The sequence below is a fragment of the Massilia sp. genome (assembly GCF_046293535.1).
Lineage (GTDB): Bacteria > Pseudomonadota > Gammaproteobacteria > Burkholderiales > Burkholderiaceae_D > Telluria.
Genome location: NZ_JBKBOV010000014.1, coordinates 57,672 through 107,305 on the forward strand (window position 1 = coordinate 57,672; position 49,634 = coordinate 107,305).

General features: G+C 66.6%; 43 protein-coding genes and 1 tRNA gene (1 of these 44 only partly in view). 17 read left to right on the forward strand and 27 right to left on the reverse strand.

From position 1 onward, the window contains the following. A protein-coding gene (locus ACK4S9_RS10150) for an EamA family transporter (protein ID WP_409725096.1) crosses the window boundary here: on the forward strand, window positions 1-178 show its 3' portion. It extends 617 nt beyond the left edge of the window; the window shows 178 of its 795 coding nt (coding positions 618-795); its start codon lies off the left edge, out of view; the stop codon is at window positions 176-178. A 114-nt stretch (window positions 179-292) separates the two neighbouring features. On the opposite strand, the gene corA is transcribed toward ACK4S9_RS10150, so the two are convergent. The 5 genes from corA to glnA all read right to left on the reverse strand — a co-directional run bounded on the left by corA (window position 293) and on the right by glnA (window position 6,017). After that, window positions 293-1,261 carry a magnesium/cobalt transporter CorA gene (gene corA, locus ACK4S9_RS10155; protein WP_409725001.1) on the reverse strand — a complete coding sequence of 323 codons (969 nt, stop codon included), beginning with the start codon at window positions 1,259-1,261 and terminating at the stop codon, window positions 293-295. 53 nt (window positions 1,262-1,314) lie between these two features. Then, the gene (gene ntrC / locus ACK4S9_RS10160) at window positions 1,315-2,796 is read right to left on the reverse strand and encodes a nitrogen regulation protein NR(I) (protein WP_409725004.1); all 1,482 of its coding nucleotides are present in this window, start codon (window positions 2,794-2,796) and stop codon (window positions 1,315-1,317) included. A gap of 60 nt (window positions 2,797-2,856) precedes the next feature. Further along, window positions 2,857-3,927: a nitrogen regulation protein NR(II) gene (gene glnL, locus ACK4S9_RS10165; RefSeq protein ID WP_409725007.1), complete on the reverse strand. Its 1,071-nt coding sequence runs from the start codon at window positions 3,925-3,927 to the stop codon at window positions 2,857-2,859. Next, on the reverse strand, window positions 3,924-4,442 hold the full coding sequence (locus ACK4S9_RS10170) for a DUF4124 domain-containing protein (protein WP_409725010.1): 519 nt from the start codon (window positions 4,440-4,442) through the stop codon (window positions 3,924-3,926). Before ACK4S9_RS10170 ends, glnL begins: the two co-directional genes overlap by 4 nt. A gap of 159 nt (window positions 4,443-4,601) precedes the next feature. Beyond that, window positions 4,602-6,017 (reverse strand): type I glutamate--ammonia ligase, encoded by a 1,416-nt coding sequence (gene glnA, locus ACK4S9_RS10175; RefSeq protein ID WP_409725012.1) that lies wholly within the window; start codon window positions 6,015-6,017, stop codon window positions 4,602-4,604. Window positions 6,018-6,302: 285 nt separating this feature from the next. On the opposite strand from glnA, the gene ACK4S9_RS10180 reads away from it, so the two are divergent. Together ACK4S9_RS10180 and ACK4S9_RS10185 are read left to right on the forward strand one after the other, a co-directional pair. Continuing rightward, the gene (locus tag ACK4S9_RS10180) at window positions 6,303-6,761 is read left to right on the forward strand and encodes a rhodanese-like domain-containing protein (RefSeq protein ID WP_409725015.1); all 459 of its coding nucleotides are present in this window, start codon (window positions 6,303-6,305) and stop codon (window positions 6,759-6,761) included. 2 nt (window positions 6,762-6,763) lie between these two features. Beyond that, window positions 6,764-7,504 carry a hypothetical protein gene (locus ACK4S9_RS10185; protein ID WP_409725018.1) on the forward strand — a complete coding sequence of 247 codons (741 nt, stop codon included), beginning with the start codon at window positions 6,764-6,766 and terminating at the stop codon, window positions 7,502-7,504. Here ACK4S9_RS10185 and ACK4S9_RS10190 read toward each other — a convergent pair. From ACK4S9_RS10190 to ACK4S9_RS10210, 5 genes are all read right to left on the reverse strand, one after another. After that, window positions 7,497-9,449 carry a CocE/NonD family hydrolase gene (locus ACK4S9_RS10190; RefSeq protein WP_409725020.1) on the reverse strand — a complete coding sequence of 651 codons (1,953 nt, stop codon included), beginning with the start codon at window positions 9,447-9,449 and terminating at the stop codon, window positions 7,497-7,499. The two genes, ACK4S9_RS10185 and ACK4S9_RS10190, sit on opposite strands and share 8 nt — an antisense overlap. A gap of 70 nt (window positions 9,450-9,519) precedes the next feature. Further along, a complete protein-coding gene (locus ACK4S9_RS10195; RefSeq protein ID WP_409725098.1) occupies window positions 9,520-10,869 on the reverse strand; it encodes a TAXI family TRAP transporter solute-binding subunit in 1,350 nt (449 codons plus the stop codon). 65 nt (window positions 10,870-10,934) lie between these two features. After that, window positions 10,935-14,126 carry a transglycosylase domain-containing protein gene (locus tag ACK4S9_RS10200; protein ID WP_409725101.1) on the reverse strand — a complete coding sequence of 1,064 codons (3,192 nt, stop codon included), beginning with the start codon at window positions 14,124-14,126 and terminating at the stop codon, window positions 10,935-10,937. Window positions 14,127-14,464: 338 nt separating this feature from the next. After that, on the reverse strand, window positions 14,465-15,250 hold the full coding sequence (locus tag ACK4S9_RS10205) for a competence/damage-inducible protein A (protein ID WP_409725023.1): 786 nt from the start codon (window positions 15,248-15,250) through the stop codon (window positions 14,465-14,467). A gap of 16 nt (window positions 15,251-15,266) precedes the next feature. After that, the gene (locus tag ACK4S9_RS10210; protein ID WP_409725025.1) at window positions 15,267-16,073 is read right to left on the reverse strand and encodes an EI24 domain-containing protein; all 807 of its coding nucleotides are present in this window, start codon (window positions 16,071-16,073) and stop codon (window positions 15,267-15,269) included. A gap of 183 nt (window positions 16,074-16,256) precedes the next feature. Between ACK4S9_RS10210 and ACK4S9_RS10215 the strand changes: the two genes are divergently transcribed. Then, window positions 16,257-16,613: an FKBP-type peptidyl-prolyl cis-trans isomerase gene (locus tag ACK4S9_RS10215; RefSeq protein WP_258828122.1), complete on the forward strand. Its 357-nt coding sequence runs from the start codon at window positions 16,257-16,259 to the stop codon at window positions 16,611-16,613. A 194-nt stretch (window positions 16,614-16,807) separates the two neighbouring features. Then, window positions 16,808-17,062, forward strand: coding sequence for an acyl-CoA-binding protein (locus ACK4S9_RS10220; RefSeq protein WP_409725028.1), 255 nt, complete (start codon window positions 16,808-16,810; stop codon window positions 17,060-17,062). A gap of 50 nt (window positions 17,063-17,112) precedes the next feature. Here the strand turns inward: ACK4S9_RS10220 and ACK4S9_RS10225 are convergent, their stop codons facing one another. Next, the gene (locus ACK4S9_RS10225; protein ID WP_027865904.1) at window positions 17,113-17,394 is read right to left on the reverse strand and encodes a polyhydroxyalkanoic acid system family protein; all 282 of its coding nucleotides are present in this window, start codon (window positions 17,392-17,394) and stop codon (window positions 17,113-17,115) included. 182 nt (window positions 17,395-17,576) lie between these two features. On the opposite strand from ACK4S9_RS10225, the gene ACK4S9_RS10230 reads away from it, so the two are divergent. From ACK4S9_RS10230 to ACK4S9_RS10250, 5 genes are all read left to right on the forward strand, one after another. Beyond that, window positions 17,577-19,067, forward strand: coding sequence for a hypothetical protein (locus tag ACK4S9_RS10230; protein ID WP_409725032.1), 1,491 nt, complete (start codon window positions 17,577-17,579; stop codon window positions 19,065-19,067). Then, complete coding sequence (locus ACK4S9_RS10235) at window positions 19,064-19,339, forward strand: protealysin inhibitor emfourin (RefSeq protein ID WP_409725034.1); 276 nt, start codon at window positions 19,064-19,066, stop codon at window positions 19,337-19,339. Before ACK4S9_RS10230 ends, ACK4S9_RS10235 begins: the two co-directional genes overlap by 4 nt. Before the next feature lie 215 nt (window positions 19,340-19,554). Next, window positions 19,555-19,878, forward strand: a complete 324-nt coding sequence (gene fdxA / locus ACK4S9_RS10240; RefSeq protein ID WP_409725037.1) for a ferredoxin FdxA — start codon at window positions 19,555-19,557, stop codon at window positions 19,876-19,878. A 122-nt stretch (window positions 19,879-20,000) separates the two neighbouring features. Further along, window positions 20,001-21,098, forward strand: a complete 1,098-nt coding sequence (locus ACK4S9_RS10245) for an NAD(P)/FAD-dependent oxidoreductase (protein ID WP_036211948.1) — start codon at window positions 20,001-20,003, stop codon at window positions 21,096-21,098. A 289-nt stretch (window positions 21,099-21,387) separates the two neighbouring features. Then, entirely contained in the window at window positions 21,388-22,635 is a 1,248-nt protein-coding gene (locus tag ACK4S9_RS10250; RefSeq protein ID WP_409725040.1) for a polyhydroxyalkanoate depolymerase, read from the forward strand. Between the two features lie 196 nt (window positions 22,636-22,831). On the opposite strand, the gene ACK4S9_RS10255 is transcribed toward ACK4S9_RS10250, so the two are convergent. Then, the gene (locus ACK4S9_RS10255; RefSeq protein WP_409725043.1) at window positions 22,832-23,164 is read right to left on the reverse strand and encodes an RcnB family protein; all 333 of its coding nucleotides are present in this window, start codon (window positions 23,162-23,164) and stop codon (window positions 22,832-22,834) included. A gap of 125 nt (window positions 23,165-23,289) precedes the next feature. Between ACK4S9_RS10255 and rsxB the strand changes: the two genes are divergently transcribed. Together rsxB and nth are read left to right on the forward strand one after the other, a co-directional pair. After that, window positions 23,290-24,003 (forward strand): electron transport complex subunit RsxB, encoded by a 714-nt coding sequence (gene rsxB / locus ACK4S9_RS10260; protein WP_409725045.1) that lies wholly within the window; start codon window positions 23,290-23,292, stop codon window positions 24,001-24,003. 9 nt (window positions 24,004-24,012) lie between these two features. Beyond that, window positions 24,013-24,705, forward strand: coding sequence for an endonuclease III (gene nth / locus ACK4S9_RS10265; protein WP_409725048.1), 693 nt, complete (start codon window positions 24,013-24,015; stop codon window positions 24,703-24,705). On the opposite strand, the gene ACK4S9_RS10270 is transcribed toward nth, so the two are convergent. From ACK4S9_RS10270 to rplU, 7 genes are all read right to left on the reverse strand, one after another. Then, window positions 24,702-25,064: a nuclear transport factor 2 family protein gene (locus tag ACK4S9_RS10270; RefSeq protein ID WP_409725050.1), complete on the reverse strand. Its 363-nt coding sequence runs from the start codon at window positions 25,062-25,064 to the stop codon at window positions 24,702-24,704. The genes nth and ACK4S9_RS10270 overlap by 4 nt on opposite strands. A 57-nt stretch (window positions 25,065-25,121) precedes the next feature. Continuing rightward, window positions 25,122-26,702: a methyl-accepting chemotaxis protein gene (locus ACK4S9_RS10275; protein ID WP_409725052.1), complete on the reverse strand. Its 1,581-nt coding sequence runs from the start codon at window positions 26,700-26,702 to the stop codon at window positions 25,122-25,124. A gap of 162 nt (window positions 26,703-26,864) precedes the next feature. Further along, window positions 26,865-27,995, reverse strand: a complete 1,131-nt coding sequence (proB, locus tag ACK4S9_RS10280; RefSeq protein WP_409725055.1) for a glutamate 5-kinase — start codon at window positions 27,993-27,995, stop codon at window positions 26,865-26,867. Next, window positions 27,992-28,402: a hypothetical protein gene (locus ACK4S9_RS10285; protein WP_285375274.1), complete on the reverse strand. Its 411-nt coding sequence runs from the start codon at window positions 28,400-28,402 to the stop codon at window positions 27,992-27,994. Before ACK4S9_RS10285 ends, proB begins: the two co-directional genes overlap by 4 nt. 11 nt (window positions 28,403-28,413) lie before the next feature. Continuing rightward, window positions 28,414-29,526 carry a GTPase ObgE gene (obgE, locus tag ACK4S9_RS10290; RefSeq protein ID WP_409725059.1) on the reverse strand — a complete coding sequence of 371 codons (1,113 nt, stop codon included), beginning with the start codon at window positions 29,524-29,526 and terminating at the stop codon, window positions 28,414-28,416. A 118-nt stretch (window positions 29,527-29,644) separates the two neighbouring features. Next, on the reverse strand, window positions 29,645-29,917 hold the full coding sequence (gene rpmA, locus ACK4S9_RS10295) for a 50S ribosomal protein L27 (RefSeq protein WP_027865916.1): 273 nt from the start codon (window positions 29,915-29,917) through the stop codon (window positions 29,645-29,647). Window positions 29,918-29,959: 42 nt separating this feature from the next. Then, window positions 29,960-30,271: a 50S ribosomal protein L21 gene (gene rplU, locus ACK4S9_RS10300; RefSeq protein WP_027865917.1), complete on the reverse strand. Its 312-nt coding sequence runs from the start codon at window positions 30,269-30,271 to the stop codon at window positions 29,960-29,962. Between the two features lie 283 nt (window positions 30,272-30,554). On the opposite strand from rplU, the gene ispB reads away from it, so the two are divergent. From ispB to ACK4S9_RS10315, 3 genes are all read left to right on the forward strand, one after another. Beyond that, window positions 30,555-31,541, forward strand: a complete 987-nt coding sequence (gene ispB / locus ACK4S9_RS10305) for an octaprenyl diphosphate synthase (protein ID WP_409725063.1) — start codon at window positions 30,555-30,557, stop codon at window positions 31,539-31,541. Between the two features lie 52 nt (window positions 31,542-31,593). Next, window positions 31,594-31,670: transfer RNA gene (locus tag ACK4S9_RS10310), tRNA-Pro, on the forward strand. 215 nt (window positions 31,671-31,885) lie between these two features. After that, window positions 31,886-33,463, forward strand: a complete 1,578-nt coding sequence (locus ACK4S9_RS10315; protein ID WP_409725066.1) for a methyl-accepting chemotaxis protein — start codon at window positions 31,886-31,888, stop codon at window positions 33,461-33,463. Window positions 33,464-33,479: 16 nt separating this feature from the next. Here the strand turns inward: ACK4S9_RS10315 and ACK4S9_RS10320 are convergent, their stop codons facing one another. After that, the gene (locus ACK4S9_RS10320) at window positions 33,480-35,297 is read right to left on the reverse strand and encodes a sodium:solute symporter family protein (protein WP_409725068.1); all 1,818 of its coding nucleotides are present in this window, start codon (window positions 35,295-35,297) and stop codon (window positions 33,480-33,482) included. Window positions 35,298-35,697: 400 nt separating this feature from the next. Between ACK4S9_RS10320 and ACK4S9_RS10325 the strand changes: the two genes are divergently transcribed. After that, window positions 35,698-36,396 (forward strand): dienelactone hydrolase family protein, encoded by a 699-nt coding sequence (locus ACK4S9_RS10325; protein ID WP_409725071.1) that lies wholly within the window; start codon window positions 35,698-35,700, stop codon window positions 36,394-36,396. Here ACK4S9_RS10325 and ACK4S9_RS10330 read toward each other — a convergent pair. The 7 genes from ACK4S9_RS10330 to ACK4S9_RS10360 form a co-directional block, all read right to left on the reverse strand. Next, complete coding sequence (locus tag ACK4S9_RS10330; RefSeq protein WP_409725073.1) at window positions 36,393-39,071, reverse strand: molybdopterin-dependent oxidoreductase; 2,679 nt, start codon at window positions 39,069-39,071, stop codon at window positions 36,393-36,395. The two genes, ACK4S9_RS10325 and ACK4S9_RS10330, sit on opposite strands and share 4 nt — an antisense overlap. Continuing rightward, on the reverse strand, window positions 39,071-40,294 hold the full coding sequence (locus ACK4S9_RS10335) for an NAD(P)/FAD-dependent oxidoreductase (RefSeq protein WP_409725076.1): 1,224 nt from the start codon (window positions 40,292-40,294) through the stop codon (window positions 39,071-39,073). The genes ACK4S9_RS10330 and ACK4S9_RS10335 overlap by 1 nt, the downstream gene beginning before the upstream one ends. Next, window positions 40,279-40,626: a nitrite reductase small subunit NirD gene (gene nirD, locus ACK4S9_RS10340; protein WP_409725079.1), complete on the reverse strand. Its 348-nt coding sequence runs from the start codon at window positions 40,624-40,626 to the stop codon at window positions 40,279-40,281. Before nirD ends, ACK4S9_RS10335 begins: the two co-directional genes overlap by 16 nt. A 20-nt stretch (window positions 40,627-40,646) precedes the next feature. After that, entirely contained in the window at window positions 40,647-43,181 is a 2,535-nt protein-coding gene (gene nirB, locus ACK4S9_RS10345) for a nitrite reductase large subunit NirB (RefSeq protein ID WP_409725081.1), read from the reverse strand. 11 nt (window positions 43,182-43,192) lie between these two features. Further along, window positions 43,193-44,509: an MFS transporter gene (locus ACK4S9_RS10350; RefSeq protein ID WP_409725083.1), complete on the reverse strand. Its 1,317-nt coding sequence runs from the start codon at window positions 44,507-44,509 to the stop codon at window positions 43,193-43,195. Between the two features lie 253 nt (window positions 44,510-44,762). Beyond that, on the reverse strand, window positions 44,763-45,941 hold the full coding sequence (locus ACK4S9_RS10355; protein WP_409725085.1) for a CmpA/NrtA family ABC transporter substrate-binding protein: 1,179 nt from the start codon (window positions 45,939-45,941) through the stop codon (window positions 44,763-44,765). Between the two features lie 28 nt (window positions 45,942-45,969). After that, window positions 45,970-46,614 (reverse strand): ANTAR domain-containing response regulator, encoded by a 645-nt coding sequence (locus ACK4S9_RS10360; RefSeq protein ID WP_409725088.1) that lies wholly within the window; start codon window positions 46,612-46,614, stop codon window positions 45,970-45,972. A 606-nt stretch (window positions 46,615-47,220) separates the two neighbouring features. On the opposite strand from ACK4S9_RS10360, the gene ACK4S9_RS10365 reads away from it, so the two are divergent. After that, entirely contained in the window at window positions 47,221-49,578 is a 2,358-nt protein-coding gene (locus tag ACK4S9_RS10365; RefSeq protein WP_409725091.1) for a S9 family peptidase, read from the forward strand. Window positions 49,579-49,634 lie beyond the last annotated feature (56 nt).

Consider the following 49,634-nt stretch of genomic DNA (forward strand, 5'->3'; position numbering starts at 1 on the left):
GATGGCGGCGCTGGCGCGCCTGCCGCGGCGCGTGTTCGGCATCCTGGTGAGCGCCGGACCGGCCTTCGCGGCGCTGGCCGGCTGGGTGGTGCTGGGCGAGCGCCTCACCGGCATGCAGTGGCTGGCGATCCTGCTGGTGATCCTGGCCTGCGGCGGCGCGGCGGCGACTAGCCGGTAGGGTGCACGGCTTCGCCGTGCGCGCGTTCAACTCCGGCATGCGTCGACACTGCGCGTCCGGGAATTGAACGCGCGGTCGGCAGAGCCGACCACCCTACGGAAAACACGGGCGGGATCACAGCCAGCCCGCCTTCTTGAAGCGCCGGTACAGGTAAAAACATACCCCGGCCATCACGCACAGCGCCGCCGGGTAGCCGTACTTCCACTTCAGCTCCGGCATGAATTCGAAGTTCATGCCCCAGATGCCGGCAAAGGCGGTGAACACGGCGAAGATCGCCGCGTACGAGGCCAGCTTCTTGCTGATGTCGTTCTCTTCGATCGCCACCATCGATAGCGTCACCTGGATCGCGGTATTGATGGTGTCGCGCACCGCGTCCAGGCGGCCGAGGATGCGCAGCAGGTGGTCGTGGACGTCGCGCAAGTAGTCCTGGGTCTCGGCCACCACTTCCGGCACGCGCCCGCCGTGCAGGCGTCCGATTGCGTCCATCAGCGGGATCACCGCGTGGCGCAGCACCTGCGACTTGCGCTTGAGCGCATACAGGCGCTCGACGTTGGCGCGCTGCCCGCCCTGCTGGCCGAAGATGTGGTCCTCGATCGATTCCAGGTCGGATTCAAGCGCGTCGACCACGGGAAAATAGCGGTCCACCACCGCGTCGACCAGCGCATACAGCACGAACCCGGAACCCTTGCGCAGCTGGTGCGGCTCGCGCTCGGCGCGGGCGCGCACGCCGAGGAAGCCCTGGTTGGCGTCGCGCCGCACCGACAGCACGTAGTTGGGACCGGCGAAGATCGCCAGTTCGCCCGCGTTCAGTTCGTCGCCGGCCAGTTCGACGATGTGGGCGACGACGAACACGCAGTCGCCGTATTCCTCCATCTTGGGGCGCTGGTGGCCGCGCGCGGCGTCTTCCACCGCCAGTTCGTGCAGCTTGAATTCCTCCTGCATCGTGGCGATTTCCGCGGCGTCCGGATCGCGCAGGGCGACCCAGACGAAGGTACCCGGCTCCTTCAGGTGTTCGCTGATGTCCTCGACCGGGATGTCGGACAGCTTCTTGCCTTCATGGTAGGCGACACAGTTGATCAGCATGGATGGTGTAAGCGGCAAGTCTGCAGGTGATGCGCCAGCTTACACCATCGCCATCACTCCTCACGTGCGCCATCTATCCCAAGCTCGACGATCTTGCGCGTGATGGTGTTGCGGCCGATCCCGAGCCGCATCGCGGCGTCGTTCTTGCGCCCGTGCGTGTGCTTGAGGGCGGTCTTGATCAGGGCCGACTCGAACTGGCGCCCGAGCGTGTCCATCACGTCGGTCTGGCCGGCGCTGAGCATGCCGGCGGCCTGCTGTTCGAGCAGCGCGATCCAGCCTTCGGGCGAGATCGGCGCGCTCGGTGCGATCGCCGCCGCGGCCGTCGCCGGGGCCTGCGGGGTCCCGGCCGGCCTCGGCTCCTGCAGGGGCGACACGAGCGGCGCCACTTGCGTCAGGTCGCGCGGCAGGTCCTTGACCTCGACCGTCTGGCCCGGGGCCATCACGGTGATCCAGTTGCACAGGTTTTCCAGCTGGCGCACGTTGCCGGGCAATTCGAGTCCGGCCAGGAAGCGCATCGACGCTTCGCTCAGGCGCTTGGGCTCGACGCCCAACTGGCGTGCGCTCTGCACCAGGAAGTGGCGCGCCAGGATCGGGATGTCCTCGCTGCGCTCGCGCAGGGAAGGCAGGCGCAGGCGGATCACGTTGAGGCGGTGGTACAGGTCTTCGCGAAACAGCCCGTCGCGCACGCGCTGTTCCAGGTTCTGGTGGGTGGCGGCGATCACCCGCACGTTGGCCTTGACCGGCTGGTGGCCGCCGACGCGGTAGAAGTGGCCGTCCGACAGCACGCGCAGAAGACGCGTCTGCAGATCGAATGGCATGTCCCCGATTTCATCCAGGAACAGGGTGCCGTTCTCGGCCTGCTCGAAGCGGCCGCGCCGCATCGCCTGGGCTCCCGTGAAAGCGCCGCGCTCGTGGCCGAACAGTTCCGACTCCAGCAGGTCTTTCGGGATCGCCGCCGTGTTCAGCGCGATGAAGGGTTGCTGGGCGCGCGGGCTGTGCTTGTGCAGGGCGCGCGCCACCAGTTCCTTGCCGGTGCCGCTCTCCCCCGTGATCAACACCGTCACGTTCGACTGCGACAGGCGGCCGATGGCGCGGAACACTTCCTGCATGGCCGGCGCGTGGCCGAGGATTTCGGGCGTCTCGGCGGGCGCCGCTTCCACGCTGGCTTCGCGCAGGCTCTCTTCCAGCGCGCGCCGGATCAGGCTGACCGCCTTGTCGATGTCGAAGGGTTTGGCCAGGTAGTCGAAGGCGCCGCCCTGGAAGGACGCGACCGCCGAATCGAGGTCGGAAAACGCGGTGATGATGATGACCGGCAGGCCGGGATGGCGCGCCTTGACGGCGCCGAGCAGTTCGATGCCCGATTCGCCCGGCATGCGGATGTCCGACACCAGCACCTGCGGCGTATCGGTCTCGAAAGCGGCCAGCGCATCCTGCGCGTTGGCGAAGCTGCGGGTCTCCAGGCTTTCGCGCGCCAGGGCTTTTTCGAGCACCCAGCGGATCGATGCGTCGTCGTCGACAATCCAGATCGGTTTCATGTATTCGTGCTTCCCGCAATATGATGATTCGGGGACTCACGGCGGATGCTTCTCCCCCGCTTATGGCAAGGGCAGCAGGATCCGGAAATCCGTCAGTCCAGGCCGGCTTTCGCACTCGATCACACCCAGGTGCTGCTGCACGAAGGTCTGCGCCAGCGTCAAGCCGAGGCCGCTGCCGCCTTCGCGCCCCGAGACGAGCGGATAGAAGATGCGGTCGCGGATCTCGGCTGCGATGCCCGGTCCATTGTCGATGATATGCAAATCTAATGCCAGCCCATAACGGACCTTGGCCAGGGTGACCTGGCGCGCCACGCGGGTGCGCAGCACGATCTCGGCGTCGCCGGCCGCGATGCGCCCCCTCAATGCCTGGGCGGCGTTGTGGGCGATGTTCAGCACCACCTGGATCAGCTGCTCCATGTCGCCCCTGAACTCGGGAATCGAGGCGTCGTAGTCGCGCCGGATGGACAGGCCGGTCGGGAACTCGGCCAGGATCAGGCTGCGCACGCGCTCGCACACTTCGTGGATGTTGACGTCGCCGACGATGTGGGGCTTGCGGTGCGGCGCCAGCAGGCGGTCGACCAGGGTCTGGAGGCGGTCGGCCTCCTTGATGATCACCTGGGTATATTCCGACAGGTCGGCCGGATGCTGCGGCGGCAGCTCGAGCTCGAGCAGCTGGGCCGCGCCGCGGATGCCGCCCAGCGGGTTCTTGATCTCGTGGGCCAGGTTGCGGATCAGTTCCTTGTTGGCCTGGCTCTGGTCGAGGATGCGCTCCTCGCGGTCGAGCTTGAGCTGCTGGACGTTCTCGCGCAGTTCGATCAGAAGTTCGTCCTCGCCCAGTGCGCTGACGATGCTGTTGACGTGCAGGGGCTCGCGCCCGCCGCGCTGCAAGACCAAGTCCTGGCGCAGGTCGGCGTACTGGTGGGCCAGCGCCTGCGCGCACAGCGCGGCCAGCTCCTGGCCGTTGGTGAACAGTTCGGGCAGCGGCGCGCGCTGCAGGGATTTCAGCGACAGTTCGAGCAGGTTCTCGGCGGCCGGGTTCGCGTAACGCACCTCGCCCACGGGGCCGAGCAGCAGGACGCTCGATGCCAGCAGGTCGAGGCCGGCGAAACGCGCGGATGCCGATGTGTTCATCGAATCTTGCTGATCTCGCGTTGCAGCGCTTCGATGTTGCGTTCGGTGCGGCCGATCTCGTCGCGCATCGACGCCACCCGCTCCAGGTACTTGGCGTAGTTGCGCTCGTTGCCCTGGCGTTCCGGCTCGCCGTTGTTGAAGTCGCGGCGCAGGTCCGCCAGCTTCCTCTGCTCGATGCGCAGTTCGTCGTTGAGGATCTCGCGGCGGTCGTCGTCGCGCGCGCGCTGCTGGGCGCTGTCGACGCGCGGGAAGCTGGCCGGGCTGACGGCGGGGGCCGGCCCCGGGTTCGGCGGGCGCACGGCCGGAATCGGCGCCGAAGCGCGCGGCGCCGGCGCCGGCGCGTAGCCCGGCAGGTCGAGGGCCTTGCAGCCGCGGCGGGCGGTGTCGGTGAATTCGACGCGTCCCTGTTCGTCCACGCACTTGTAGACGGCGCCCTGGGCGTGGGCTCCGTTGTGGAGCGCGAGACCGGCCAGCGCCAGCGCCATCATTCGGAAGAGGCTAATTGTCTTTCCCATCAGAAATCAGTCTGCACAATAAACGTGCACGCATTGTAGTCCGGCCCGAGTGTACAGCAAGGATGAAAAAAGGCGGGGAAAGCCCTCGCTTTCCCCGCCTTTGTTACAGACCCTGACGCCCGGTGATGCATGAGCGCAACGGTTCTGTTGACCTCTTGATTACGACGAGTAGTACATGTCGAATTCGGCCGGGTGCGGGGTCATGCGCAGGCGCTGCACTTCCTGCATCTTCAGGTCGATGTAGGCGTCGATCATGGCGTCGCTGAACACGCCGCCGCGGGTCAGGAACTCGCGGTCCTTGTCCAGGGCTTCCAGCGCTTCCTCCAGCGAGGCGCACACGGTCGGGATCAGCTTGTCTTCTTCCGGCGGCAGGTGGTACAGGTCCTTGGTCGCGGCTTCGCCCGGATGGATCTTGTTCTGGATGCCGTCCAGGCCGGCCATCAGGAGGGCGGCGAAGCACAGGTAGACGTTGGCCAGCGGGTCCGGGAAGCGCACTTCGACGCGGCGGCCTTTCGGGTTGGCCACGTGCGGGATACGGATCGAGGCCGAGCGGTTCTTGGCCGAGTAGGCCAGCTTGACCGGGGCTTCGTAGCCTGGCACCAGGCGCTTGTACGAGTTGGTGCCCGGATTGGTGATCGCGTTCAGGGCGCGCGCGTGCTTGATGATGCCGCCGATGTAGAACAGCGCGGTGTCCGACAGGCCGGCATAGCCGTCGCCGGCGAACAGGTTCTTGCCGTCCTTCCAGATCGACTGGTGCACATGCATGCCCGAGCCGTTGTCGCCGTTCATCGGCTTGGGCATGAAGGTCGCGGTCTTGCCGTAGCTGTGGGCCACGTTCCAGATTACGTACTTCATGTTCTGGGTCCAGTCGGCGCGCTCGACCAGGGTCGAGAAGCGGGTGCCGATTTCGTTCTGGCCGGCGCCGGCCACTTCATGGTGGTGCACTTCGACCGGAATGCCCATCGATTCGAGGATCAGGCACATTTCCGAGCGCATGTCCTGGAAGCTGTCGACCGGCGGGACCGGGAAGTAGCCGCCCTTGACGGTCGGACGGTGGCCGCTGTTGCCGCCTTCGATTTCCCGGTCGGTCGACCAGGACGCTTCGTCCGAATCGATCTTCACGAAGCAGCCCGACATGTCGATCTTCCAGCGGATCGAATCGAAGATGAAGAATTCCGGTTCGGGGCCGAAGAAGGCGGTGTCGCCCACGCCCGAGGACTTCAGGTAGGCTTCGGCGCGCTTGGCGATCGAGCGCGGGTCACGGTCGTAGCCCTTGCCGTCCGACGGTTCGATCACGTCGCACTGCATGAACAGGGTGGTCTCTTCCATGAACGGATCGATGTTGGCGGTGCTCGGGTCCGGCAGCAGCAGCATGTCCGACGCTTCGATGCCCTTCCAGCCGGCGATCGACGAACCGTCGAAGGCGTGGCCCGACTCGAACTTGTCTTCGTCGAAGTGCGACACGGGGACGGTCACGTGCTGCTCCTTGCCGCGGGTATCCGCAAAGCGCAGGTCAACGAATTTCACTTCGTTGTCTTTGATGAGTTGAATTACGTCTGCAGCCGTCTTTGCCATTCGTATCTCCTGAGTGAAAAGGGGGTGCCGCGCTGGAAAGCCTCGCAGCGGGCAACTTGCCGTACATCAAAGCATGAACCGTGCCAAGCTGCCGTTATGAACAAATGCACAATGCTTCGTTGGAAATCGCTGAACTGCGGCCTACAATCCTCGAAACACTGCATGATCGAGCGGCGCGCCGGCGCACCATCTTGGTGCGCTTGTGGCGCCGGTGCACCATCGCAGCGCAGGATACACCGAACCAAGTTGGTGCATCGACTTTTCTTGTTCAAAACGGATCACATCATGACGACTACCGAGACCATCCTTGCCCAAGCCCGCCAGCGCGCCGGCGGCCAGCCCTATGCCGGCGCGGTCACGCCCGAGGAAGCCTTCGCGCTTCTGCGCAGCGACCCGCGCGTGAAACTGGTCGACGTGCGCACCAATGCCGAACGCGACTGGGTCGGGCGGGTGGCGATTCCCGACGCCCAGCACGTCGCGGTGCAATGGGCCACCTATCCGGGCGGCGCCCCGAATCCCGCATTCGGTGCGCAGCTCGAGCAGGTGGCGCGCAAGGACGAGGTGCTGCTGTTCCTGTGCCGCTCGGGGGTGCGCTCGCGCCACAGCGCGCGCGTCGCCACCGAGCATGGCTTTGCCGAGTCCTACGACATCCTGGAAGGTTTCGAGGGCGACCGCGATGCCGAGGGGCACCGCAAGACGGTCGGCGGCTGGTGCAAGGCCGGACTGCCCTGGATCGGGGCTTGAGGATGGACGTGCAAGCGCGCTTCGGCGCCGCCTACGACCTGGCGCGCCTCGGCCGGCACGAGGAGGCACTGCGCGAATTCGAATGGTTGCACGACCACGCGCTGCAAGAATGCCGCTCCTGGGCCGGCGTGCGCCTGTCGTACTCACTCCACGCCTGGGCCAGGCTGGGCGCCGTCTATCCGCCAGCGCGCGCCGCGCTCGAGGCGGTATGCGCGCGCGACACGGCGCTGCTCCTGGCGGGCCGCGGCAACCGCCATCTGTTCATCGACGTCAATGCGATCCACCGGGTGCTGGATCGACAAGAGCGGACCCATGCCCTGTTCGTCGAACTCGAACGGGTTGATCCGGCGCTGGCGCAAGCCTGTGCCGGCGTGGCGCTGACCGCCATCATCACCGCCAAGGATTACGCGCTGGCCGAACGCCTGTTGCCCGACCCCGAGCGCGACGTGCGCCGCCGCGCCGCCTTCCTGAACGCGGACTTCGCCGGCCGGCGCGGCAGGCGCTTCACCCGCGCGCCCATCATTGCCAGCGACATCAGGCTGTACGTGGACCCCGTGCGCGAAGTGCTGACCGTGCTCGAGGGCCGCGGACGCGGCCAGGAAGCGGCACACCTGCGCAAGCTGGCCGCCGACCTGATTCCCGCGACGACGATCCGGCGCGCCGTGCGCGCCGCCCTCCTCCCCGGCGCGCGGCCGTGGCACGAACGCGGACGGCGCCCGCGCCGCAAAGCGCGGATCAGTTAGCCGGCATCACCATCAATTGCAGGCTAGATGCCGCCCCCGGCGCGCGGTACACGCGCTGGGTCGCCTTCTTGAAATCCTCAGGCTTGGCCTTCGGGATGTGGGTGAAGGTCTGCGGGTTCAGGTCGATCAGCGGGAACCACGAACTCTGCACCTGCACCATGATGCGGTGGCCGCGCCGGAAGGTGTGGTTCACTTCGCCGATGTCGAAGCTGATCGCTTCCTGCTTGCCCGGGACGAAAGGCTCGGGCTTCTCGAAGCTGTTGCGGAACTTGCCGCGCAGCGGATTGCCGCGCACCAGCTGCTGGTAGCCGCCCAGGTTCAGGCTCGGCGGCGCGACGTCGTTGCCCTTGCGTTCGACCGCCGGGGTCGGGTACTCGCTCGGGTAGACGTCGATCAGCTTGACCACCCAGTCGGCGTCGGTGCCGGTGGTCGACACGAACAGCTTCGGCACCACGGAACCGACCACCGTCACGTCTTCTTCCAGCACCTCGCTCTGGTACACCAGCACGTCGGGCCGGGTGGCGGCGAAGCGCTGGTCCGACACCATGTATTCGCGGGGGACGCCGGTGGCCGGGTAGCCGATGAAAGGCACGGGCTTCCTCGGGTCGGCGACATACTCGTCGTAGCCGGCACCGGAAGCGGCGGGCTGCTGCCACGACAGCGTGCCGTTCGGACCGAAGTACAGGCTGCGCACTTTCGCCGGAGCCGGCGGCCAGGCGGCATAGCTGCGCCAGACGTTGGTGCCGGTTTCGAACGCCGTCACCGCGGGCAATGCGCGCGCCGGCTTCACGCCCTTCAGGTGCTGCTCGAAGAAGGGGAACTGGATCTCGCGGCGGAAGTACTCACTGGTCTTGGCGTCGAAGCTGACATGGCCGAGGCGCGCGCCGTCGCTGCGCGCCCAGCCGCCATGCACCCAGGGGCCCATCACCAGCGCGTTCGGGGTGCCCAGGTTGTACTTGCCCACCGCCTTGTAGATCGCGAACGGCCCGGCCGGGTCTTCCGCATCGAACCAGCCGCCCACGGTCAGCACAGCCGCCTTGACGTTCTTCATGTGCGGCGTGATGGCGCGCGAGCGCCAGAACTCGTCGTAGGTGTCGTGCACGATGGTCGGCTCGAGCAGCTCGCGCTGCTCGGCGCTCATGCTGGCGAGGATGTTCTCCATCGTCAGGCGCTTCAGGAAGAAATCGTAGGCGTCCGCCTCGCCGTAGGCGAAGCGCGAACGCTCCTTGTTGCCCGTGGTCGGATTCTTCTGCGGCAGGAAGGAAGAATAAAAATCGAAGTTCGCCGACAGCATGAAGGCGCCGCCGTGGTAGGAGTCGTCGCCCATGTACAGGTCGGCGATCGGCGCCTGCGGGGACGCGGCCTTGATCGCCGGGTGCGAATCGATGATGCTCGCCGCCGTGTAGAAGCCCGGGTAGCTGATGCCCCAGATGCCGACCCGCCCATTGTTGTTCGGGATGTGCTTGAGCAGCCATTCCACGGTGTCGTGCATGTCCTCGCTTTCCTGGCCTTCGCCCTTCAAGCGCTTGGCCTTGGCATGCGGCGTCATCTCCTGCCAGCTGCCCTCCGACATGTAGCGCCCGCGCACGTCCTGCGTCACGAAGATGTAGCCGGACTCCTCCAGTTCGCGCGAGGGGCTGAGCGCCTCGGGGAACCAGTCCACGCCGTAGCGCAGTTCACCCTGCGCGACCACGCCCGCGCTGTAGGGGGTGCGCTGCATCAGGAAGGGATAGGGCTTGGAGCTGTCCTTGGGTACGTAAACCGTCGTGAACAGCTTCACGCCGTCGCGCATGGGAATGCGGTATTCGTACTTGGTATAGGCTTCGCGCGGGTTGCGCGCCTTGGCCGGTGCATCGGGTGCGGCGGATTGGGTGGCGGCATGCGTACCTGCGCTGCAGGCCAGCATCACACCCAGGGTGAGGGCGGACAACGGACGACGGATCATGGCTTCTTTCGAGTTCGGGACAAAGGCGCCAGTGTAATCCGTTTCCGCGAGAAAAATTGCTATTCCCGCACTAGCCTTTTTGGGGCACTGCGAAGCCGTGCCGGTCGATGGTGCCGCGCACCCGCTCGCGCACGAAGTTGATGTGGCTGCGCAGCCGGTACAGCTCTTCCGCGTAGGCGAGCGGGATCGAGATGTGGTTGACGCGCTCCTCGATGTCGTCGAGGCGCAGCAGAAGACCGGCACGCGCGGCTTCCCGGTCGTCAAGCGCAATCGCTTCCAGTTCCTGTTCCACCTTGCGCAGCTCGCCGTACCAGCGGTACACGCGCGAACGCACGCGCCACACGTAGATCGGCGGGACGATCCTCGACAGCGGGATCAGGAGCGCCGCCAGCGCCACCACGACCACCCATAGGCGTTCGAACAGGTTGGCGAGCCAGAAGCGCAGGTAGCGCTGCAGGAAAGGCGGGCCGTCGCGGTAGTAGCGCTCCGCTTCGCGCGCCACCGGGATCTCGGTGTACTTCGGCGACGGGAACTGGCCCTGCTGCTGGAACCACCCCGCCTTGCCGTGGATCTCGCCGGCCGACTTCACCAAGAGGCCCACCAGGGCCGGATGCAGGTCTTCCCTCGCTACCAGGGTGGCGGTGGGGGCGATCAGGTGGTAGTCCTGGGCCGGGATGTCGCGCCCGAGGTCGACGATCCCGCGCGGCAGGACCACGTGGGTGAGGAAAGGCAGGCGGCGCGTGTAGGCGTCGGCCTGGGTGAAGTTGAACAACCGGATGCCCGGGGTCTGCAGCAGCATCTGGATCAAGGGCGCTTCCGGCGCGGAGCTGAACACCAGTCCGTCGATGCGGCCCGCCAGCAGCTCCACCGTGGCCGGGGTGTTTTCCAGCGCGCCGATCTGCAGCTGGTCCGGCTCGATGCCGTTCGCGGCCAGCACCTGGCGGAACAGGCGCGGCACGCCGGTGCCTTCCGGGCCCAGGTTGATGCGTTTTCCCTTCAGATCGGTCAGGTGCGCCACCTTCGCCCCTTCGCGCAGGAACAGCCATACCGGTTCGGTGAACAGGCTGCCCAGCGACACCAGGCCGGCGCGCTCCGCTTCCCCCTCCGCGGTCGAGCCGCTCTGCACGAAGGCGACGTCCACCTTGCCGTCGACGAGGCGCTCCAGGTTCTCATGCGAGCCGAGCGAGGGCTGGAGGCTCAGCTTGATCTCGTCGCGCGCCAGCCGGGCGGCGTACTGGCGGCCGAATTCCTCGTAGGCGCTGTTGAACTGGCCGGTGGCCATTGAGAATTGGCGCGGCGGCGCCGGGTCGACCCAGATGTAGGCCAGCACCGCCACCGCGATCGCCGCCAGCAGCGTCGGCCCGCTGGCGACCAGCAGGTCGCGCAGGGACACGATGCTGAACTGGCGCACGCGCGTCATGGCGCGCATGACGGAGGCAACCCGCGCGCCACGCTTTATCTCACCGGAAGCGTCAGCCTGCCCCTTCAACGGACGCACTGGCGCTGCGCGGCGATGCTGCCCGCGGGCGGCTCGATCATCGGCATCAGGCTCGGCGCCAGGTTGGACAGCAGCTGCACCGGCAGCGCGCTGGTGAAGTCGTAGTCGCCCGACTGCGGGCCCGCCACGTAGGCGGTCATGCTGCCGAAGTAGCGTTCGCCGATGTTGAAGACGAAAGTGGCCGAGCGGTTCACGAAGCGCGACTCGATCACGCGGCCGCCGCGCGCATACACTTCGAAGCGCTGGTCGCCGGTGCCGGTCTTGCCGCCCACCGCGATCACGCTGCCGTCGGACTGCACGAAGGCGGTCTTGACGCGCTTGGCGGTGCCGTCGCTGACCACGCCCTGGATCGCATCGGCGACGGCGCGCGCCACTTCGGGCGCCAGGACCTGCTCCTTGCCGCCGCCCTTGGTGCGCTTGACCAGGGTTTCGTAGGGCGTGTCCTTGGCGAAGTGCAGCGAGTCGATGCGCTCGACGGGTTTGCGCACGCCGCCGTTGACGATGATGCCCATCAGTTCGGCCAGCGCGGCCGGACGGTCGGCCGAGGCGCCCAGCGTGGTGGCGTAGGACGGCACCAGCGAGTCGAACGGATAACCCATCTTCTTCCACTGCGCGTGGATCTTCAGGAAGGCCTCGACCTCGATCAGGCCGGCGATGCGCTTGTCCTGGGCATGCTTGCGATGGGTCTTGAACAGCCAGGAATAGACTTCCTGGCGCTCCTTGACGCTGGCGTTGGTGACTTCGGTCCAGCCGGCCTTGGGATGCGTGATCAGGTAGCCCGCCAGCCAGAGTTCCAGCGGGTGCACCGAGGCCACGTAGCCGCGGTCGGCCAGCGTCATGTTCTTCGGATCGTACATCTCGTACATCTTGGGGATGCGGTCCGGGTCCATGTCGTGCGAATCCGGCAGCGCCTTGTCGATGAAGGCGCCGAACTGCGCCATGCTGGCGCCCGGGAATACGGTGCGGTGGGCGGCGGCCAGCTTGGAGGCCAGCGGACGCACGCCCGAGAACAGCAGCGCCTCGATCTCCTGCGGCGTCTTGCCCTTGTACTTGTTCCAGAACTTGGCCAGGAAGACCTTGCCTTCGTTGTCGGCAAAGCGGGCCAGGTAGACGGCGCGGCGCGGATCGTCGGCATCGGCCAGCAGCTGGGCCGAGGAGCCCGGCAGCTGGAACATGTAGTAGCGCACCACGTCGCGCATCATGCGCACGAAGACCAGGTTGGTCGAGCTGCGCAGCGCCTCGGTGACCGTCATGATCTTGCTGTTGTCCAGCCGGCTGAAGTTGCCGAAGGTGTGGATGCCGCCGCCGGTGAAGAAGGCTTCGCCCGGATTGGCCGAGTACTTGCGCTCCATCGCCGCCGCCAGCATCGGCGCCAGGCCGCGGTCGGCGCCCCGAGGCAGGGTGCGGAAGTAGTCCAGCGCCCACTGCGACATGCGGTCCTTGGCGTCGATTTCGACGCCCATCAGGCCGATCTCGTCCATCGGCTCGAAGCGCTTGTGCAGCTGGTCGACGATGTCGAGGTAGGTCACCAGGGTGCGCAGCTTGGCGGTGGAGCCGAGATCGAGCTTGGCGCCTTCGTTGATGTCGAGCGGCTGGTCGTAGTTGTCGGTCTGGACCCGCAGGTAGTTGACGTGCTCGCCGCGCTCATACAAGGTGAAGCTGTACACCACCTGGGCCGGGTCGCCGTTGCCGAGCATGCCCTTGCCGGTCAGGCCGGCCGCTTTCGCCTGCTCGGCGTCGGACAGCTTGCGCAGCACGTCGGTGACGGCCTGCTGCACCTGGGAGTCGAGGGTCGACACCACCGACAGGTCGAGGCGGTCGAGGTTGTACAGGCGCGAATCGCCCACCAGGTAGCCGAGGTGGTTGCGCACCGCGTTGGCGGCCTTGCGCGAGACGAAGGCGTCGGCGCCCGGCGGCGCCACGCCCGAGCCCTGGGCCGGATGCAGCGCCACTTTCAGTGCGGCGTCGCGCAGCTGCGGCGAGATCACGCCGGCCTGGGCCAGCACGCGCAGGTGGCTGTTGGTGAGGGTTTCGAGATCGTGTTCGCCGGCGCCCAGGTAATAGGCGGGGCGGCGCTGCGCGATCATCAGGGACAGCGCTTCCTTGTAGGCGGTCACGGCCTCGACGCTGTTCATCGGGCCGCGCAGCATGGCGCTGGTCTTGTCGAAGTCGCGTCCGTACCAGACCCAGAGCCCATCGCCGATGCCATTGACTTCGCCATACCCCGGCTTGGCCGACAGCGGCACGGTGTTCAGGTAGTCGAGCACGATCTGGCGCCGCGCCTTGGTGGTGTCTTCGCCGTCCTGGTAGGCGCGCAGCGTGGCCGAGGCCATCTGGATCATCTTGTCCTGCAGCGAACCGGTGCGCCCTTCCGGCGAGTGGCGGTACTTCTCGATCTGGGTCGCGAGCGTGGAGCCGCCGGCCACGCGCCCGCCGCCGCCCAGGCCGATGCTGCTCAGGGTCTTGTCGAACACCGCTTTCGAGAAGCGGTCCCATTCGACCGCCGGGTTGCGGTGCGGGTAGCTTGGGTCGAGCAGCTCGCGGTTCTCGATGAACAGCAGGCTTTGCACCAGCAGCGAGGGCGCATCCTCGAACTTGTGGTAGAAGCGCTCGGGGAAGCGCGAGGCGAACATCGGCTGCGCGCGGCAGTCGAGGATCTCGAGGCCGACCTTGGTCTTCTCGTGGTAGGTGGCGTACAGGCCGCGGTCGGCGAACTCCACCATCTTGGGCGACATGCGGGCCTGGGCCTCGATGTGATAGCCGCGCGACTGCAGCTTCTCGAGGTAGGCCGGCATGCCGGCGTAGCCCAGGCGGGTGTCGAAGGGGCTGGCGGCCGGGAAGCGGATCGCGTCGCTCGGCCCCTTCTCCATGCGATAGGTGAGGTCGGCGGCCATCCCGGCGAAGATCTTCGCCTGCAGGCGCGAGGTGCGCATCTCGAGCGCGCCCCAGCCGCCCAGCAGCACCAGCAGGATCAGGACGACAAGGTAGAACCAGGGCTTCCAGCGGCGCTTGCGCGGCGCCGGCTCGGGCGCTCCTTCGGGACCGCCCTCGGGACGCTCGGGCGGCGGCAGGGGCGCGCCGCCGGGCGCACCACCGCCCGCAGCCAGGTGCGGATAGGCTTCGTACAGGGGGACATCGTTGCCGCCCGCGGACGCGAGTACGGGTGCGCCGCCGGACATGGCCTGGGCTGTGCGCCGCAACCACTCGCCTAGCGCGCGTATGACATTACTGGGCCGCTCGATGCGGCGAATACTTTCCATGATGGCTCAACTGGTTCGAATCAATTCGTGCTCAATCCCTGCAACCTGCCCGCCATCCTTGCCCTGGTGTGTTCGAGTGATTGGGTCCTCGTCAGTCTGCAAAAATGCGCGGTGCAAACTCACTCAGGATTGCACCTCCACAGGTATCATTCCACCACATCAACAAGACCCGCGCGAGACGCGGTTTAACAATTTTGATGCGCGCGATGTATTTTCGCAAAAAAACAACGGCTGAGTTAGCAGGACGGCATGCAGTCCTACAAAGGCCGGAATTCGGCCCCGCGGCGCTGCAGTTCTGTCTGCATGGCAAGGAAGGCAGGCTCCACCTGCGCAGGCGCACCCTTCACCCCCAATTCGATGTGGCGCCGGGTCTGGGCGTCGCCCACGCTCGGCAGGCTGAACACCCGCAGTCCGGGATAATCGCGCTCCAGCGCCTCCATCAGCGGGGTCAGCGACGCCTCCGCCTGTTCATAAACGATCAGCGAGCGCTCCAGGTGCACACTGGCGTGAAATAAATGCGGATAGTGGGTATCGAGCACCCATTCGATCATGGGCCAGGCCATGACCGGGAAACCGGGCACGAAATGGTGAGCGCCGATACTGAAACCCGCGATGCGGTTGTAGGGATTCGGGATCAGGCTTGCCCCTCGCGGAAACTCGGCCATCTTGAGGCGCTGCAGGTTCTCGGGCGCCCCCAGGTCTGCTTCCTGGCCCGCCTCGCGCGCGGTCTCGCGGATGCGCTCCTCGATGTTCAGCCGCCCTTCCGGATGCAGCGCCAGGGGTAGCCCGAGCGCCGCGGCCGCGCATTGGCGGGTATGGTCGTCGGGCGTGGCGCCGATGCCGCCGCAGGAAAACACGATGTCGCCGCCGGCGAAGCTGCGCCGCAGCAGGTCCGTCAGGCGGCTCGGATCGTCGCCCACGAACTGCGCCCAGGCCAGCTGCAGGCCGCGCGCGCCGAGCAGTTCCACCACTTTCGAAAAATGCTTGTCCTGGCGCCTGCCGGACAGGATTTCGTCGCCGATGACGATCAGGCCGAATGCCATGCGTTGCTCCTCTGGTTCAGGTTTGTGTGCCGGCGCGCAGTTCTTCCAGCGCCCCCAGGCAGTAATACTGGAACCACAGCCCGGCGAACAGGAAGATCATGACGTACAGCCACAGCGACAGCATGGCCAGGAAGGGGAACAGCACGACCGAGAGCAGCGCCCCGCCCATCCAGGCGATCCCGGGCAAGGCCCCCGCCAGGCCGGAAGCGAAGCCGATGCCCCACAGCGCGCCGCGGTGGCGCCGCATCAGTTCGTGCCGTTCCTCGGCGCTGGCATGCGCCGCCAGCGCGTCGTAGCTCATCACGCGCGAGGTCACCCAGGCCCACAGGCAGGCCTGCACCAGCCAGGCCAGCGGCGGCACCACGTACAGCGGCAGCGTGAACAGCCACAGCACCGCGAACACCGTGGTGCTGCCGACGTTGATGGCGACGCTGCCGACGAAGGAACCGCCCTCCTTGCGTTCCAGCTTGGGGTACTGCTGCCTGCCGACGTGGCGCTCGATCGCCGGCATCGCGATCACGCCCATGAACAGCAGCGCCGAGCCGATCATGAGGGGCAGCAGCAGCGCGATCGCCAGCAGCGGCACCACCATCACCTTGAGCATGCCCAGGCCGAGCATGGCCAGCATGTTGCCGCTGGTCTGGAACCAGCCGTACTCCGCGAAGGTCGCCTGCAGCCAGTCCAGCAGCGGCTGCAGGCCGGTCCACAGCACCGCGCCCCACAGCAGCAGCGTCAGCACCAGGGGGGCGCCGGAGAGCAACAGCATGCGGCGCGAGAACTGGGCGCGCAGCGCGCGCCGGTAGGCGGTGCCGACGCCCTTCATGGCAGGGCCTCGCGGCGCGGGCGGACATCGGGCTGGCGGCGAGGCGGCATCGTGGCTCCTTGTTCTTGACGTCAATGCCGCCATTCTACGCAATTGTGCGCGGGAGGCCGGCGGGACTGCCGTTTGGCGCGGCCAGGGGCGATGCACTACAATCGCCGTTCAACTTGAACAACAGGGAAAACCATGTCCACCATTACCACTGATTCCGGCCTGCAATACGAAGACACCGTCACCGGCAGCGGCGCCGAGGCGAAAGCCGGCCAGCACGTCACCGTCCACTACACCGGCTGGCTGCGCAACGACGACGGCAGCCAGGGCGCCAAGTTCGATTCGAGCAAGGACCGCAACGACCCGTTCCAGTTCGCGCTGGGCGCCGGCCACGTGATCCGCGGCTGGGACGAAGGCGTGCAGGGCATGAAGGTCGGCGGCCAGCGCCGCCTGACCATCCCGGCCAGCCTGGGCTACGGCGCACGCGGCGCCGGCGGCGTGATTCCGCCGAACGCGACCCTGATCTTCGACGTCGAACTGCTGGCGGTCTAAGACTTCGTAGGGTGGACGGACGCGCTGCGTCCACGCACGCGCTGCTTGAACGCGCGGTCGGCAGAGCCGACCACCCTACTCCCCCCGAGCATCCCCTCTAAAGTTCGCCCGGTTTGGCGGTGAACGCGCCCCTCCTGCGCTAAGATTCCACCCCGTCTTACGACATTGCCAACGCAACCAACACAGGAGTATTCATGAGCTTGCAGGAACAGTTCGCCCAGGCCCAGGCCGAATCCAAGAATCTGCCGGAACGCCCGGACAACATGACCTTGCTGAAGATCTACGCGCTGTACAAGCAGGGCGCGAACGGCGACGCCACCGGCGAGCGCCCGGGCATGACCGATTTCGTCAACCGCGCCAAGTACGACGCCTGGGCCGCCCTGAAGGGCACCTCGCAGGAAGACGCGATGCAGCAGTACATCGACCTGATCGAAGAACTGAAGGGCTAGGCGGGGCCGCCCTCCCGGGCGGCGGAGGCCCGCCTGCGTGTCAGACGCGCTCAGGCGGGCACGAACACCTTGCGCATCTTCTCCGTCACCTTGGCCTCGATGGCCGGGGCGAACGCGCCCATGAAGAATCCCAGGCGGATCCGCATCGCCGCACGCTGGCCTTCCAGGCTGAGCGCCCCTTCCACGCCGCTGCGCTCGAAGCGCAATACGTCGCCATCCCACTTGCACGCCAGGCCATACTCGGTGGCGATCCGCTGCGCCACCTGCTGGGCGGCCTCGCGCGCCTCTTGCGGGCTCAGGTTGTGCTCCTGGACGATGCTAATTTCCGACATGCTGGGTCATCCTTTACTTAATCTGTTGCAAGAAAAGTCCGCCATGATGCCAGCTGACGGCCGAGTCGGCCAGTCTAGCGAGCGTTTCCGGTCCCGATCCAAATCAATTGATGCGAGTCAATGCCCGCGCCGCCCGGCGCGCGACCATGGAGCTGCCGCCCGACATTTCGCAAGGAGCCGTCATGGAACCAGGTGCCCTCTTGCCGGACGAACTGGACACGTCCCGTGACCAGCCGCCGGTCCGCTTCATCCCCACGCCCAGCGCCCCCTACCAGCAGCAGCACCGCCTCGCCAGGCTGCTCGAGCAGCCCGCCGAGCCATCCGGCGCGCCCAGGCTGGAATCCGACCCCGAGGAAGAACCGCTCGAAGCGCCGCCGCTGCCGCACGCGTTCGGCGCTCGCGTGCTGATGTGGAAGCAGGACCCGTCGGTGGGCGAGATCGGCACCCGCCGCGCCTACCTGCCCGGCCCGGTGCTGGCCGGCCCGCGCGACGCCCGCATCGCCCCGGGCAGCCCCGGCATCGACCCGGTCGAGCCGAACGTCTTCGGCGACTTCGTCACCCAGCCGGACACCCCGCAGTTCGACGCGGTGCACACCTTCGCCGTGGTGCGCCAGACCCTGACCATGTACCAGCGCTCGATGCTGGCCGCCGGCCTCGACATGCCCCTGCCCTGGCAGTGGAACACCAGCATGGACACGCGCCCGCTGGCCGTCTATCCCTATGGCCTGCCGAACGTGATGAACGCCTTCTACAGCCGCACCCAGGGCTGCCTGAAGTTCGGCGACTTCATTCCGAACGGCGTCGAAGGCGGGGAAGCGGCCCGGGTCTACACCTGCCGCTCCTTCGACATCGTGGCCCACGAGACCGCGCACGCCGTGCTCGACGGCCTCAAGCCGCAGTGGCTGCTGGCCGATGCCCCGCCCCAGACCGGCGGCCTGCACGAAGCCTTCGGCGACCTGACCGCGATCTTCCTGGCCCTGTCCCAGCTCGACCAGTGCGAGGCGGTGGTGGCCCAGACCAAGGCCCACCTGCACGACAAGACCTACTTGTCCGACATCGCCGAACAGTTCGGCATGGCGCTGGGCGGCAGCACGGGGCTGCGCAATGCCGACAACGACCTGACGCTGGCTCAGGCCGGCACCCAGGTGCACGCGATCTCGCAGGTGTTCACCGGCGCCATGTACGACGTGCTGGCCGACATGTTCGCCTACGAGCGCAACCCGACGCACGACGACTGCGCCGCCGTGCTGCACCGGGTGGCCGCCTACCTGCGCGGGCTGCTGCTGCGCGCCCTGATCGCGGCGCCCGACAGCGCCGCCACCTACGTGGACGTGGTCAACCAGATGCTGCGCATCGTGGAGGAGGACGGCAAGCCGGCCATCTATGGCGCCTTCATCCGCAACCAGTTCGCGCGCCGCGACGTGGTCGAGCAGCCCGGCGAGGCCGCCGCAAGCCAGCCTCCGGCCGCGCCGCTGGCGCCCAAGGTCTGCGACAAGCCGGGCGCGCGCCAGGACCGCCGTTCCTGCTGCGGCACCATGAACCTGCCCGAATACTACCGGGTGGACCGGGTGCTCGACAGCGAAGCCCAGGCGCTGGCGCGCTGGTGCGCCTCCAACGGCCGCCTCGGCGAATGCAGCCAGCCGGGCGCCGCGGTCGTGCCGGTGTCGGCATGAAGATCAGCGCGCGCGCCTGCGGCGGCTTCGCCGGGCTGGCCGAAGCCTACGACCTCGACACCACCTCTCATCCGGACGGCAGCGGGTTCGAAGACCTCCTGCAACGGCTCGACTTCTTCTCGGCCGCGCCCAGTTGCCCGCTCGGGGCCGACCTGCCGCGCTGGGAGATCACGGTCGAGGACGGACCACGCTGCCACACCGTGTTCCTGCGCGAGGACGGCAGCGGCGGCGACTGGCAAGCCCTGCTGGATCGCCTGCGCAGCACGGCATGAGCGGCAGGAAGCGGTCCGGGACCGTGCGCCCGGGCAGCCTGTAAGCTGCCCGGGCGCCATGACGCGCCGTCACGGTCCACATTTGCTTATATATATTGTGTATAAGCCTAATTTGTAGGAAAACCCGAATTGCCCTAAAATACAGTGCTTTGCAAGTCCCGCCGGCCGATTCAGCGTCAGGCGCCGCGACACTTCAACCAAACAATAGGACTGTTATGACCCACGTTGTCACCGAATCGTGCATCCGTTGTCGCTATACCGACTGCGTCGATGTATGCCCGGTAGATTGTTTCCGGGAAGGCCCGAATTTCCTCGCCATCGATCCCGACGAGTGCATCGACTGCGCCGTCTGCGTGGCCGAGTGCCCGGTGAACGCGATCTACGCGGAAGAAGACGTGCCGTCGGATCAGCAGCAATTCATCAAGCTGAACGCGGACCTGGCGCGTTTCTGGCCGTCGATCACCAAGACCAAGCCAGCCCTGCCAGACGCGGACGAGTGGAAAGACGTCAAGGACAAGCTGGGCCAGCTGGCCCGCTGACCAGGAAAGGAGCGGCCCCGCCCGGGGCCGCTCTCTGCATCGGTTCGTCAATCATGGCACACTAGCGGCCACGTCTCATCCAATCCCACGCATCTACAGCCATACTCACAGAAAGTTTTAGCATGACTATCAGTGCCTCCCACGAAGCGGGCGCCATCGCTCCCAACAGCTCGTTCGCCGGTGCGATCGAAGCCGATGCCGTGATCATCGGCGCCGGTCCGGTCGGCCTGTTCCAGGTCTTCGAACTCGGCCTCCTCGAAATCAAGGCCCACGTCATCGATTCGCTGCCGGCCGTCGGCGGCCAGTGCGTTGAACTGTATCCGGACAAGCCGATCTACGACATCCCGGCCGTGCCGGTGTGCACCGGCCAGGAACTGACCGACAACCTGCTCAAGCAGATCGAGCCCTTCGAGCCGACCTTCCACCTGGGCCAGGAAGTCACCACCGTCCAGCGCCGCGAAGACAGCCGCTTCAACGTCGAGACCTCGACCGGCACCCGTTTCATCACCAAGACCATCTTCATCGCCGCCGGTGTCGGCTCGTTCCAGGCGCGCACCATGAAGGTCGACGGCATCGAGAAGTTCGAGAACAGCCAACTGTTCTACCGCGTGAAGGATCCGGCTCTGTTCGAAGGCAAGAACCTGGTCATCTGCGGCGGCGGCGACTCGGCCCTGGACTGGGCCCTGAACTTCGTCGGCAAGGCCGAGTCGGTCGTGCTGCTGCACCGCCGCGAGGACTTCCGCGCCGCCCCTGCGTCGGTGGCCAAGATGAAGGCCCTGTGCGACGAGTACGAGATGCAGCTGATCATCGGCCAGGTCACCGGTTTCGACGAAACCGATGGCAAGCTCTCCGAAGTGAAAGTCACCGGCGCCGACGGCGTCACCCGCCGCGTGCCGCTGGACATGCTGCTGGTGTTCTTCGGCCTGTCGCCGAAGCTGGGCCCGATCGCCGAATGGGGCCTGGACATCGAGCGCAAGCAGCTCAAGGTCATGGATACCGAGAAGTTCGAGACCAACGTGCCTGGCATCTTCGCCGTGGGCGACATCAACACCTACCCGGGCAAGAAGAAGCTGATCCTGTCGGGCTTCCACGAAGCCGCGCTGGCCGCCTTCGGCGCCGCGCCCTACATCTTCCCGGACAAGAAGATCCACATGCAGTACACGACGACCTCGCCGAAACTGCACAAGATCCTCGGCGTCGAGACCCCGGTCTTCGACTAAGTTTTACCTTCTGGTAAAAAATGCCGCCCGGCGCAAGCCCGGCGGCATTTTTCATTGCCGCTCGAGTCTGCGTTCAGTGTGTGGCAAACAACGGAAGGACCTTGTCGGACAAGGCCTACCTGCTTATGTGGGCGGCTTCACGGAGTAGTTTTACGCAAATATGCTACAACTGAACTATGCACAAGGGATGTGAAAACGACTGTTTCCACAAGTAAATCACTATCCCCTATAATTGACTGAGAGCATGCGCAAACGATTGCGACGCCTAGTCCACCCGAAGGAAATATTTATGCTTTACCAACTGCACGAGATGCAACGCTCCTTCCTGACCCCGCTGATGCAGTGGGCAGATGCGTCCTCGAAACTGTTCTCGAACCCCGTCTCGCCGTTCGCGCACACCCCGTTCTCGCAGCGTATCGCTGCCGGCTACGAGCTGATGTACCGCCTTGGCAAGGATTACGAAAAGCCGGCATTCGGCATCAAGACCGTGCGCCTCGGTGTCAACGGCACCGACGCCGACGTCGGCATCATGGAACGCACCGTCGTCGAGAAGCCGTTCTGCAATCTCATCCATTTCAAGAAGGACCTGAGCGACAAGGACTTCGCCGCGCTGAAGCAGCCGAGCGTGCTGGTCGTGGCGCCCCTGTCGGGCCACCACGCCACCCTGCTGCGCGACACCGTACGCGCCCTGCTGGTCGAACACGACGTCTACATCACCGACTGGATCGACGCCCGCATGGTGCCGCTCTCGGAAGGGCCGTTCCACCTCGACGACTACATCTATTACGTACAGGACTTCATCCGCCATCTTGGCCCGGACGTGCACGTGATCTCGGTATGCCAGCCGACCGTGCCGGTGCTGGCCGCGATCTCGCTGATGGCCACCAATCAAGACCCGAAGCTGCCCAAGACCATGACCATGATGGGCGGTCCGATCGATCCGCGCAAGTCGCCCACCGCGGTGAACGACCTGGCGGTCGAAAAGCCCTTCTCGTGGTTCGAGAACACCGTGATCTATTCGGTGCCGGGCAACTACCCCGGTTTCGGGCGCAAGGTCTACCCGGGCTTCCTGCAGCACGCCGGCTTCATCGCGATGAACCCGGGCCGCCACGCCCAGAGCCACCGCGAGTTCTACCAGCACCTGGTACGCGGCGACGACGACTCGGCCGAGGCGCACCGCCAGTTCTACGACGAATACAACGCCGTGCTCGACATGCCGGCCGAGTACTACCTCGAGACCATCAAGACCGTGTTCCAGGAGCACCGCCTGCCGAAGGGCACCTGGGAAGTCGGCGGCCAACTGGTGCGCCCGCAGGACATCAAGACGGTGGCCCTGTTCACGGTCGAGGGCGAGCTGGACGACATCTCCGGCCTGGGCCAGACCCGCGCCGCGCACGACCTGTGCAGCGGCATCCCGAAGGACATGCACCAGGAGTTCGTGGCGCCCAAGTGCGGCCACTACGGCATCTTCTCGGGCCGCCGCTGGCGCGAGATCATCTGCCCGAAGATCACGGAGTTCATTCGGGCGCACGCCTGATGTGAACATGCCGGAGCTTGCTCCGGCATGTTTGTTTGAGGTGGCGGCTGATCTTTGAAACTTGGGTCCCGGCCTTCGCCGGGACGACGGTTCTAAAGCAAAAGGTAAAATAACGTAACCCATCGACCACCACCCTTCGCACGTCATCCCGGCGCAGGCCGGGATCCAATGCATTCGCATGGCACGGCGCATCCTTTCACCGACCTACCAGCACCTCCTGCACCACCCCGGTGGCGATCGCCACCAACGCATAGTCGTTCCCCGCCTGCACCCACTGGTGTCCCGGCGGCGGTTCGGTGAGGCGGTGCGCCCGCCAGTTCTCCACCACGAAATGATGCGTCCGGTAGCGCGGCGGCAGCTGCTCGCCGCGCTTGAGCTGGCCGCTGGCCTCCACGCTGCGCCAGGGCCCGGACTTGACGGCCTGCTTGGCTTGCGCGCGCGCTTCCTGTTCGCCGCGCTGGTGCGCCTGGGCCGCGGCGCCACCGGCCAGCACCGCGGCGACGAGCGCCGGTACGATGAGTTTGTTCATGTGAGCTCCTCTTCAGCGTCGAGGCTCCAGTACATCACGCGCGAACCCGGCAGTCTGTTCGCTCCAGCACGGAGAACCCCGTGCCGACTTCGCATCGCCCGCCGTTTTGGCGGATAATGTCGGCTTTGACCGCCCACCTTCGCGCCGTGACCAAGACCCTCGCCGACCTGATCGAAGACGCGTTGCCGCAGACGCAATGCACCAAGTGCGGCTATCCCGCGTGCCGTCCGTATGCGGAAGCGATCGCGCGCGGCGAAGCCGAGATCAACCAGTGCCCGCCCGGCGGCATCGAGGGCGTGCAGCGCTTGTCGAGCGTCACCGGCCGCCCGGTGATTCCGATCAATCCGGCCAACGGCGTCGAGCGCCCGCGCCCGGTCGCCTTCATCGACGAGTCGCTCTGCATCGGCTGCACCCTGTGCATCCAGGCCTGCCCGGTGGACGCCATCCTGGGCGCGGCCAAGCAGATGCATACCATCCTGCCGAGCCTGTGCACCGGCTGCGACCTGTGCGTGGCGCCCTGCCCGGTCGACTGCATCTCGATGGTCCCGGTGACGGGCGAGCTCACCGGCTGGGCCGCCTGGTCGCAGGAAGCCGCCGACGCCGCCCGCGCGCGCCACGACTTCCGCAGCGAACGCCTGCGCCGCGAGAAGGAAGAGAACGACGCGCGCCTGGCCGCCAAGGCCCTGGAAAAGATGCGCGCGGTGACGGCGGAGGTGAGCAACACGCCGGAAGAACTGGCGGAAAAGGAACGCAAGCGCGCCATCATCGCGGCGGCGATGGAACGCGCGCGCCAGAAGGCGGCCGCGAGTTCGCCCGACGGCGCACCGGACAACACCTAAGCAAAACCGATGAATCCCGCCAAACGTTTAGAAATATTCACGCGCTTTCGCGCCGCCAACCCGAAGCCGACCACCGAGCTGGAATTCAGCACGCCTTTCGAGCTCCTGATCGCGGTGCTGCTGTCGGCGCAGTCGACCGACGTCGGCGTGAACAAGGCCACGCGCCGCCTCTACCCGGTGGCCAACACCCCGCAAGCCATCCTCGACCTCGGCCTGGACGAACTCAAGTCATATATTTCGACCATCGGCCTGTACAACACCAAGGCGGCCAACGTCATGGCGACCTGCCGCATCCTGGTGGAGCAGCATGGCGGCGAGGTACCGCGCTCGCGCGAGGCGCTGGAAGCCCTGCCGGGCGTGGGCCGCAAGACCGCCAACGTGGTGCTCAACACCGCCTTCGGCGAGCCGACCATGGCGGTCGACACCCACATCTTCCGGGTGTCGAACCGGACGAAAATCGCACCGGGCAAGAACGTCGACATCGTCGAGCAGAAGCTGCTCAAGTTCGTGCCGAAAGACTTTCTCATTGATGCCCACCACTGGCTGATCCTGCACGGCCGCTACACCTGCGTGGCGCGCAAGCCCAGGTGCTGGAACTGCCTGATCAACGACCTGTGCGAGTTCAAGGACAAGACGCCGGCGCCCGCCGGGGTGATGGATCCGGCGGCCGACCTGGCCAGCCAGGCCGCCGAACTCGGCTAGCCGAGCCGCGTTTCCCCGGTCGCGAACGAGGCGCGCACGATGCGCCCGCCGACCACTTCATACACGCACAGCATCTCGACCGTGCCGCGGCCTTCCGGGAAGTTGCGGGTCACGATCTCGAGGTCGGTGACGAAGTTGCCGAGGACCGAGCGGTTCAAGAGGCGCGCATGCAGGTCGGGTTCGGCGAAGCGCTCCTGGTAGCGAGGGCGGATCTGTTCATGGCCCTGGGCCAGCAAGGCACCATGCAGCGCGAACTGCTGCGCATCCGGCGCATAGGTGGCCATCAGGGCGTCGAGGTCCTTGGCGTTGTAGGCGTCGAGCTGCGCCTGGACGACAGCGAGGGGGGAAGTCGGGTTCATGGGCTCTGTGGGTCAATGAAAATACGCGCCAGGCCTGGCGCGTTCGTCATCTTACTTTCATGCGCTCAGCCGTGCAGGAGAATGGCCCGGCAGCGGCTTGCGCGCCTTCCGCGCATCCTCGAGCTTGAAGACCGCGACCACCTCGTTCAGCGCTTGCGTCTGGTCGCGCAGCGACTGCGCCGCCGCCGCGGCTTCCTCCACCAGCGCGGCGTTCTGCTGGGTCACGGCGTCCATTTCGCCGACCGCCATGTTCACCTGCGCGATGCCGGCACCCTGCTCCGCGCTGGCCTGGCTGATCTCGCCGATGATGTCCATCACGCGGCGCACGCTGGTGACGATCTCGCCCATGGTGGCGCCGGCTTCGCTCACCAGGCGGTTGCCCGCGTCGACGCGCTGCACCGAATTGTTGATCAGTTCCTTGATCTCCTTTGCAGCCGTGGCCGAGCGCTGCGCCAGGTTGCGCACCTCTCCGGCGACCACCGCGAAGCCGCGACCCTGCTCGCCCGCCCTCGCCGCTTCCACCGCGGCGTTCAAGGCCAGAATGTTGGTCTGGAAGGCAATGCCGTCGATAACGCTGATGATGTCCACGATCTTGCGCGAGGAATCGCTGATCGACGCCATAGTGCTCACCACCTGCTCGACCATGTGGCCGCCCTTGGTCGCAACATCGCAAGCCGAGATGGCCAGCTGGTTCGCCTGGCGCGCGTTGTCCGCGTTCTGCTGCACGGTCGAGGTGATCTCTTCCATCGACGAAGCGGTTTCTTCGATCGCGCCCGCCTGCTGCTCGGTACGGTTCGACAGGTCGACGTTGCCCCGTGCGATCTCGCTTGAGGCCACGGCAATGGTCTCGGCGCCGCTGCGCACCTGCGCCACGATAGTCTGCAGGCTCCCGGTCATGTCCTTCAGGGCCTGCAGCAGCTGGCCCGTTTCGTCGCTGCTGCGCACCTCGATAGTCGTGCGCAAGTCGCCGGACGCGACGCTCTGCGCCGCCTCGACGGCTTCGCCCAGCGGGCGGGTGATCGAACGCGAAACGAAGACGCCGGCTGCGACCGCCGCAATCGCGCCCAGCAGCATCAAGGAATAGCTGAGCACGGTGGCGCGCTTGCCGACCGCTTCGGCCTCCACGACGGTTGCAACCGTTTGTTTGCTCATGGCCTCGTGCGCCTTGACCAGGAGCTCGGCCGGCGCACGGTCCATGCCCTTCACGGCCTGGTCGCCGGCAGCCGCATCGAAGCCGGCTGCGGTGAAGTCGGCAAAGCCGCGGCGATAGCCCTCACCCATCCTGGCATGGGCTTGGGCGAACTGGCCCAGCAGCTCGCGCACCTCACCAGCCGACAACACGGCCACCAAATCCTTTGCCTCCTTGGCGACCTCGGCCTCGCTCTTCTGGAACGCGTCCCAGTACTTGCTGCGCTGCTCGTCGTCCTTGCCGCGCAACAGGGTGTTCTTCCACTCCTGGGTCTGCAGGCGGAAGTGCGACAGCAGGCCTTCCATCCGCTGGGCCTGCGTTGATTGAACTACCGCAGCGTTATAGGTATCCATAGCCTGGTTCATCCGACCCATGCCGAAGAATCCGGCGCAGGCGACCACCAGGGTGACGGCGGCGAAGCCGAGAGGAAGTTTGCGGCTGAGTTTCATGAGTTGCTTTCGGTAGACGCCAAGAAAAGGCGCGCTTGATGCGCGCCGCATAACAGTCTACGTTTTTTGTATCCTACGAGCAAAACTTGTGCAAAATGATGATGAACTCAGCCGCAAAAATGTATCTTCACAGCAACGTACGCAAGGATAACGCGCAAGGGATCACAGCAGTACCAGGTTATCCCGGTGGACCAGCTCCGGCCCTTCGACATATCCCAGGATGCGCTCGATCTCGGCCGACGAATGGCGCATGATGCGCCGCACTTCGCTGCTGGTGTAGTTGGTCAGTCCGCGCGCCAGCGGCTTGCCCGCTTCGTCGATGCAGGTGATCACCTGGCCGCGCCCGAACTCGCCGCGCACCGCGACCACGCCGATCGGCAGCAGCGACTTGCCCTCGCGGGTCAGCTTCTGCACGGCGCCGGCGTCGATCACGACTTCCCCGGTGGTGTGCAGGTGGTCGATCATCCACTGGCGGCGCGCGGTCAGGCGGCCGGTCGGCGCGGTGAGCTGGGTGCCGATCATCTCGCCGCCCGCCAGGCGCAGCAGCACGTCTTCTTCACGGCCCCAGGCGATGATGGTGTGGGCGCCCGAGCGCGCCGCGCGCCTGGCGGCCAGCACCTTGGTCAGCATGCCGCCGCGCCCGATGCTCGAACCGGCCCCGCCGGCCATCGCTTCCAGTTGCGGATCGCCCGCCTGCGCTTCCCCGATCAGGCGCGCGCCCGGGTCCTTGCGCGGATCGGCCGAGAACAGCCCGCGCTGGTCGGTCAGGATCACCAGCGCGTCGGCCTCGATCAGGTTGGCCACCAGCGCGCCCAGGGTGTCGTTGTCGCCGAACTTGATTTCGTCGGTGACGACCGTATCGTTCTCGTTGATGATCGGGACCACGCCCAGGCGCAGCAGGGTGGTGAGGGTCGAGCGCGCGTTCAGGTAGCGTTCGCGGTCGGCCAGGTCGGCGTGGGTCAGCAGCACCTGGGCGGTCTGGACGCCGTGCGTGCGAAAGCTGGTTTCGTAGATCTGCGCCAGGCCCATCTGGCCCACGGCGGCGCAGGCCTGCAGTTCGTGGATGTCGGTCGGGCGGGCGGCAAAGCCGAGGCGCAGCATGCCTTCGGCGATCGCGCCCGAGGACACGAGCACGACTTCCTTGCCGAGGCCGCGCAGCGCGGCGATCTGGGCCGCCCAGCGGGCGATGGCGGCGTGGTCGAGGCCCCTGCCCTCGTCCGTGACGAGCGAGGAACCGACCTTGACGATGATGCGGGAGGCTTGCTGGAGCGCTGAGTGGTGAGCTGAGGTCATGGTGACAGGAATTTTCCTCGCGGCCGTAAGGCCAGCAGGGAAAGTCCTGCCAACAACTCGACCGCGCAGACTGCTAATAATACCCCCTTCGGCAGCCCGATCGCGAAAGCGGCGACGAGGCGCCCGGCCGGCTGGGCCAGGAGGAACAATGCGGTGAGGTCGACGAGGAGGGGCTGGTCGCCCTGTCTCGATGCCAGCAGCGCCAGCATCGCGGTAGCGAGGCGCATGCCCACGTAGATGGCGTAGAACTGGCTGTAGCCGTTCACGCCGACGAGAAAGATGCCCATCGCCGACGCGATGCGGTCGGGATCGAGCATGGCCGCCAGCGCCGCCAGCGAACTGGCGGTGGCGACGAGCTGCAGCAGTTGGCTGCGCAGCCAGCTGCGGGTGACGGACGACGCGGCCAACTTAGCGTCTCTTAATCCTCGAGAATCTTGAAGCGCGGATCGTCCGGGTCGATCGAATTGATGCCGCGCGCTTCCTCGGTCATGGTGGTTTCCTCGGCGCGTTGCTCGCTGGTGCGCTTCTCTTCCAGGTGCAGGTAGATCGCATTGACCAGGTCCTGGCAGCCTTCGCGGTTCAATGCCGAGATCTCGAACACAGGCCCTTTCCAGGCCATGCGCTTGACGAAGTCCTTGACGCGCTTCTTGCGCTCGGCTTCGTCGACCACGTCCAGCTTGTTCAGCACCAGCCAGCGCGGCTTGTTCAGCAGCTCTTCGTCGTACTTTTCCAGTTCCTTGACCAGGGCCTTGGCTTCCTTGACCGGATCGACTTTGTCGTCGAAGCCCGACAGGTCGACGATGTGCAGCAGCAGGCCGGTGCGCGCCAGGTGGCGCAGGAACTGGTGGCCCAGGCCCGCGCCTTCGGCGGCGCCTTCGATCAGTCCCGGGATGTCGGCGATCACGAAGCTCTTCTCGTGCGACACGCGCACCACGCCCAGGTTCGGGTGCAGGGTGGTGAACGGGTAGTCGGCGATCTTCGGCTTGGCGTTCGACACGGCGGTAATGAAGGTCGACTTGCCGGCGTTCGGCATGCCCAGGAGGCCCACGTCGGCCAGCACCTTCAGTTCCAGGCGCAGGGTGCGGCGCTCGCCGGCCTTGCCTTCGGTCTTCTGGCGCGGCGCGCGGTTGGTCGAGGTCTTGAAGTGGATGTTGCCCCAGCCGCCCTCGCCGCCCTTGGCCAGCAGTTCGGTCTGGCCGTGCTCGGTCAGGTCGGCGATGATCTCGCCGTTGACGTCGTCCACGATCAGGGTACCGACCGGCATGCGCAGGGTGACGTCCTCGGCGCCCTTGCCGTAGCAGTCCGAGCCGCGGCCCGGCTCGCCGTTGCGGGCGTGGTGGGTCTTGGAGTAACGGAAGTCCACCAGGGTGTTGATGTTACGGTCGGCCACCACGTAGATCGAGCCGCCCTTGCCGCCGTCGCCGCCGTCCGGGCCGCCGAATGGGCGGAACTTCTCGCGGCGGAACGAGGCGCACCCGTTGCCGCCGTCGCCGGCGATGACTTCAATTCTTGCTTCGTCGATAAACTTCATGATGATGACCGATAAAAACTAAAAAGGCCCTACCGTGGGCAGAGCCTTTCGATGGAAGGCTTGCGCCTTGCAAAGAAGCGCCGCGTCGAGCGGCGCGAGTAACTACTCAGTTGCTTGATTAAGCAGCGACTGCTTCGTTGGCAACGACGGTCACGAACTGCTTCGAGCCCACGCCTTGCTTGACGAACTTGACGGTACCGTCGACCAGCGCGAACAGGGTGTGATCCTTGCCGGTGCCGACGTTGGTGCCAGCGCGCACCGGAGTGCCGCGTTGACGGATGATGATGCCGCCGGCGTTGATCGCCTGGCCGCCGTAGACTTTCACGCCGAGGCGTTTGCTTTCTGAGTCACGGCCGTTGCGGGTAGTACCGCCACCTTTTTTGTGTGCCATTTATTTGCTCCTTGATGAATGAACCTGGTGGATCAGACGGGATTAGCCGTTGATCGACACCACCTGGATTTCGGTGAAGTTCTGGCGATGGCCCTGACGCTTCTGGTAGTGCTTACGACGGCGCATCTTGAAAATGCGGACCTTGTCGTGGCGACCGTGGGAAACAACTTTCACCAGGACCGAGGCACCTTCGACCAGCGGAGCACCAAACTTGATGCTGTCGCCCGCGCCGAGCGCGAGAACTTGATCGATGGTGAGTTCGGAACCAATGTCAGCAGGTATCTGTTCTACTTTGAGTTTTTCGCCAGCGACAACTTTATATTGCTTGCCACCGGTTTTTATGACCGCGTACATGATTGAAACCTCATCAAATGTTTAAAAGATTCCCACCGGCGTCGAGACGCTGGACTGTTCGGAAGCCGGGGAACAGGGGATTATACATAACTCGCTGCAGCGCGTCAAAAGGCCTTGACGATTCGGAAGAGATCGTGTTGTGGACGTAGCACATTGCCAACGCGCCCCTGACCGGCCTTCGATCGTCCGTGCGAGCGATAAGCCATCCGTGGGACGCCCTCCCCTTGCATGACGTATAATCTCGGCACTTAACCAAATACTCACCGTTTATTGCAGGTTCGCCTTGTCAGCTGCTACCCAACACGCCCAGAACACCATCGCCCAATCGATCGCCACCGACATGGAGGCCGTGAACGCGGTGATCCGACAGCGACTGCAATCGGAAGTGAGTCTGGTGAACCAGATCGCCGAGTACATCATCAGCGCGGGCGGCAAGCGAATCCGGCCGGTACTGGTACTGCTGCTGGCCAATGCCTACGGCTACAAAGGCACGGCCCACCACGAGCTGGCGGCGGTGGTCGAGTTCATCCACACCGCGACCCTGCTGCACGACGACGTGGTCGACGAATCCTCGATGCGCCGTGGGCGCCAGACGGCCAACGCCCTGTTCGGCAACGCCGCCTCGGTGCTGGTGGGCGACTACCTGTACTCGCGCTCCTTCGAGATGATGACCAGCCTCGACAACATGCGCGTGATGAGCATCCTGTCGCGCGCCACCACCGTGATCGCCGAAGGCGAAGTGCTGCAACTGCTGAACATGCACGATCCGGACGTGACGCATGAAAGCTACCTGAAGGTGATCCGCTCCAAGACCGCCAAGCTGTTCGAGGCGGCCGCCGAGCTGGGCGCCCTGGTGGGCGGCGCCGATGACGGGCAGATCGCCGAGGCCGGCGAATACGGCCGCTCGCTGGGCACGGCGTTCCAGCTGATCGACGACGTGCTGGACTACGCCGGCGACGCCGCCGAGATCGGCAAGAACCTGGGCGACGACCTGCGCGAAGGCAAGCCCACCCTGCCGCTGATCTGGCTGATGGAAAACGGTACGCCGGAACAGCGCCAGCTGGTGCGCAGCTGCATCGAGCATGGCGACGAAGAACAGTTCGAAGCGGTGCTGGCGGCGGTGACCTCGAGCGGCGCACTGGACTACACCCGCCAGCAGGCGGAACAGGCTGCGCGCCGCGCGGCCGAGGCCATCTCCGGCCTGCCGGAAAGCGTCTACAAGGCGAGCCTGCAGCAGCTCTGCAGTTTCGCTGTTGACAGGAACCATTGAGCCGAATATAGTAATGCCTTCCCGAGATTTCGGTAACGAAGTCTCAAACAGTCGGGGTGTAGCTTAGCCCGGTAGAGCGCTACGTTCGGGACGTAGAGGCCGGAGGTTCGAATCCTCTCACCCCGACCACCGAATTCGAAAAAGCCAGATCCAGCGCCAGCTGATCTGGCTTTTTTAACGTCGGTGGCAAGCGTACAGGCCACGCGACAGCCATCGACTTTCTCCTCTCTGCGCGACCCTCCCACGACGCCTACGTACTTTCCACAAAGGAACAATTTTGTCCCTGGAAGATAGAATGGATGGTTTTTTTCATTCCGAAACCGGAGGTAGATGTGTCGTGGTTCATGAATATCAGTATCGGCAAGCGCCTTGCCATCGGCTTTGCCCTGATCCTGGCAATGGCAACGACTAGCGCTGCCTTCAGTCTCTGGCGCCTCGGCACCGTGGCGGCGTCGACGGAGGCCATGTCCTTGCCCCTGAAGAAAGAGCGCATGATCACCGAGTGGAATAAGCAGGTGTTCGGGGCGATCCGCCGCACGACCGCCATCATCAGGAGCAGCGACGACAGCCTCAAAACCTTTTTCAAGGACGATGCGGCGACCACCAGCGGCAGGTCGACCGAACTCATCAATATGATCAAGCCCTTGCTGGATACACCTGAAGAAAAGGCGCTGTATCAAAAGATCGTCGACCAGCGCAAGGTGTACAAGGATGTGACGACTGCAGCGGAACAGGCCAGGGCCGAGGGCCAGCATGAAGCGGCCATGCAACTGATCAACGAGCGCTACCTGCCGGCCGCCAGGACTTACCAGGATCTGCTCGACCAGCTGGTCGCCATGCAGCACCGGAACATCGATGCCCACGGCGCGGCGATCCAGGCTAGCCAGGCGCAGACCAGGAGCTCGGTCGCCGTGTTCACCGCCGTCATCGTGGCTGCCGGTTTCGTCATGGCGTGGCTACTCACGCGCAGCATCGTCGCCCCGATCCGCGAGGCCGTCATCGTGGCCGAGACCGTCGCCAGCGGCGACCTGACCCACCAATTCGAAGCACGTACCAAGGACGAGACCGGCGCCCTGCTGCGCGCCTTGCGCCACATGAACGACAGCCTCACGCGCATCGTCGGCGAGGTACGCGGCGGCACCGCATCCATTCACGGCGCAGCCGGGGAGATCGCCGACGGCAACCTCGACCTGTCCTCGCGCACCGAACAGCAGGCCGCCTCGCTGGAAGAAACCGCGGCGTCGATGGCCCACTTCACCGACACAGTGCGTCAGAACGCCGACTATGCGCATCAGGCCAATCAGCTGTCGATCACGGCCTCGAACGTGGCTGCGCAGGGCGGCGAGGTGGTGGCGCAAGTGGTGCAGACCATGGGCTCGATCAACGCCTCGTCCAAGAAGATCGTCGACATCATCGGCGTCATCGACAGCATCGCCTTCCAGACCAATATACTGGCCCTGAATGCGGCGGTGGAAGCGGCGCGTGCCGGCGAACAGGGGCGTGGCTTCGCGGTCGTCGCCTCCGAAGTGCGCACCCTGGCCCAGCGTTCGGCTGCGGCCGCAAAGGAAATCAAGACCCTCATCGACGATTCGGTCAGCAAGGTCGATACCGGCTCCAGGCTGGTCGACCAGGCCGGGACCACGATGGAACAGGTGGTGAGTTCGATCCGGCGCGTCACCGACATCATGGCCGGGATCGCGGCTGCCAGTCAGGAACAGACGAGCGGCATCGAGCAGGTCAACAGCGCGATCAGCCAGATGGATGCGGTGACCCAGCAGAACGCCGCCCTGGTCGAGGAAGCGGCGGCCGCAGCCGCCTCGCTGCAGGACCAGGCCACCAAGCTCACCCAGGCCGTCGACCTGTTCAAGCTCGACCGGCAGGCGGCGCTGCCGGCGGCTGCGCGCCCCTTGCTGACGCGCTGACGACAGGTTCACCTCATCAGGGCTGCGGCGGCGCAGGCGCACGGGCGCCCAGGCCCAGCGCCAGCACGCCGCCGGCCAGCCACGCCAGTCCAATCGCAAGTTCACCCAGCAACAACATCCGGTGGCCCCCGACCAGCAAGGCGACCGTGCCGCCGACCACGCCGGCCCAGCGCATCGCCGTGATGGCAAGCAGGCGCGCGCCGCTGCGGCGGCTGGCGCCGGGCCAGAAGCCGATCGGCGCGACTTCGGCGGCGAAGGCGCGCAGCGTGGCCGGGTCGGTCGGCGGTCCCCAGATCATGCCGGCCGCCAGGCCCAGCAGGCTGGCGCCGGCAATAATGAGCAGTTCCGTTTCATACGGCAAGGACAACCAGGCCAGCGCCAGCACCGCGGCCAGCCCGGCCACCATGGCGCCCAGCTCACCGGCCGCATTCACCCGCCACCAGATCCAGCGCAGCGCGGTCGGTGCGCCGAGCGCGGCGCCGAGGGCGGCGACCCACTTCCAGGCCTGTTCGATGGTCTCGATCTGGAAGCTGACCGCCACCGCCCCGACCGCAAAGCCGAGCACCGCCAGGCGCGCCACGCCGATCTGGCGGCGCACCGGGGCATTCGGCGACAGGCGCAGGTAGACGTCGTTGACGATGTAGGAGGCGCCCCAGTTCATGTGGGTGTCGATGGTGCTCATGAAGGCCGCCAGCAGGCTGGCCACCATCAGGCCGAGCAGGCCGGGATGCAGCAGGACGCCCATCAGCACCGGATAGGCCTGTTCGCGGTCGCCGGCCACGACTGCGCCGGCGCCGCCCAGGGCCGTGCCTTCGCCCCCGATCGGAATCAGGACCAGGGCCGCCAGTCCGACCACCAGCCATGGCCACACGCGCACCACATACTGCAGCACCAGGAACAGCAGCGAAGCTTTACGCGCGTCGGCCGGCGAACGCGTCGCGTTCAGGCGCTGCATCAGGTAGCCGCCGCCGTCGGCCGGCACGTTGGCATACGATTGCACCAGGATGTACAGCCCGAACAGGACGAAGGCCATGGCGGTCGCTCCCGGCATGTCGGGGAACAGGTCGAGATACATGTGGTCGGCCCCGTACAGGCGGCTCAGGCCCTCGCTCAGGCCCTCGCGTCCGCCCACGGCGGACCAGGCCAGGCAGGCAAACCAGACGCTACCCACCAGGGCCAGCCCCAGTTGCACGAGGTCGGTGACGATCACGCCCCGGATGCCGCTGAGGCTGGAATACACCACCACCAGCCCCAGCAGCAAGATGATGGTCAGGCCGTCTGATGGCGTGCCCATCGGCGAATTGGCGGGCCAGACCAACGCCATGTTATGCATCAGGCCGGGGAACCAGGTATCCCAGTGGAAGAAAGGCGAGGCGATCTTGACCATGGCGCGCAGTACCCAGCCCAGGATGATGGCGTTGTACACGATGCCGTACAGGCCGGCACGCGCGGTGCGCAGCACCGAGGCCGACCGGCCGGAATAGCGCCGGGCGATCAGTTCGGCGTCGGTCATGACGCCGCTACGGCTCCAGCTTTCCGCGAACAGCACGACCACGGCGGCGTGCACGCCCATCCAGGCCAGCCAGATCCAGTTGCCGCTGACGCCCTTGGTGGCGATGATGCCGGCCACGGCCAGCGGCGTATCGGCGGCGAAGGTGGTGGCCGCGATCGAGGCGCCGGCCCACCACCAGGGCAGCGAGCGGTCTGCCAGAAAATAACTGCGCACCCCGCCGCTTGCCAGCTTGCTGGCCCACAGGCCGACAATCAGGGCAAAGCTGAGGTAGAGACTGATGACGACCCAGTCGATCGTATGTAGCGCCAGAGAATTTCCCATTAGCTGGTCCACGCGAAAATGAAATGATGCAAGGTCGATCTCCTCGAAATGCGCTGCTCGCGCTGCAGGGTGCTCCCTGTTGGCTGGATTGTGATTGGCCGGGCGATGCCGGCGATGGGCCGAAGCGGCCCACGATGAATGGACGCCACGGCGATGCTGTCGGCTGTGGCGATGCGGCGAGGTATTGACACTGCACGGCGCGTGGCGCGCAATGATGTGCAGTTGATAAAAAATATTGTAGCGGCAATTATGGCGATGGGGCAACCCATGCGGCAGCCGTACGGGTGTCTTGGCGGCGTGGTCATGCGCCTGATACCGCTATGATGGCGCCGCAGGCCCCTTTCCGCCCGCCGGCCTGCCATGCATGGAGCAGGCGCCAACCACTTCTGAAAGGACGTCCATGAGCGGACAAATCCAGGTGCAAACGACGGATGGCAGCTTCGCCTGCTACGTGGCCCGCCCTGCCACGCCGGGTCCCCACCCGGTCGTCATCGTGATCCAGGAAATCTTCGGTGTGAACGCCGGCATCCGCAGCATTGCCGACGCCTACGCGGCCAAGGGCTTCATCGCCGTTTGTCCCGACCTGTTCTGGCGTACCGAAGCTGGCGTGTTCCTCGACGAATCGGTCGAGGGCGACTGGGACAAGGCCTTCGTCCTGTACAAGGCCTATGACCGCGACAAGGGCGTGGACGACATCGCCCTCCTGGTCAAGGAAGCGCGCGGCCTGGAAGGCGCCAACGGCAAGGTCGGCGTGACTGGCTATTGCCTGGGTGGCCTGATGACCTACCTGAGCGCCGCCCGCACGGACGGCGACGCCTTCGCCGCCTACTACGGCGGCGGCACCGACCAGTACCTTGGCGAAGCCGACCGGATCCGCGCGCCCCTGCTCTACCACCTGGCCAGCGCCGACGAGTTCATCGACGCGGAGGCGCAGGCGAAGATCCGCTCGACCCTGGAGGGCAAGCAGAACGTCGAACTGCACGTCTATCCGGGCCGCAACCACGCCTTCGCCCGCCCCGGCGGGAATCACTACCACGAGGGCGACGCCCAGCTCGCCAACAGCCGCACCGAGGCTTTCTTCTCGCGTACCCTGCGCTAGGAGCGCTCGGCCAGGAGTTGCCGGATCTCGGGCAGGCAGGAGCCGCAGTTGCCCCCCGCCCGCAGGCAGGCGGTGACGGCGGCAGCGTCTACCAGGCGCCGCTCGCGGATAGCCGTGCGGATCGTGTTGCGGCCGACGCCGAAGCAGGCGCACACGGTCGGGCCGGGATCCGCGCTCTGCTGCGGCGCGCACCCGGCCAGCAGGGTGGCGCGCTCCCGCGCCGGCAAGACTTCCTGCGCGAACAGGCCACCCAGCCAGCTGCGCGCCGGCAGGTCGGGACGGCGCGACACGAACAGGCAGGCCTGCAGCCGGCCCTCCACCAGCAAGGCGCAGCGCAGCATGCCCCCGGCCCGGTCCTCGTACTCGATCCAGTCCGCCTCCTCCCCTGCCCCCAGCAGCACGCGCGCCCAGTTTGCGGAAACCGGCTCGCGGCCGCCCAGTTCGTAACGCACGAAGCCGGCGCCGCGCACCCGCGTCCAGTTGGCGACGCGTGCCAGGTCCAGCTCCTCGCGGCTGAGGATGAAGCCATGCCAGGCCACCCCGAAAGGCTCGATCCGTACCGGCGTATGCTTGAATTCCGGCTCGCCCGAGACCGGGTCGACGTCCGGATTGACCACGGCGCCCACGCGCGCATCCGAGGCCGTCTGTCCGTTCCAGTGGATCGGGATGAAGGCGGCGCCGCGCGCGATGCCGCCGCTGTGCGCCACCCGCGCCACCATCGCGCCCCAGCGGCTGGACACGCGCGCCAGTTCGCCCTCGCGCACGCCGCTCATCAAGGCATCGTGCGGATGCAGGTCCACGAAGGGTTCGGGTGCATGCCCGGCCAGGCGCGGCGACTTGCCGGTGCGGGTCATGGTGTGCCACTGGTCGCGCAGGCGGCCGGTGTTCAGGGCCAGCGGGAATTCGCCGTCCGGCGCGTTGGCCGGCCGGCGCGGCGGGGTCGCAATGAAACGCGCCCTGCCGTCCGGGTGGGCAAAGCGGCCGTCGCCGAACAGGCGCGCCCTGCCCGCGCCCCCGCGCAGGACCGGCCATTGGAGCGGCGCGAGCGCGTCATACGCGGCGCGGTCCATGCCTGCCAGGCCGTCGATGCGAAAGGTGCGCGGCAGCTCCCCTTCCCTGTTGCGCCAGCTAGAGAGCCGGGCATGCTCGTCGAAGATCTCGTGCACGCCGGCGTAATCGAAGCCGGCGAAACCCATGCGCCGGGCCACCTGGCAGATCGCCTGCCAGTCGCTTCTCGCCTCGCCCGGCGCGGGCAGGAAGGCGCGCTGGCGCGAGATGCAACGCTCGGAATTGGTGACCGTGCCGTCCTTTTCGCCCCACCCCAGCGCCGGCAGCAGCACGTGGCCCAGCCTGGCGGTATCGGTGTCCGCGCTCATGTCCGAGACCACCACCAGATCGCAGCCTTCCAGGGCGCGTTTGACCTGGTCGGCGTCCGGCAAGCTGACCACCGGATTGGTCGCCATGATCCACACGGCCTTCACCTTGCCGTCTTCGATGGCGCGGAACAGGTCGACCGCCTTCAGGCCGGGCTTGTCGGCAATCCTCGGTGCGTCCCAGAAGCGGCGCACGGCCTCGCGGTGGGCCGGCTGGTCGAGCTCCAGGTGGCTGGCCAGCATGTTGGCCAGGCCGCCCACTTCGCGCCCGCCCATCGCGTTCGGCTGGCCGGTCAGCGAGAACGGCCCCATGCCGGGTTTGCCGATCCGGCCGGTGAGCAGGTGGCAGTTGATGATGCTGTTGACCTTGTCCGTGCCGCTGGAGGACTGGTTGACGCCCTGCGAGAAGGCGGTGACGACCTTGTCGGTTGCGGCAAACAGCTCGTAGAACTCGGCCAGTTGGCGAGGATCGACGCCGCAGGTGCGCGCCACGAAGTCGATGTCGGCGCAGCGGCCCGCTTCTTCGAGGGCGGCATCGAGGCCGCTGGTGTGGTCCGCCACGAAAGCGTGGTCTGCCCTGCCGGCACGCGCCAGGTGGCTGAGCAGGCCATTGAACAGCCAGACGTCGGTGCCCGCCTTGAGCGGCAGGTGCAGGTCGGCCAGCTCGCAGGTGGCGGTGCGGCGCGGATCGATCGCGACGACGCGCAAGCCGGGCCGCGCTTCCTTCGCCTTGACGATGCGCTGGAACAGCGTCGGGTGGCACCAGGCCGCGTTGGAGCCGACCAGCACGATCAGGCCGGCCAGTTCGAAGTCCTCGTAGCAGCCCGGCACCAGGTCTTCGCCGAAGGCGCGCTTGTGCCCCGCCACGCTGGACGACATGCACAGGCGCGAATTGGTGTCGATGTTGGCGCTGCCCACGAAGCCCTTCATGAACTTGTTGGCGACGTAGTAGTCCTCGGTCAGCAGCTGGCCGGAGACGTACATCGCCACCGCGTCGGGGCCGTGCTCGGCGATGATGGCGGCGAGTGCGGAAGCGATCTTGTCGAGCGCTTCCTCCCAGCCCGCCGTACGCAGCTTGCCGTCCTCGCGGATGCTTGGGGCCAGCAGGCGTCCGTCCAGGCCGAGCGTCTCGCCCAGCGCGGAGCCCTTGACGCACAGGCGGCCGCGGTTTGCGATGTGCTCGGGGTCGCCCTCGATCAGGGCGCCGTCCGCCATCGGAGTCGCCTTGATGCCGCAGCCGACGCCGCAGTAGGGACAGGTGGTGCGGACTGCTGCCGCGATCGGGATCATCGGGACACCCATCAGGCAGCCTCGCACAGGCCGGGACCGAACAGCAGCCGGTCGCGGATGCTTGAAACATCGGCGCCGCGCTGGATCAGGTCGAAGTACCAGGGGCCGTCCGCCACGTCGCCGTACAGCACCGCGCCGGTCACGCGGCTGCCCGCCAGCACCAGGCGCTTGTACACGCCGGCATGGCGGTCGCGCAGCACCAGGTCTTCGCTGCCTGCCAATCCGACGATGTCGCCGGCCGAGTACAGGTCGATGCCGGTCACCTTCAGCATGGTGGCGGTGGCTTGCTGCACGTAGCGGCGGTGGCCGAGCCCGGCCAGGTGGGCGGCGCAGACGCGCGCCTGGTCCCAGATCGGCGCCACCAGGCCGAAGGTGGCCTTGCGGTGCTGGACGCACTCGCCCACCGCATACACGCGCGGGTCGTAGGTCTGCAGGGTGTCGTCGACCACGATGGCGCGCTCGACGTGCAGGCCTGCCTCCACCGCCAGCGCCACGTTGGGGCGCACGCCGGCGGCCATCACCACCAGGTCGGCCGGCACTTCCAGGCCGTCGGCGAAGCGCACCGCCTCCACATTTTCCTCGCCCAGGATGGCCCGGGTCTGCGCGCCGAGCAGGATGCGCAGGCCGCGCCGCTCCAGCGCGCTTTTCAAGAGCAGGGCCGCGGCCGGGTCGAGCTGCTGGTTCATCAGGCTGCTCGTCAGGTGCACGACCGTGACCGACATGCCCTGGCGCAGCAGCCCGTTGGCCGCTTCCAGGCCGAGCAAGCCGCCGCCGATCACCACCGCACTGCCGCCGCGCTTGGCCGCTGCCAGCATCAGGTCGACGTCGTCCAGGTCGCGAAAACCCACCACGCCTTTCAACCGCGTCCCCGGCACCGGCACGATGAAGGGGCTGGAGCCGGTGGCCAGCAGCAGCCGGTCGTAGGCTACTTCCAGGCCCGAGCGGGCGCGCACGATGCGGCGCGCACGGTCGATCGCCACCACCGGGTCGCCCGCATGCAGCACGATGCCGTTCCCGGCATACCATTCGCGGGTATGGAGCACGATGTCCTCGGCCTTCTTCTCGCCCGCCAGCACCGGCGAGAGCATGATGCGGTTGTAGTTCACGCGCGGCTCGGCGCCGAACACGGTGATGTCGTACATGCCCGCGTCGAGCTTGAGCAACTCTTCGACGGTGCGCATGCCGGCCATGCCGTTGCCGACCACGACCAGCCTTTGCTTCACGGTGCGATCCATACCTTGCCTCCTTCCAGGCGGGCCGGGTAGCTGGCGACCGAGTGTTCGGGCGCTTCCAGGCACTCGCCGCTATGCAGGTCGAAATGCTGCTTGTAGATGGGCGAGGCGACCACGATGCGTTCGCCGATGCTGCCGACCAGGCCGCGCGACAGCACGGCGGCTTGGGCGTTCGGGTCATAGTTGTCGATGGCAAAGACGCGCGGTTCGGTGCTGCCGACGCGGAACACGGCCACCTGGCGGCCGCCCAGCAGTGCGCAGACGCCGGTATCCGGCACGATCTCATCGATGGCGCAAACGGCGGTCCAGTTTTGTAATTGCGGGGCTCGGTGCATGCTTCTCTCCTGGATGATGGTCAGGCCGCGCCGGCGGCGATCGGGATGACGCGGCCGCGCCGTTCCTCGGGATTGGCCGGGCGGATCTGGCCGCGCTCCGGCACGAATACGACATTGCCGTCGCCGGCTTCGCTGTTGACGAAATGACGGAAGCGGCGCCGCACCTCCGGATTGCTGACGGCTTCCTTCCATTCGCAGGCATAGGTGTCGACCACGAGCTGCATCTGCGATTCCAGTTCGGCGCCGATGCCCAGCTTGTCGTCGACCACCACCGCCTTCAGGTAGTCCAGGCCGCCCTCGAGGTTCTCGCGCCACACGCTGGTGCGCTGCAGGCGGCCGGCGGTACGGACGTAGAACATCAGGAAGCGGTCGACCAGCCTGACGACGGTGGCGTCGTCGATGCCCGATGCGATCAGTTCCGCATGGCGCGGCTTCATGCCGCCGTTGCCGCAGACGTAGAGGTTCCAGCCCTTCTCGGTGGCGATCAGGCCGACGTCCTTGCCCTGGGCCTCGGCGCACTCGCGGGTGCAGCCGGACACGCCGAACTTGATCTTGTGCGGCGCGCGCAAGCCCTTGTAACGGTTCTCGAGCGCGATGGCGAAGGCCAGGCTGTCGCCGACGCCGTAGCGGCACCAGGTCGAGCCGACGCAGGATTTCACGGTGCGCAGCGACTTGCCGTAGGCGTGGCCGGATTCGAAGCCGGCCGCGATCAGCTCTTCCCAGATGCTGGGCAACTGCTCCACGCGCGCGCCGAACAGGTCGACGCGCTGGCCGCCAGTGATCTTGGTGTACAGGCCGTACTTCTTGGCCACCTGCCCCACCGCGATCAGTCCGTCGGCCGTCACCTCGCCGCCCGGCATGCGCGGCACCACCGAATAGGTACCGTCCTTCTGGATGTTGCCGAGGAAGTAGTCGTTCGAATCCTGCAGGCTGGCGTGTTCCGGCTTGAGCACGAAGTCGTTCCAGCTGGACGCCAGAATGTTGGCGACCACGGGCTTGCAGATGTCGCAGCCCAGGCCCTTGCCGTGACGCGCGATCAAGTCGCCGAAGCTGCGGATGCCTTCCACCCGCACGATGTGATAGAGCTCCTGGCGCGAGCAAGCGAAGTGTTCGCACAGGTGGTCCTTCACCTCCACGCCCAGCCGCGACAGCTCGGCATTCATCACCTGGGTCATCAGGGGTACGCAGCCGCCGCAGGCGGTGCCGGCTTTCGTACAGTTCTTCAGCGCGCCGACGGTTGCCGCGCCCCCGGCCACCGCCTCGCACAGCGCGCCCTTGGAGACGTCGTTGCAGGAACAGATCTGGGCGCCGGCGGGCAGCGCGTCCACGCCGAGGGCCGGGCGCGCCGCGCCTTCCAGCGCCGGCAGGATCAGCACTTCGGGCGCTTCCGGCAGCGCGATCCTGTTCAGCATCATCTGCAGCAGCTCGCCGTAAGGCGTGGCGTCGCCCACCAGCACGGCGCCCAGCAGGAACTTGCCGCACTCGGAGGTGACGATCTTGCGGTAGACCTGCTTGCGCTCGTCCAGGAACTGGTAGCTGCGGCTGCCGGCCGTGGCGCCATGGGCGTCGCCGATGCTGGCAACGTCCACGCCCATCAGTTTCAGCTTGGTGCTCATGTCGGCGCCCGTGAAACCGGACTTCAGGCCCAATATCTGCCTGGCCGCCGTGCGCGCCATGTCGTAGCCGGGCGCCACCAGGCCGAACAGCTGGCCGCGCCAACAAGCGCATTCGCCGATCGCGTAGATGTGGGGGTCGGACGTCAGGCAGCGTTCGTCGATGACGATGCCGCCGCGCTGGCCGAGCGCCAGGCCGCTCGAGCGCGCCAGTTCGTCGCGCGGGCGGATGCCGGCCGAGAACACGATCATGTCGGCATCCAGGTGGCTGCCGTCCGCGAACTGCATGCGGTGCCTGCCTTCCTCGCCGTCGACGATGGCGAGGGTGTTCTTCTGCGTGTGCACCTGCACGCCCAGCTCCTCGATCCTGTTGCGCAGCACGCGCGCACCGGGATCGTCGACCTGCGCCGCCATCAGCCGCGGCGCGAACTCGACCACGTGGGTCCGCAGGCCGAGGTCGCGCAGCGCCTTGGCGCATTCCAGGCCGAGCAGGCCGCCACCCACCACCACACCGGTGCGCGACCGGGCCCCGCACTCGCTCATCGCTTCCAGGTCCTCGATGCTGCGGTAGACGAAGCAGTCCTTGCGGCTTGCTCCCGGTACCGGCGGCACGAAGGGCGTGGAGCCGGTGGCCAGCACCAGCTTGTCATAGCTGACGGGCTCCCCGTCCGCCAGCACGACCTGGCGCGCTTCGCGGTCGATGCCGGCCACGCGGGTGCCGAGCCTCAGCGTCAGCTGTTCGTTGTCGAAGAAGCCCGGCGCTACCAGCGAGAGCTCTTGCGCGGTTTTCCCCGCAAAGAATTCGGACAGGTGGACCCGGTCGTAGGCGGGCCGCGGTTCCTCGCCCAGGATGGTCACGCGCAACTCCGGATCGCTGCTGCTTGCCAGGGTTTCGACGAATTTATGGCCCACCATGCCGTGGCCGACGACGATGATATGCATTGCGCTGCTCCTTATGCTGCGGACACCGCCGGCGCGGCCGGCGCGGCCTCGCTGGGGGTCATGGTGAAACGGACGGCGATGGCGCACAGGCTCGACGCCAGCACCAGCACGCTCAGGATGGTCAAGGTCTGGGCGATGTCGCCGGTGCCTTTCATGAGGAAACCGGCGGCCACGGCGCCGACGTTGCCGCCGGCGCCGACGATGCCGGCCACGCCGCCCAATGCCTTGGGCGCGACGAAGGGCACCAGCGCATAGGTCGCGCCGCAGGCCATGTGGGTGAACAGGCCGAAGCACAGCATGGCGATCACGGCGTAGACGACGCCGTCGGCCTGGGCGAACCACAGCAGGCCCAGGCCCTCGCCGATCATCAGCACGAACAGCACGGTGACGCGGCGGTTCAGGTTTCCGCTTCTGGCACTGCGGTCCGACAGCCAGCCGCCCAGCGCACGGGCGAACAGCGCCAGCAGGCCGAAGCTGCCGGCCGCCAGCCCGGCCGCGCCCAGCGACAGGCCGAAGTGCTCGACGTAGTACACGGCGGCGATGTTGTGGATGAAGATCTCGATGCCGAAGCAGGCGCCGTAGGTGACGAACAGCAGCCAGGCGCGGTAGTTGCGGCAGGCACTGGCGAAGCTCGCCCAGCCGCCCTTGCCGCCCGGGAGCGCTTCGCCACGCGCGCGCAACTCGTCGTAGTTGCCGGCCGGGCAGTCCTGGGTGTAGCGCCAGTAGAAGAAGGCCATCACGATCATCATCAGGCCCGGCACCACCAGCGCCAGGCGCCAGCCCAGGGCCTGCGAGACGCCGAGCATGGTGACGGCGGTGAGCAGCAGCGGCATCAGGGCCTGGGCCGCGCCGCCGCCGCTGTTGCCCCACCCGGCCGCCGCTGCATTGGCGGTGCCGACCACCTTGGGACCGAACATCACCGAGGTGTGGTACTGGGTGATGACGAAGCTGGCGCCGACCGCGCCGATCCCGAGACGGAACAGCAGGAAGCTTTCGTAGCTCTGCGCCATGGCCACGCCCAGCACCGGGATGGAACCCAGCAGCAGCAGGCCGGTATAGGCCTTGCGCGGACCGTAGCGGTCGCACAGGGGGCCGATCAGCAGCCGTACGAAGATCGTGATGGCGACCGCCGCGATGTTGATGTTGGCGATCTGCTCCATCGACAAACCGAGTTCGCCCTTGATCACCGGCATGAGCGGCGCGCAGGCGAACCAGGCGAAGAAGCAGATGAAGAAGGCCACCCAGGTCAGGTGGAAGGCGCGCATCGGCGCCGTGTCGAACGAGAAGAGATTGATGCGGTTCGCCTTGTTGTCCAATGTATGGGCCATGTTTCTTCCTTTGAAAAACAAAACGGCGTCCGCGCTCCTGCCGTGCTGGCAGCGAATCGCGGACGCCGTTGTCCGGTTGCCGGCCCCTCGTTAGGCCGGCGAAGAAGTGAAGAGGATCGCCATTGATCCCGTACCGCTCTAACAGCAAGACCCGTGCCATCCCTTCGGCAAGGGGAGGCGCCTGGAATCGACGCCGTCGTGCGCTACATTGCGGTGCAACATGCCCGTAAATGATGCAGGCATGCGCACCGGTTCAAGCTGCGCACACGAACCCGGCGGCGTAGCCCGCCGGATCGCTGCCATCCCAGATGCGTCCGTCGAGCAGGGTCGAACTGCGCATGGAGGCATCGGGCAGGTCGACGCCGGCCATGGCCGCGGCGTCGCGGTAGAGATCGATGCGGCTGACCTCGCGCGCGATCGCGGCATAGGCGGGATCGGCGCGCAGCAAGCCCCAGCGGCGCTGCTGGGTGAGGAACCACATGCCGTCCGAGAGCCAGGGAAAGCTGGCCGCGCCGCCGGCGAAGAAATGCAGGCCGTTGTGGCCGCGCCAGCCGTCCGCGGCCTGCGCCTGGCCCGGCCGTCCGGCCAGGCAGTGCTGCAGCAGGTCCCTGCCCGCATTCACATAGCCCGGGCTGGCCAGCACCTCGGCCGCCGCCTCGCGGTTGGCGCCGGAGGCGTCCAGCCAGCGCGCCGCCGCCAGCAATGCGGCGACCATGGCGCGGCAGGTGTTCGGATTGGCCGCGGCGAAATCGGCGCTCGTGCCCAGCACCTTGCCCGGATGGTCGGGCCAGATCTCCTCGCTCGACACTGCCGGCAGCCCGGCGCCTTCGCGCAGCGCGCGCTGGCCCCAGGGCTCGCCGGCGCAGAAGCCGTCCAGGTGGCCGGCCGCCAGGCTCGCCGCCATCTGCCCGGGCGGCACGGTGACCAGCTTGCAGTGCTCGAAGGGATCGATGCCCGCCGCCGCCAGCCAGTAATACAGGAACATCGCATGGTTCCCGGTCGGGAAGGTATGCCCGAAGCTGGGGCGCAGTGCGCCGCCATGCACCAGACGCGCCAGCGCCGCGGCGTCGGGGGCCTTGGCAGCCAGGGCGCGCGACAGGGTGATGCCCTGGCCGTTGCGGTTCAGGTTCATCAGGACCGCCACTTGTGAAGCCCGCGTGCCGATGCCCATCTGCAGGCCAAGCAGGAGCCCATACAGGACGTGGGCCGCGTCGATGCCGCCGCCGACCAGGCGGTCGCGCATGCCGGTCCACGAGAGCTCGCGGCGCAGTTCGAACTTGATCCCGTACGCTTCGTCGAATCCGAGCACGGATGCCATCACCACCGGCGCGCAGTCCGCCAGCGGCATGTAGCCGATGCGGACCCGTGTCCTTTCCGGTTTATCCGAGCCGGCGATCCATGCGCCGCCGCTCTCCTGCCTTGTGCCTGTCATGCTGTTCCTGTCCTGTGCACCGCCGGCATCAGCCGAGCAGGTCTTCCACGTCGATGAGCCGCTGCGCGATCTCCGCCAGCTTCAGGTTCTTGTTCATGGCCATGCTGCGCAGGCGCTGGTAGGCCTGCTCCTCGGTGAGCCGGTAGCGCGTCATCAAGAGGCCCTTGGCGCGGTCGACGAGCTTGCGCTCGGCCAGCTTCTGGCGCGTGCCTTCCAGCTCGTCCAACAGCTTCTGCTCGCGCCGGAAGCGCGCCAGCGCCACGTCGAGCACCGGTTTCACGCGCTCGGACTGCAGGCCGGCCACGATGTAGGCCGACACGCCCGCTTCCAGGGCGGCGTCCATGCTGGCCGGCGCGTCGTCCTCGGTGAACAGCACGATGGGGCGGCGCGCGTCGCGCGTGGCGATCACGATGTGCTCGAGGACGTCGCGCGCATCCGACGCGCTGTCGACGATGATCATGTCCGGCTGCAGCTGGCCGATGCGCTCGGGCAGGAACACGTCGGCGGGGAGCGAGGCGACCAGGTCGTAGCCCGATTCGAGCAGCCCGATGCGCAGCGCGGCGCTGCGGCGCGCCTGCCCGGCCAGCGCCGCATCGGCTTCCGCGCCGGGTGTGGCAACAGGATTGACGACGACGATCCGCAGATGGGGTACTGCACAGCCATTGGATTTCATGCCGGCGTGTCATGCAAGAAGCGGTCCAGCCCAGCAATATTCACAGTGGCAACAAAGAGACATTCGCGGCGTAAATATCAGAGAACGTCTGATGTCACCAATTATTCACCCGATGTATCGATGGAATCACCAATCTAAAGTTTATTTATGGAGCCTTCCTCTCTATACTGCACCGCAACATCGCTATCTTTACAGGGGAAACACCATGGCCGCAACCCGCCGCTTCTTCGCCAGCGCGCTCGCCGCAGTGCGCAGCTTCTCGATCGAACTCTATGCCGCGCATGGCGGCTGGGCGCCTGCCGTCCGGGGCTGAACATGAGCATGTTCGATACCGTCCTGAGCGCCTGTGCCATCGTGGCGCTGGTGGTCCGCCTGGCCCTGTTCCTGCGCCCGGCAAAACGTCCGGGCAAGGCGGCCTGAACGCTGCGACGCAACAGCCGTATTGACGGATGAGCGCCGGTTGTACGTATGTACGTACGCCGGCGCTTTCTTTTTTAGCAGGACCGTTCTCCGCACCCCCCATATCGTGAAATGCTGAGCTAGAATGCAAGTCGCATTTTCTGGCAAGAAAGCCAACCTCCTTTCTACTACAGCACACACGACACGATGCGTACACCAGCACTCACGATCTTCGCAGCGCTCCTGGCGCTGCCGGCGGCGGCCTCCACGCCCATCACCCTCGACCAGGCCATGGCCCACCCCGACTGGATCGGCACGCCGGTGGAAGCCGCCTGGTGGAGCTGGGACAGCAAACAGGTTTTCTACAAGCAGAAGCGCACCGGTTCGCCGATCCGCGACACCTGGCAAATCACCCAGGGCGGCAAGCCGAAGCTGGTGAGCGATGCCGAAGCAAGCAAGATCGACGGCGCCGAGGTGATCTACAACCCGGCCCAGACCCGTGCCCTGATGCTGCGTAACGGCGACCTGTTCGAGCGCGACCTGAAGAGCGGCGCGCTGGTGCAGATCACGCGCGGCGCCACCAAGCTCGACGCGCTGCAGTACTCGCACGACGAACGCACCGTCTACTACCGCATCGGCACCGACTGGTACGGCTGGGATCGCGCCACCCGCGTGGTCGGCCCGGTCGCGCTGCCGCGCGCCGCCAAGGACCCGGCGGTGAACGAGGAAGACGCGCTGCGCGACCAGCAGCTGCGCCTGATGGCCCACCTCAAGCGCCAGAAGGACGAGCGCGACGCGCTGCGCGAGCGCATGAACGAACAGCGCCGCATCGACCCGACCCTGCCCCCGGCCCCGGTCTACCTGGGCGACAAGGTCGCGATCGAGGGCAGCGTGCTCTCGCCGGACGGCCGCTGGCTGCTGGTCGTCACCGCGCCGAAAGGCGGCGACAAGGGCCGCGTCGGCAAGATGCCGCGCTACGTGACCGAATCGGGCTACGAGGAATTCGACGACCAGCGCACCCGCGTCGGCCGCAACATGCCGGCGCCCCATGCACTGAAGCTGGTCGACCTGCGCACCAACAAGGTGCAGGACCTGTCCTTCGACGTGCTGCCGGGCGTGAACGTCGACCCGCTGGCCGAGCTGCGCGCCGCCGCCAAGAAGGAGCCGCTCAAGGGCAACCGCGCGGTGCGCGTCATCGACCGCGCCGACGCGATCGAATGGTCGGCCAACGGCGCCAACGTCGCCGTGATGCTGCGCGCGGTGGACAACAAGGACCGCTGGATCGCCACCGTCGACCTGCAGGCCGCCAAGCTCAAGCCGCTGCACCGCCTGACCGACCAGGCCTGGATCAACTACGACAACAACGAGTTCGGCTGGCTGCCGGACAACCGCACCCTGTGGTACCTGTCCGAGGAAAGCGGCTACTCGCACCTGTACACCCAGCCGGCCGAAGGCGGTCCTGCCCGCGCCCTCACCTCCGGCAAGTGGGAAGCCTCGGACGTGCGCTGGTCGCACGACGGCAAGATGGCCTACGTGATGTGCAACCGCGAAACGCCGGGCGACTACGAAGTGTGCGCCGTCGATGCCAGGAACGGCACGGTCCGCGAAGTGACGAGCCTCGACGGCGTCGAGCGCTTCACCCTGTCGCCGGACGAAAAGAAACTGCTGGTGCACTGGTCGAGCAGCTACACCCCGATCCAGCTGGCCACCGTGCCGGTGAGCGGCGGCGCGGCGACCAAGCTGACCGACACCCGCACTGCCGAGTTCAAGGCGCGCCAGTGGGTCGAGCCGCAATACGTGGCGGTGCCGTCGAGCGCCGGCGGCGATCCGGTTTGGGCCAAGCTGTACCGTCCGGCCCAGCTGGAGCCGGGCAAGAAGTACCCGGTCGTGATGTTCGTGCACGGCGCCGGCTACCTGCAGAACGTCAGCAAGCGCTACCCGAACTACTTCCGCGAGCAGATGTTCCACAACCTGCTGGTCCAGAAGGGCTACGTCGTGCTCGACATGGACTTCCGCGCCTCCAAGGGTTACGGCAGCAAGTGGCGCACCGCCATCTACCGCCAGATGGGCCATCCGGAGCTGGTGGACTACATCGACGGCGTGAACTACATGGTGGCGCAGCACCAGGGCGACGCCAAGAACGTCGGCCTGTACGGCGGCAGCTACGGCGGCTTCATGACCTTCATGGCCCTGATGCGCGCCCCGGAAGTCTTCAAGTCGGGCGCCGCCCTGCGTCCGGTGACCGACTGGGTGACCTACAACCACGAGTACACCGCCAACATCCTGAACACGCCGGACATCGACCCGCAGGCCTACAAGATCTCCTCGCCGATCGAGTACGCCGACAAGCTGCAGGGCCACCTCCTGATCGCCCACGGCATGGTCGACGACAACGTGTTCTACCAGGACTCGGTGCGCATGGCCCAGCGCCTGATCGAACTGAAGAAGGACAACTGGGAACTGGCCAGCTACCCGCTGGAGCGCCACGCCTACGTGCAGCCGGAAGCCTGGTACGACCAGTACCGCCGCATCTACCAGCTGTTCGAGCGTACGCTCAAGCAGTAATAACGAAGGCGCCTCTGGGCGCCTTTTTTTGTAGGGTGGGCGGGTCTCCCGCCCAC

What these genes read in the sequence shown, in the direction of transcription:
- corA (WP_409725001.1), bottom strand. Translation starts at nt 1,261, where the DNA reads ATGCTGATCAACTGTGTCGCCTACCATGAAGGCAAGAAGCTGTCCGAC.
- ntrC (WP_409725004.1), bottom strand. Translation starts at nt 2,796, where the DNA reads ATGAAACCGATCTGGATTGTCGACGACGACGCATCGATCCGCTGGGTG.
- glnL (WP_409725007.1), bottom strand. Translation starts at nt 3,927, where the DNA reads ATGAACACATCGGCATCCGCGCGTTTCGCCGGCCTCGACCTGCTGGCA.
- ACK4S9_RS10170 (WP_409725010.1), bottom strand. Translation starts at nt 4,442, where the DNA reads ATGGGAAAGACAATTAGCCTCTTCCGAATGATGGCGCTGGCGCTGGCC.
- glnA (WP_409725012.1), bottom strand. Translation starts at nt 6,017, where the DNA reads ATGGCAAAGACGGCTGCAGACGTAATTCAACTCATCAAAGACAACGAA.
- ACK4S9_RS10180 (WP_409725015.1), top strand. Translation starts at nt 6,303, where the DNA reads ATGACGACTACCGAGACCATCCTTGCCCAAGCCCGCCAGCGCGCCGGC.
- ACK4S9_RS10185 (WP_409725018.1), top strand. Translation starts at nt 6,764, where the DNA reads ATGGACGTGCAAGCGCGCTTCGGCGCCGCCTACGACCTGGCGCGCCTC.
- ACK4S9_RS10190 (WP_409725020.1), bottom strand. Translation starts at nt 9,449, where the DNA reads ATGATCCGTCGTCCGTTGTCCGCCCTCACCCTGGGTGTGATGCTGGCC.
- ACK4S9_RS10195 (WP_409725098.1), bottom strand. Translation starts at nt 10,869, where the DNA reads ATGACGCGCGTGCGCCAGTTCAGCATCGTGTCCCTGCGCGACCTGCTG.
- ACK4S9_RS10200 (WP_409725101.1), bottom strand. Translation starts at nt 14,126, where the DNA reads ATGTCCGGCGGCGCACCCGTACTCGCGTCCGCGGGCGGCAACGATGTC.
- ACK4S9_RS10205 (WP_409725023.1), bottom strand. Translation starts at nt 15,250, where the DNA reads ATGGCATTCGGCCTGATCGTCATCGGCGACGAAATCCTGTCCGGCAGG.
- ACK4S9_RS10210 (WP_409725025.1), bottom strand. Translation starts at nt 16,073, where the DNA reads ATGAAGGGCGTCGGCACCGCCTACCGGCGCGCGCTGCGCGCCCAGTTC.
- ACK4S9_RS10215 (WP_258828122.1), top strand. Translation starts at nt 16,257, where the DNA reads ATGTCCACCATTACCACTGATTCCGGCCTGCAATACGAAGACACCGTC.
- ACK4S9_RS10220 (WP_409725028.1), top strand. Translation starts at nt 16,808, where the DNA reads ATGAGCTTGCAGGAACAGTTCGCCCAGGCCCAGGCCGAATCCAAGAAT.
- ACK4S9_RS10225 (WP_027865904.1), bottom strand. Translation starts at nt 17,394, where the DNA reads ATGTCGGAAATTAGCATCGTCCAGGAGCACAACCTGAGCCCGCAAGAG.
- ACK4S9_RS10230 (WP_409725032.1), top strand. Translation starts at nt 17,577, where the DNA reads ATGGAACCAGGTGCCCTCTTGCCGGACGAACTGGACACGTCCCGTGAC.
- ACK4S9_RS10235 (WP_409725034.1), top strand. Translation starts at nt 19,064, where the DNA reads ATGAAGATCAGCGCGCGCGCCTGCGGCGGCTTCGCCGGGCTGGCCGAA.
- fdxA (WP_409725037.1), top strand. Translation starts at nt 19,555, where the DNA reads ATGACCCACGTTGTCACCGAATCGTGCATCCGTTGTCGCTATACCGAC.
- ACK4S9_RS10245 (WP_036211948.1), top strand. Translation starts at nt 20,001, where the DNA reads ATGACTATCAGTGCCTCCCACGAAGCGGGCGCCATCGCTCCCAACAGC.
- ACK4S9_RS10250 (WP_409725040.1), top strand. Translation starts at nt 21,388, where the DNA reads ATGCTTTACCAACTGCACGAGATGCAACGCTCCTTCCTGACCCCGCTG.
- ACK4S9_RS10255 (WP_409725043.1), bottom strand. Translation starts at nt 23,164, where the DNA reads ATGAACAAACTCATCGTACCGGCGCTCGTCGCCGCGGTGCTGGCCGGT.
- nth (WP_409725048.1), top strand. Translation starts at nt 24,013, where the DNA reads ATGAATCCCGCCAAACGTTTAGAAATATTCACGCGCTTTCGCGCCGCC.
- ACK4S9_RS10270 (WP_409725050.1), bottom strand. Translation starts at nt 25,064, where the DNA reads ATGAACCCGACTTCCCCCCTCGCTGTCGTCCAGGCGCAGCTCGACGCC.
- ACK4S9_RS10275 (WP_409725052.1), bottom strand. Translation starts at nt 26,702, where the DNA reads ATGAAACTCAGCCGCAAACTTCCTCTCGGCTTCGCCGCCGTCACCCTG.
- proB (WP_409725055.1), bottom strand. Translation starts at nt 27,995, where the DNA reads ATGACCTCAGCTCACCACTCAGCGCTCCAGCAAGCCTCCCGCATCATC.
- obgE (WP_409725059.1), bottom strand. Translation starts at nt 29,526, where the DNA reads ATGAAGTTTATCGACGAAGCAAGAATTGAAGTCATCGCCGGCGACGGC.
- rpmA (WP_027865916.1), bottom strand. Translation starts at nt 29,917, where the DNA reads ATGGCACACAAAAAAGGTGGCGGTACTACCCGCAACGGCCGTGACTCA.
- rplU (WP_027865917.1), bottom strand. Translation starts at nt 30,271, where the DNA reads ATGTACGCGGTCATAAAAACCGGTGGCAAGCAATATAAAGTTGTCGCT.
- ACK4S9_RS10315 (WP_409725066.1), top strand. Translation starts at nt 31,886, where the DNA reads ATGAATATCAGTATCGGCAAGCGCCTTGCCATCGGCTTTGCCCTGATC.
- ACK4S9_RS10320 (WP_409725068.1), bottom strand. Translation starts at nt 35,297, where the DNA reads ATGGGAAATTCTCTGGCGCTACATACGATCGACTGGGTCGTCATCAGT.
- ACK4S9_RS10325 (WP_409725071.1), top strand. Translation starts at nt 35,698, where the DNA reads ATGAGCGGACAAATCCAGGTGCAAACGACGGATGGCAGCTTCGCCTGC.
- ACK4S9_RS10330 (WP_409725073.1), bottom strand. Translation starts at nt 39,071, where the DNA reads ATGGGTGTCCCGATGATCCCGATCGCGGCAGCAGTCCGCACCACCTGT.
- ACK4S9_RS10335 (WP_409725076.1), bottom strand. Translation starts at nt 40,294, where the DNA reads ATGGATCGCACCGTGAAGCAAAGGCTGGTCGTGGTCGGCAACGGCATG.
- nirD (WP_409725079.1), bottom strand. Translation starts at nt 40,626, where the DNA reads ATGCACCGAGCCCCGCAATTACAAAACTGGACCGCCGTTTGCGCCATC.
- nirB (WP_409725081.1), bottom strand. Translation starts at nt 43,181, where the DNA reads ATGCATATCATCGTCGTCGGCCACGGCATGGTGGGCCATAAATTCGTC.
- ACK4S9_RS10350 (WP_409725083.1), bottom strand. Translation starts at nt 44,509, where the DNA reads ATGGCCCATACATTGGACAACAAGGCGAACCGCATCAATCTCTTCTCG.
- ACK4S9_RS10355 (WP_409725085.1), bottom strand. Translation starts at nt 45,941, where the DNA reads ATGACAGGCACAAGGCAGGAGAGCGGCGGCGCATGGATCGCCGGCTCG.
- ACK4S9_RS10360 (WP_409725088.1), bottom strand. Translation starts at nt 46,614, where the DNA reads ATGAAATCCAATGGCTGTGCAGTACCCCATCTGCGGATCGTCGTCGTC.
- ACK4S9_RS10365 (WP_409725091.1), top strand. Translation starts at nt 47,221, where the DNA reads ATGCGTACACCAGCACTCACGATCTTCGCAGCGCTCCTGGCGCTGCCG.